The 57,381-nt window shown below is 34.9% G+C and carries 56 protein-coding genes, 4 tRNA genes and 1 pseudogene (2 of these 61 running past the window's edge); 19 read left to right on the top strand and 42 right to left on the bottom strand.

All coding sequences use genetic code 11. The annotated features are described in order from the left end of the window. The 10 genes in view from mrdA to Q0358_RS08080 are tightly spaced (at most 26 nt apart) and all read right to left on the bottom strand, a layout consistent with a single transcriptional unit that may run on beyond the window. Positions 1-1,549, bottom strand: partial view of a penicillin-binding protein 2 gene (gene mrdA, locus Q0358_RS08125; RefSeq protein ID WP_299549984.1) — the 5' portion only. The gene continues 299 nt to the left of window position 1, outside the view; only the first 1,549 of its 1,848 coding nucleotides appear in the window; its start codon is at positions 1,547-1,549; its stop codon lies off the left edge, out of view. Further along, on the bottom strand, positions 1,550-1,954 hold the full coding sequence (locus Q0358_RS08120) for a hypothetical protein (protein ID WP_299549981.1): 405 nt from the start codon (positions 1,952-1,954) through the stop codon (positions 1,550-1,552). 26 nt (positions 1,955-1,980) lie between these two features. Next, a complete protein-coding gene (locus Q0358_RS08115) occupies positions 1,981-2,505 on the bottom strand; it encodes a GNAT family N-acetyltransferase (protein WP_299549978.1) in 525 nt (174 codons plus the stop codon). Beyond that, a complete protein-coding gene (gene yihA / locus Q0358_RS08110; protein ID WP_299549975.1) occupies positions 2,502-3,143 on the bottom strand; it encodes a ribosome biogenesis GTP-binding protein YihA/YsxC in 642 nt (213 codons plus the stop codon). The genes Q0358_RS08115 and yihA overlap by 4 nt, the downstream gene beginning before the upstream one ends. Then, positions 3,143-3,604, bottom strand: coding sequence for a lipopolysaccharide transport periplasmic protein LptA (gene lptA / locus Q0358_RS08105; protein ID WP_299549972.1), 462 nt, complete (start codon positions 3,602-3,604; stop codon positions 3,143-3,145). Before lptA ends, yihA begins: the two co-directional genes overlap by 1 nt. Further along, a complete protein-coding gene (gene lptC, locus Q0358_RS08100) occupies positions 3,601-4,152 on the bottom strand; it encodes an LPS export ABC transporter periplasmic protein LptC (protein WP_299549969.1) in 552 nt (183 codons plus the stop codon). Before lptC ends, lptA begins: the two co-directional genes overlap by 4 nt. After that, positions 4,136-4,630, bottom strand: a complete 495-nt coding sequence (locus Q0358_RS08095; RefSeq protein WP_299549966.1) for an HAD-IIIA family hydrolase — start codon at positions 4,628-4,630, stop codon at positions 4,136-4,138. Before Q0358_RS08095 ends, lptC begins: the two co-directional genes overlap by 17 nt. After that, entirely contained in the window at positions 4,627-5,199 is a 573-nt protein-coding gene (hisB, locus tag Q0358_RS08090) for an imidazoleglycerol-phosphate dehydratase HisB (protein ID WP_299549963.1), read from the bottom strand. The genes Q0358_RS08095 and hisB overlap by 4 nt, the downstream gene beginning before the upstream one ends. Before the next feature lie 13 nt (positions 5,200-5,212). Then, positions 5,213-6,031, bottom strand: coding sequence for a septal ring lytic transglycosylase RlpA family protein (locus Q0358_RS08085; RefSeq protein WP_299549960.1), 819 nt, complete (start codon positions 6,029-6,031; stop codon positions 5,213-5,215). A gap of 1 nt (position 6,032) precedes the next feature. Next, positions 6,033-7,112 carry a lytic transglycosylase domain-containing protein gene (locus Q0358_RS08080; protein WP_299549957.1) on the bottom strand — a complete coding sequence of 360 codons (1,080 nt, stop codon included), beginning with the start codon at positions 7,110-7,112 and terminating at the stop codon, positions 6,033-6,035. 166 nt (positions 7,113-7,278) lie between these two features. Between Q0358_RS08080 and Q0358_RS08075 the strand changes: the two genes are divergently transcribed. The 4 genes from Q0358_RS08075 (at position 7,279) to Q0358_RS08060 (ending at position 12,439) form a co-directional block, all read left to right on the top strand. After that, positions 7,279-8,943 carry a type IV secretory system conjugative DNA transfer family protein gene (locus Q0358_RS08075; RefSeq protein ID WP_299549954.1) on the top strand — a complete coding sequence of 555 codons (1,665 nt, stop codon included), beginning with the start codon at positions 7,279-7,281 and terminating at the stop codon, positions 8,941-8,943. Positions 8,944-9,205: 262 nt separating this feature from the next. Continuing rightward, entirely contained in the window at positions 9,206-10,381 is a 1,176-nt protein-coding gene (locus Q0358_RS08070) for a ferritin-like domain-containing protein (RefSeq protein WP_299549951.1), read from the top strand. 84 nt (positions 10,382-10,465) lie between these two features. Continuing rightward, the gene (locus tag Q0358_RS08065) at positions 10,466-11,590 is read left to right on the top strand and encodes an acyl-CoA dehydrogenase family protein (protein WP_299549948.1); all 1,125 of its coding nucleotides are present in this window, start codon (positions 10,466-10,468) and stop codon (positions 11,588-11,590) included. 9 nt (positions 11,591-11,599) lie between these two features. Further along, positions 11,600-12,439: a PhnD/SsuA/transferrin family substrate-binding protein gene (locus Q0358_RS08060; protein ID WP_299549945.1), complete on the top strand. Its 840-nt coding sequence runs from the start codon at positions 11,600-11,602 to the stop codon at positions 12,437-12,439. A 132-nt stretch (positions 12,440-12,571) separates the two neighbouring features. Here Q0358_RS08060 and Q0358_RS08055 read toward each other — a convergent pair. The 3 genes from Q0358_RS08055 to rpsT form a co-directional block, all read right to left on the bottom strand. After that, positions 12,572-12,662, bottom strand: a tRNA-Ser gene (locus tag Q0358_RS08055). 55 nt (positions 12,663-12,717) lie between these two features. Then, positions 12,718-13,794 carry a peptide chain release factor 1 gene (prfA, locus tag Q0358_RS08050; RefSeq protein ID WP_299549942.1) on the bottom strand — a complete coding sequence of 359 codons (1,077 nt, stop codon included), beginning with the start codon at positions 13,792-13,794 and terminating at the stop codon, positions 12,718-12,720. A gap of 26 nt (positions 13,795-13,820) precedes the next feature. Continuing rightward, positions 13,821-14,096, bottom strand: a complete 276-nt coding sequence (rpsT, locus tag Q0358_RS08045; protein ID WP_299549939.1) for a 30S ribosomal protein S20 — start codon at positions 14,094-14,096, stop codon at positions 13,821-13,823. An 81-nt stretch (positions 14,097-14,177) separates the two neighbouring features. On the opposite strand from rpsT, the gene glmM reads away from it, so the two are divergent. The 3 genes from glmM (at position 14,178) to Q0358_RS08030 (ending at position 16,086) form a co-directional block, all read left to right on the top strand. Beyond that, positions 14,178-15,515 (top strand): phosphoglucosamine mutase, encoded by a 1,338-nt coding sequence (gene glmM, locus Q0358_RS08040; RefSeq protein WP_299549936.1) that lies wholly within the window; start codon positions 14,178-14,180, stop codon positions 15,513-15,515. Continuing rightward, the gene (lspA, locus tag Q0358_RS08035; protein WP_299549933.1) at positions 15,509-15,991 is read left to right on the top strand and encodes a signal peptidase II; all 483 of its coding nucleotides are present in this window, start codon (positions 15,509-15,511) and stop codon (positions 15,989-15,991) included. Before glmM ends, lspA begins: the two co-directional genes overlap by 7 nt. Before the next feature lie 19 nt (positions 15,992-16,010). Beyond that, positions 16,011-16,086, top strand: a tRNA-Val gene (locus Q0358_RS08030). A gap of 50 nt (positions 16,087-16,136) precedes the next feature. On the opposite strand, the gene glmS is transcribed toward Q0358_RS08030, so the two are convergent. Then, positions 16,137-17,930 (bottom strand): glutamine--fructose-6-phosphate transaminase (isomerizing), encoded by a 1,794-nt coding sequence (glmS, locus tag Q0358_RS08025; RefSeq protein WP_299549930.1) that lies wholly within the window; start codon positions 17,928-17,930, stop codon positions 16,137-16,139. A 117-nt stretch (positions 17,931-18,047) separates the two neighbouring features. Between glmS and galE the strand changes: the two genes are divergently transcribed. Both galE and Q0358_RS08015 read left to right on the top strand, forming a co-directional pair. Beyond that, positions 18,048-19,070 (top strand): UDP-glucose 4-epimerase GalE, encoded by a 1,023-nt coding sequence (galE, locus tag Q0358_RS08020; RefSeq protein WP_299549927.1) that lies wholly within the window; start codon positions 18,048-18,050, stop codon positions 19,068-19,070. Between the two features lie 2 nt (positions 19,071-19,072). Next, positions 19,073-20,167, top strand: coding sequence for a phospholipase A (locus tag Q0358_RS08015; protein ID WP_299550046.1), 1,095 nt, complete (start codon positions 19,073-19,075; stop codon positions 20,165-20,167). A gap of 327 nt (positions 20,168-20,494) precedes the next feature. Here Q0358_RS08015 and Q0358_RS08010 read toward each other — a convergent pair whose 3' ends face one another. The 3 genes from Q0358_RS08010 to grpE all read right to left on the bottom strand — a co-directional run bounded on the left by Q0358_RS08010 (position 20,495) and on the right by grpE (position 24,010). Continuing rightward, positions 20,495-21,199 carry a hypothetical protein gene (locus Q0358_RS08010; protein WP_299549924.1) on the bottom strand — a complete coding sequence of 235 codons (705 nt, stop codon included), beginning with the start codon at positions 21,197-21,199 and terminating at the stop codon, positions 20,495-20,497. 318 nt (positions 21,200-21,517) lie between these two features. Next, complete coding sequence (gene dnaK / locus Q0358_RS08005) at positions 21,518-23,395, bottom strand: molecular chaperone DnaK (protein ID WP_299549921.1); 1,878 nt, start codon at positions 23,393-23,395, stop codon at positions 21,518-21,520. 27 nt (positions 23,396-23,422) lie between these two features. Beyond that, positions 23,423-24,010 carry a nucleotide exchange factor GrpE gene (grpE, locus tag Q0358_RS08000; RefSeq protein WP_299549918.1) on the bottom strand — a complete coding sequence of 196 codons (588 nt, stop codon included), beginning with the start codon at positions 24,008-24,010 and terminating at the stop codon, positions 23,423-23,425. A 256-nt stretch (positions 24,011-24,266) separates the two neighbouring features. Between grpE and Q0358_RS07995 the strand changes: the two genes are divergently transcribed. Beyond that, the gene (locus Q0358_RS07995; protein ID WP_299549915.1) at positions 24,267-25,109 is read left to right on the top strand and encodes a M23 family metallopeptidase; all 843 of its coding nucleotides are present in this window, start codon (positions 24,267-24,269) and stop codon (positions 25,107-25,109) included. A gap of 8 nt (positions 25,110-25,117) precedes the next feature. Next, positions 25,118-25,735 (top strand): class II aldolase and adducin N-terminal domain-containing protein, encoded by a 618-nt coding sequence (locus Q0358_RS07990; RefSeq protein WP_299549912.1) that lies wholly within the window; start codon positions 25,118-25,120, stop codon positions 25,733-25,735. Here Q0358_RS07990 and Q0358_RS07985 read toward each other — a convergent pair. Next, the gene (locus Q0358_RS07985; protein WP_299549909.1) at positions 25,732-26,943 is read right to left on the bottom strand and encodes an NAD(P)/FAD-dependent oxidoreductase; all 1,212 of its coding nucleotides are present in this window, start codon (positions 26,941-26,943) and stop codon (positions 25,732-25,734) included. The genes Q0358_RS07990 and Q0358_RS07985 overlap by 4 nt on opposite strands. A gap of 337 nt (positions 26,944-27,280) precedes the next feature. On the opposite strand from Q0358_RS07985, the gene Q0358_RS07980 reads away from it, so the two are divergent. Beyond that, positions 27,281-29,035, top strand: coding sequence for a Na/Pi symporter (locus Q0358_RS07980; RefSeq protein WP_299549906.1), 1,755 nt, complete (start codon positions 27,281-27,283; stop codon positions 29,033-29,035). A gap of 81 nt (positions 29,036-29,116) precedes the next feature. Here Q0358_RS07980 and Q0358_RS07975 read toward each other — a convergent pair whose 3' ends face one another. The 9 genes from Q0358_RS07975 to Q0358_RS07935 form a co-directional block, all read right to left on the bottom strand. Beyond that, the gene (locus tag Q0358_RS07975; RefSeq protein ID WP_299549903.1) at positions 29,117-30,880 is read right to left on the bottom strand and encodes a penicillin-binding protein 2; all 1,764 of its coding nucleotides are present in this window, start codon (positions 30,878-30,880) and stop codon (positions 29,117-29,119) included. Positions 30,881-30,883: 3 nt separating this feature from the next. Then, the gene (gene fliE / locus Q0358_RS07970) at positions 30,884-31,201 is read right to left on the bottom strand and encodes a flagellar hook-basal body complex protein FliE (protein WP_299549900.1); all 318 of its coding nucleotides are present in this window, start codon (positions 31,199-31,201) and stop codon (positions 30,884-30,886) included. A 10-nt stretch (positions 31,202-31,211) separates the two neighbouring features. Then, positions 31,212-31,712, bottom strand: coding sequence for a flagellar basal body rod protein FlgC (gene flgC, locus Q0358_RS07965; RefSeq protein WP_034290187.1), 501 nt, complete (start codon positions 31,710-31,712; stop codon positions 31,212-31,214). Positions 31,713-31,722: 10 nt separating this feature from the next. Further along, the gene (gene flgB, locus Q0358_RS07960) at positions 31,723-32,157 is read right to left on the bottom strand and encodes a flagellar basal body rod protein FlgB (protein WP_279127949.1); all 435 of its coding nucleotides are present in this window, start codon (positions 32,155-32,157) and stop codon (positions 31,723-31,725) included. A gap of 110 nt (positions 32,158-32,267) precedes the next feature. Next, the gene (locus Q0358_RS07955; protein ID WP_299549896.1) at positions 32,268-33,785 is read right to left on the bottom strand and encodes a phosphoethanolamine--lipid A transferase; all 1,518 of its coding nucleotides are present in this window, start codon (positions 33,783-33,785) and stop codon (positions 32,268-32,270) included. Positions 33,786-33,868: 83 nt separating this feature from the next. Beyond that, positions 33,869-34,687: an AAC(3) family N-acetyltransferase gene (locus Q0358_RS07950; RefSeq protein ID WP_299549894.1), complete on the bottom strand. Its 819-nt coding sequence runs from the start codon at positions 34,685-34,687 to the stop codon at positions 33,869-33,871. An 8-nt stretch (positions 34,688-34,695) separates the two neighbouring features. Beyond that, positions 34,696-35,424: a hypothetical protein gene (locus Q0358_RS07945; protein WP_299549892.1), complete on the bottom strand. Its 729-nt coding sequence runs from the start codon at positions 35,422-35,424 to the stop codon at positions 34,696-34,698. Then, entirely contained in the window at positions 35,421-35,657 is a 237-nt protein-coding gene (locus tag Q0358_RS07940; protein WP_299549890.1) for a phosphopantetheine-binding protein, read from the bottom strand. Before Q0358_RS07940 ends, Q0358_RS07945 begins: the two co-directional genes overlap by 4 nt. Further along, a complete protein-coding gene (locus tag Q0358_RS07935) occupies positions 35,644-38,586 on the bottom strand; it encodes a DUF4910 domain-containing protein (protein WP_299549887.1) in 2,943 nt (980 codons plus the stop codon). The genes Q0358_RS07940 and Q0358_RS07935 overlap by 14 nt, the downstream gene beginning before the upstream one ends. Positions 38,587-39,126: 540 nt before the next feature. Between Q0358_RS07935 and Q0358_RS07930 the strand changes: the two genes are divergently transcribed. The 5 genes and pseudogenes from Q0358_RS07930 to Q0358_RS07910 form a co-directional block, all read left to right on the top strand. Beyond that, on the top strand, positions 39,127-41,421 hold the full coding sequence (locus Q0358_RS07930; protein ID WP_299549884.1) for an N-6 DNA methylase: 2,295 nt from the start codon (positions 39,127-39,129) through the stop codon (positions 41,419-41,421). Next, positions 41,414-42,982, top strand: a complete 1,569-nt coding sequence (locus Q0358_RS07925) for a restriction endonuclease subunit S (RefSeq protein ID WP_299549881.1) — start codon at positions 41,414-41,416, stop codon at positions 42,980-42,982. The genes Q0358_RS07930 and Q0358_RS07925 overlap by 8 nt, the downstream gene beginning before the upstream one ends. Before the next feature lie 94 nt (positions 42,983-43,076). Beyond that, positions 43,077-45,203: a dihydroxy-acid dehydratase gene (gene ilvD, locus Q0358_RS07920; RefSeq protein ID WP_299549878.1), complete on the top strand. Its 2,127-nt coding sequence runs from the start codon at positions 43,077-43,079 to the stop codon at positions 45,201-45,203. Between the two features lie 10 nt (positions 45,204-45,213). Next, positions 45,214-45,543: a hypothetical protein gene (locus Q0358_RS07915; RefSeq protein ID WP_299549875.1), complete on the top strand. Its 330-nt coding sequence runs from the start codon at positions 45,214-45,216 to the stop codon at positions 45,541-45,543. Next, a pseudogene (locus Q0358_RS07910) lies at positions 45,537-45,683 on the top strand (class I SAM-dependent methyltransferase); the annotation flags it as partial. The gene Q0358_RS07915 and the pseudogene Q0358_RS07910, both read left to right, overlap by 7 nt. A 13-nt stretch (positions 45,684-45,696) precedes the next feature. On the opposite strand, the gene Q0358_RS07905 reads toward Q0358_RS07910, so the two are convergent. The 8 genes from Q0358_RS07905 to Q0358_RS07870 all read right to left on the bottom strand — a co-directional run bounded on the left by Q0358_RS07905 (position 45,697) and on the right by Q0358_RS07870 (position 49,395). Continuing rightward, the gene (locus tag Q0358_RS07905) at positions 45,697-46,347 is read right to left on the bottom strand and encodes a LysE family transporter (RefSeq protein ID WP_299549872.1); all 651 of its coding nucleotides are present in this window, start codon (positions 46,345-46,347) and stop codon (positions 45,697-45,699) included. An 8-nt stretch (positions 46,348-46,355) separates the two neighbouring features. Beyond that, complete coding sequence (locus Q0358_RS07900; protein WP_299549869.1) at positions 46,356-47,123, bottom strand: TSUP family transporter; 768 nt, start codon at positions 47,121-47,123, stop codon at positions 46,356-46,358. Between the two features lie 39 nt (positions 47,124-47,162). Next, positions 47,163-47,537, bottom strand: a complete 375-nt coding sequence (locus Q0358_RS07895) for a type II secretion system protein (protein ID WP_299549866.1) — start codon at positions 47,535-47,537, stop codon at positions 47,163-47,165. After that, positions 47,537-48,007: a prepilin-type N-terminal cleavage/methylation domain-containing protein gene (locus Q0358_RS07890; protein WP_299549863.1), complete on the bottom strand. Its 471-nt coding sequence runs from the start codon at positions 48,005-48,007 to the stop codon at positions 47,537-47,539. The genes Q0358_RS07895 and Q0358_RS07890 overlap by 1 nt, the downstream gene beginning before the upstream one ends. A 55-nt stretch (positions 48,008-48,062) precedes the next feature. Continuing rightward, on the bottom strand, positions 48,063-48,722 hold the full coding sequence (locus Q0358_RS07885; RefSeq protein ID WP_299549860.1) for a 16S rRNA (uracil(1498)-N(3))-methyltransferase: 660 nt from the start codon (positions 48,720-48,722) through the stop codon (positions 48,063-48,065). 1 nt (position 48,723) lies between these two features. Then, a complete protein-coding gene (locus Q0358_RS07880; RefSeq protein ID WP_299549857.1) occupies positions 48,724-49,131 on the bottom strand; it encodes a hypothetical protein in 408 nt (135 codons plus the stop codon). 66 nt (positions 49,132-49,197) lie between these two features. Then, positions 49,198-49,274: transfer RNA gene (locus tag Q0358_RS07875), tRNA-Met, on the bottom strand. Positions 49,275-49,320: 46 nt separating this feature from the next. Further along, positions 49,321-49,395, bottom strand: a tRNA-Gln gene (locus Q0358_RS07870). Positions 49,396-49,509: 114 nt separating this feature from the next. Here Q0358_RS07870 and Q0358_RS07865 point away from each other — a divergent pair. Beyond that, positions 49,510-50,541 carry a bifunctional 3,4-dihydroxy-2-butanone 4-phosphate synthase/GTP cyclohydrolase II gene (locus Q0358_RS07865; protein ID WP_299549854.1) on the top strand — a complete coding sequence of 344 codons (1,032 nt, stop codon included), beginning with the start codon at positions 49,510-49,512 and terminating at the stop codon, positions 50,539-50,541. 2 nt (positions 50,542-50,543) lie between these two features. On the opposite strand, the gene Q0358_RS07860 is transcribed toward Q0358_RS07865, so the two are convergent. The 7 genes from Q0358_RS07860 to Q0358_RS07830 all read right to left on the bottom strand — a co-directional run bounded on the left by Q0358_RS07860 (position 50,544) and on the right by Q0358_RS07830 (position 56,209). After that, positions 50,544-50,912, bottom strand: coding sequence for a diacylglycerol kinase (locus tag Q0358_RS07860; protein ID WP_299549851.1), 369 nt, complete (start codon positions 50,910-50,912; stop codon positions 50,544-50,546). After that, on the bottom strand, positions 50,913-51,437 hold the full coding sequence (locus Q0358_RS07855) for an HIT domain-containing protein (protein WP_299549848.1): 525 nt from the start codon (positions 51,435-51,437) through the stop codon (positions 50,913-50,915). 8 nt (positions 51,438-51,445) lie between these two features. After that, positions 51,446-52,900, bottom strand: coding sequence for a Mur ligase family protein (locus Q0358_RS07850; protein ID WP_299549845.1), 1,455 nt, complete (start codon positions 52,898-52,900; stop codon positions 51,446-51,448). Positions 52,901-52,952: 52 nt separating this feature from the next. Continuing rightward, positions 52,953-53,690, bottom strand: a complete 738-nt coding sequence (locus Q0358_RS07845) for an alpha/beta hydrolase (RefSeq protein ID WP_299549842.1) — start codon at positions 53,688-53,690, stop codon at positions 52,953-52,955. Continuing rightward, positions 53,690-54,727: a D-alanine--D-alanine ligase gene (locus Q0358_RS07840; RefSeq protein WP_299549839.1), complete on the bottom strand. Its 1,038-nt coding sequence runs from the start codon at positions 54,725-54,727 to the stop codon at positions 53,690-53,692. Before Q0358_RS07840 ends, Q0358_RS07845 begins: the two co-directional genes overlap by 1 nt. Positions 54,728-54,798: 71 nt before the next feature. Continuing rightward, positions 54,799-55,863 carry an alanine racemase gene (locus tag Q0358_RS07835; protein ID WP_299549836.1) on the bottom strand — a complete coding sequence of 355 codons (1,065 nt, stop codon included), beginning with the start codon at positions 55,861-55,863 and terminating at the stop codon, positions 54,799-54,801. Between the two features lie 28 nt (positions 55,864-55,891). Continuing rightward, a complete protein-coding gene (locus Q0358_RS07830; RefSeq protein ID WP_299549833.1) occupies positions 55,892-56,209 on the bottom strand; it encodes a c-type cytochrome in 318 nt (105 codons plus the stop codon). Between the two features lie 169 nt (positions 56,210-56,378). On the opposite strand from Q0358_RS07830, the gene Q0358_RS07825 reads away from it, so the two are divergent. Further along, positions 56,379-57,381: the 5' portion of a HAMP domain-containing sensor histidine kinase gene (locus Q0358_RS07825; protein WP_299549830.1), read on the top strand. 611 nt of this gene lie beyond the right edge of the window; 1,003 of the gene's 1,614 nt are visible here — the first part of the coding sequence; its start codon is at positions 56,379-56,381; its stop codon lies beyond the right edge, outside the window.

The raw sequence follows: 57,381 nt of genomic DNA, 5'->3' as shown, positions 1-57,381 counted from the left end.
TACAGGCTAAATATGCCTTAGATTCTCTTGTTGCATAAAATGCTGTGCCTCCAATTTCAGAACAAACTTGACGCATTCCTTCGCGTAAAACTTGAAGCTTGCTTTTTTCAAAAGCATTTAGCACATCTTTTGGTTCTTTTAGATTTTGGTCTTTTACAAAATGTGGAATAGGTAACTTGCCACTTGCAATTAGAGCAGTATAATTTGCAATTTGTAAAGGGGTGGTTAAAAATAAACCTTGACCAATAGAGCTAACAATGCTATCTCCTACATACCAATCTTGTTTATAGCGTTTTTTCTTTAAAATTGGGCTTGGCACAATTCCTACAAATTCATTAGGTAAATCTACTCCTGTTTTTACTCCTAACCCCATTTTTTTTAGCACATCAGCAATATTTTCAAAATCTGTGCGTTGAGATAGGAGATAAAAATACACATCAACGCTGCGTTTTAGGGCTTTATATAAATCTGCACTTCCGTGTCCTTCTTTTTTCCAATCGCGAAATTTTCTCCCACCTAGCTCAACAAAAGGAGGTGTTTTGATTTCCGTGTTTTCATTAATATTAGTATATTCTAAAAGCGCTAAACCCATTCCCATTTTAATTACGGAGCCGGGCGGATATAAGCCATTAATGAATTTGTTAATTAATGGCTTATAAGGATTATCACGCAAAGCATTCCAATTCTCAAAGGAAATTCCACCTACAAAATGATTTAAATCATATTCTGGGTAACTTCCAGCAGCTAAAATTTCTCCATTATGTGCATCCATAATAATTGCCGCCCCATTTTTGCCGCTAAAGATAGAATCCATTGCATTTTGAAGTTTTATATCAAGAGTTGTTGTAAGATTGCGATTTTCAATAGCTTCTTTATAAGAAACAACACCCACTTCTTCATTAAGTGCAGTAACTTTGACGACTCTTTCTCCTAACTCGCCTTGCAAAAAGGTATCATATTGTCTTTCTAGTCCTTCTTTTCCAATGATTCCCGTATATTTGGAGATAGGCTGTTTTTCTATATCTTTTTGGTTTGCACGATTGACATAGCCGATAACATGAGAAGCTGTGGTAGTATTTGGATAAAAGCGGCGTGATATTGGGGTTATGCGTATTGAATTGATTTGACTAAGTTTAGGATAATGCTTTAAAATCTCATTGTGATCAATAGAATCAATTACGGAGATAAAATCGTGATTATAAGGTGAATCTTTTTGTCGGTATCTTTTTATTAATTCTTCTTTGGAATATTCTGGGAAAAAAACTAAAAGTTTTTGAATTTCTTTCTCTAAGGTCGGTAGGTTTGCACGCAAAGAAAGGCGTGGTGGCAAAGAAATACTAAAATTTATAGTGTTTGTAGCAAGTGGAAATCCATTACGATCTAGGATTTGTCCGCGAATTGGTACAATAGGTTCTTGGCGAAGCATATTTTTGCTTGCTTGTTCTTCAAAATCTTTATGATCTAAAATGCTAATATCAAAAATTCTAACAAGCAACAATAGCCAAAACAACACAAAAGCGCTAAAGATTAAAGTAATGCGTGCATTCATCTATAAAATCCATAAAAATATCCAAACTAACAACACTTCAATCCCTGCATAAAGCGCTAAAAGCGTGGAGAATTGTGGAACTTGTTCATCAAAGAGCCACCCAAAAAAATAGAGAAAGGAAAAATATCCAAAATACGCATAAAAAATAAAAAGTGGAATAAAAATTTTGTTATATCCAAAGAATTTACGGAATTTCGGTAGTAGAATTTTAAAAGAAAAGAAAATGAAAAGAAGCGTGCTAAGAAGTGGCAATCCCTTGTTTGCTTCAAAATAAATAAAAAATGGCACAAAAAAATAAAAGATTCCAAAAGATTGTTCTTCGTATTTTTCTTGCGCAATCACATAAGCAATTCCAAAGAGTGGTGGTAAAAAATAATAAATATCAGTGATTGCAACATAAATCACAAAAAAAACAACTAAGAAAATAATTCTTAGATTTGTTTGATTAGTGCTATTTCTTCGCATAGTGGAAAATGTTTGCATAAAATACAATCCGCCCAAATTTTTTGATTAGGAATCTTATCTTTACTAATTTCTATAAAATCAAGTTTTTCAAAAAGCGCACGCTTATAAGTTAACACTAAAATTTCTTTAATCCCAAGTTCTTTGCCCTCCTTTTGACAATCTAAAATCATTGCTGTGGCAACTCCTAATCGCTGTGCTTTAGGAATAACAATTAAGCTTCTAATCTCTGCAAGCGTAATAGAATGTAAATGTAATGCGCAAAATCCTAACATTACAGGGTTTTTTAGTGCACTTAAAGACTTGTTTTCTAAGAAAAGTTTGCTAGGGTTGGAATCTAAAATTTCTTGTTCTTCCCAAGCAACGCGATAAGAGCGAATCATATTTGCCATAACTTCAGCACTTCTTTCTAAAATCACACCTCTTTCTACTTCAGGACGCACAATTTCACGCATTGTTGGAATATCATTTAATACAGGTTGTGTAATAATCATAGGGCATATCCTAATGTGTTTGCTACAATAAAATTTGCAATTTTAGGGGTATTTTGTTTTTTTAAAGAGCTTGAAAATAGGGCGTTTGGAAAGGCAGCTTTGAGTTTGTTTTGTTCACTTACATTGAGTTTGTCAAATTTTGTAAAAACTTGCACAAAGCGTTGATCTCCTCTTAAAAACTGCGCAACAAATGCCACAAGATTTGCATCAATTTCTAAATTAGGATGTCTGCTGTCTATTAAATGCACAAACAATCTAATGCAATCTCTTTTGCGTAAAAACTCCACTAAATTGCGATTCCATAGCTCCTTTTGACTTTTAGCAACTTTTGCATAGCCAAATCCGGGCAAATCTACAAAAATGAGTTTTAAGACTTCTTGCTGTGTGGAATCTTCTGTAGAATCTTGTAGAGTGTTTGTTTTCCATTGCGTCAAAAAAAAGTTAATTAGCTGTGTTTTGCCCGGAGTTGATGAGCTTTTTGCTAGATTTTTTTGGTTGCATAAGAGATTAATTAGTGTGCTTTTCCCTACATTGCTACGTCCTAGAAATGCAACTTCTGAAAGTATAGGTGGGGGACATTGTGAGAGATTTTGCGCTGAGGTTAGAAAATTTGCACGAATTAGGCTAAAGTTTTGCATCATTTGTCTTTATCTAACTTAAAGATTAATCGTGCAGGCTTTTTTCCATTGCCAACAACATTAATATAGCCTTCTTTGTATCGGACTATAATTTTATCGCCTCTAACAACATTGTTTTTGTCTATTTCCTTTACGATTGCATTGCCTAAAATTTGATATTCTTGCGTGCTTGGAAAATACAATGCTTCATTAGATTCTCCTTCAATCTTACGTCCATCTTTTAATTCTAGCCAAAAACGCACATTACCAATGGCTTGCATTTTGTTAGGGCGATTGTTGGAATCTAAAAATACAAAGGCTTCTTTAGCAACTAAACGATCTTTTGCGCGTTTGATTTCTACATTTCCTTTTAAATGAGTAAGCTTTTTTTTCTCATCGCCGATAAATTCTTGCGCACTCACTTCAATTTCATTTGCAAACGCAAAAAGCCCTAAAAATAGGATTCCAACTAAGAATTTCATGGATTTTCCTTTAAGATTCCATAAATATTTGTTGCATGGATTTTTTCGTTTTTATAGATAAGATTGCGTCCGCGGATTTTGGAGTTTTTATCTAAGATTATAAACTCTCCAACTCCTTCTAAGCTTTTAGATTCTGGAGAATAGCGCGCTTGCTCACTCCAAACTTTTGTTGCATCACGCTTATAGGTAACGCCTTGTGAAAAAAAAATATCTTTATTGTTATAAAGTGCTAAGTCAGCTTGCAAGAGTTCAGGAGTTTTATTGTTGAGATTTTTTACTTCCAAAGATTCTAACTCGCTTTCTTTGTTTGTGTTTTCCTTTGCTTTTTTGCCTTTGGCTATAGTATTTACGCCATTTTCTGTGATTTTAAAATATGCAAAGTTAAACACTTCAAAGCGCGAAATATTTTGCTGTGCTTGCGTAATGCGTGCGTGCTTTATGCTTAAAAACAAAACCATAACAATACTAAACCCACATAAAAATATAAAAAAGAAAGTTACAAGTTGTGCACTTTGGAAGGTTTTTAAGGGATTAAACAAAGAGTTCATAGAGTTTTGCCTCTAAATTTTCTTTTTTAATAATGTTGTCAATCATTGCACGCACAGCACCTTTGCCGCCTTTTTGTTTTAAGACTTTACGCACATTTTGCTTAACAAGTTTCGCTGCATCTTTTGGTGCATAAGAGTGCTTAACAAGTTTAAGCATACTTAAATCATTTAAATCATCACCAATAATTGCAACTTCATTAAGAGAAATTTTTGTTTGCGCTACAATCTCTTTTAAAGCTTGTGCTTTGTCTTTGATTCCTTGTTTAATGTAGGTGATTTTTAGTTCTTTTGCACGATTTTCTACAAGTTTAGATTCTCTCCCAGTAATTATTGCAACTTCCCTTCCAAGCCTAATCCAAGCAGCAATTCCTAAGCCATCTTTAACATTAAAAGCTTTAATTTCTGATCCTATATCACTATAAATAATACTTCCATCGCTTAAAGTGCCATCAACATCTAAAACGATAAGTTTAATCATAGCACACCCTTTGTGCTAGGGATTCCAAGTGCATTGTTTCTGGTGCAAGCTCTACGCAATGCAACAGCAAAGGCTTTAAAAGAAGATTCAATTAAATGGTGTTGATTCTTGCCTCTTTTTGCAATAATATGTGCAGAGATTCCAGCATTTTGCACAACAGCACGAAAAAACTCTTCAACTAATTCGCAGTCAAATTCTCCAACTTTTCCACTAATAGGGACTTCATAAATTAAAAAAGGGCGATTGCTTAAGTCTAAATCACATTCCACGCAAGCTTCGTCCATCACAACACTAGCATTTCCAAATCTTTCCACTTGACAAATTGGAAAAAGTGCTTGTTTGAGTAATGTGCCAATGACGATTCCACAATCTTCTACGCTGTGATGAAAATCAACTTCCAAATCTCCTTTGCAACTAAGATTAAGATTCCAATTTGCGTGCTTGCAAAAAGATTCTAACATATGGTTGAAAAATCCGATTCCACTTTGAATTTCTCCATTACCATTCCCATAGACTTCTAAAGAAGCGGTGATTTGTGTTTCTTTTGTCGTGCGTGTTAGTGTTTGCATTGTTTTACCTTAGTTATTCTGTAGCAATAAATGCTCCTGCAATTTTTTGTGATGCAATAAAATCTCTTGCTTCTCCTTCGCTTTTAAATCCACTTAGCATTACGCGATAAATAGGCGCACCATCAAGCATATATTCTTTGATAATGGCTTGATAGCCGTGAAGATTAGCGTGAGTATTTTGATAGCTTTGCGCACCTTCTTTGCGCCTAAATGCACCAATTTGAACAAGAAAATGTGAGAGTTGTATTGTCTTTTGTGTGGTAGCAACTTTGTATTCACTGCGCGCAATGGTTTCTTGATTGAGTGGTAGGGCATTAGAGATTGCACCATTAAAACCAATTACTTCTACGCGCACACGCGCTGTGCCTTTTGCCATCATATTAATATCTTGTGCAGCACTTTTGGATAAATCAATGATTCTGCCTGCAACAAAGGGACCTCTATCATTAATGCGCACAATGGTTGAACGCCCATTTTCTTTACTTGTTACACGCACGATTGTATTCATTGGCAAGGTTTTATGTGCCGCAGTGTGTGCATACATACTATAAGTTTCTCCGTTAGAAGTTTTTTTGCCGTGGAATTTTGGACCATACCAACTTGCAATTCCGTCATAGCTTTCACCTAGCGTTACGGTTGTTGGATAATACCATTTTCCATTGATTTGATAAGGACGCATTGTGGCTTTTTGGGATTGCGCGCTATTATTCATTGTGCCATAATTTGGCGCACCACCATTATAGGGAATATTTGTTCCTTTAGAACCACAACCAAGCAAAAGCGCTATAAAAGCCCCCAAGAAAACCTTAAAAAAGATTCCAACAATTTGCATTTTAACCTCTGTTTAATGGAATCACAATTTCTTGATTAATAGAAAGCGTATTGCTATTTGAGATTCCATTGTATTGTGCGATTTGTTTGCTTGGAATACCATAGCGTTTTGCGATAGAATACATTGTTTCTCCCTTTCCTACGCGATGAACAAGATAGGGTCTTATTTTGATGTCTTGATTTTGAGTGTTTTCTTTATAATGTGCCAGAAATTGATAAGGAATATGCACGCTGTAAGTTCTAGAAAATGTTGGAGTGATTGCGCGTTTAAACTGCGGATTATAGCGTTTTAGCTCGCTTAAAGGAATTCCGGCTTTAGCGGCAATCTTACTAAGTGGTGTAGCAGGGGCTACTTCAATAGTTGCTAGAAGAGAATTTGCTCCGCGATTTAAAAAATAATCATAATCATTTGTTTTTAATGTGTCTATATTATGAAATAGTAAAGAAACCGATAAAATTTTTCGGATATACATTCTGCTTTCTAGGGGAATATACTTTGCATCAGGATCTAATAGCACATTTAGAGAATCGCTTTTGGCTTCTTGTATGGCTTTTCTTAAACGTCCATCTCCACAATTATAAGCAATGGCGGCTAGATACCACTTACCAAAAGAAGCTTTTAGATATTTTAGATAGGTAATGGCTGCTTGTGTGGATTTAATAGGGTCTTTGCGTTCATCAATTTGACTATTAATAGTAAGTCCTAGTGATTGTGCAGTTTTTGGCATAAACTGCCACATTCCAATTGCGCGTTTGTTAGATTTTGCAGTAAGAGAAAATCCAGATTCTATCATTGCAAGATATAAAAACTCTTGCGGGATTCCTTCTTTTAGAAACATTTCTTTTAGTGTTGGGATAAATTCTTGCCCATCTTTAAATTTTGCAAGCAAATAATTTTGGTGCGTATCGCCAAAAAATGTGTTTCTAACATCGAGAAAGTAAGCGTCGTTTAAAAACTCTGGTTCTACATCAAAAGTTTTTAACACTTCTTCGTTGCGCATATCGTAATCTAAATCATTAAATTGCGCGAAAGCGGAAGTAATGAAAGTTAGCAAACAAAGCAAAAGATAAAAAATTTTCATTTTTGGATAGCCTTATACTTAATAAAGTTTAAAAAACCTTAATTCTATCTAAAAAAACATAATTTTTCAAGAAATTAAACTGAGTTTATGCAGGAGTTTAGAGAATATTGGATATATTTACGCTTTTAATGAAAAGTGTTTTATAAGGTATTAAGGAGCTATTTTAATGATTGGTTTTGTGCAAGATCATCTTAATGATTTTAAAGATCAAATTATTATTCCTAGAGAATTTACAAGCGCGATTTGTTTTGGTCAAACTGGTATGGGTAAAACAACAGGTTTTATTTTGCCAAATTTAGAAGATAGAATCAAAAGCGGGCAAAGTGTGATTGTCTATGCGTATAAAAGCAATTTTGAAGGAATGGTAAAAGCACTTGCTAGAAAACATAATCGTTTGCAAGATATAATAGAGATTGGGACGGACTTTGGGGAAAGCATTAATCTTTTAGACGGAGCCACTGAAAAGCAAATTGATATTTGGTTTGCTAGATTTGATAGTGAAAGGGATAATTATTGGAATCAAAGCGCAAAAAATCTCTTTAAAGCGGTTTTTGAGAGTTTAAAAATTTTTGCCCTTTTTAAAAAGGACTCCTTAATGGAATCTTTTTTGATAAATTATAAAGAAATAGTGAGTTTTTGCGAGATTAATGAATGCTTGTCTATTGAAAATTTAAAGAAGCTTTATGAAGATATTCAAAGGATTTATCAATTTGTTTGTAAGCAGAAAGAAGTATATCAAGAGAATTTTATGTTGCTAACCAAAATAAAGAAATTACAGCTTTGTAGTAATCTTTTAAAGGAGTATTCTAGTTTAGAAAAAACAGAACCAGGAACAGGAAATAAGGGAGTTCAAGAACATTTAAAAAATCTTATTTCTGATTTTGCTAAACATCTAAATATCAATCAAGGTAGATTTTGGAGTAATAATTATTTTGATGTGGGAAAAATTGTGATAATTTATGTGGAGAATTTAGGCTTAATGCTATCAAACTTCTTTAATGTGCGTTTATCAGATCTTTTGCAAAAGCGTTTAGAGTTAAGGCATTTTGATGATTTATTGGGAGTTACTGTGTTTTTAGATGAAGCGCATAAAATCATTAATGTAGATTCTATACCTGAAGTTTCTGTATGTAGAGAAAGTCGTTTTGAATACATTTTGGCAACACAAAGTCCAAATCTCTTATATCAAGCAATTGGAGTTAATAACACCCTTGCAATGCTTGATAATATTGTCTATAAACTAGGCTTTAAGGTAGATAGTATCGAAGAATGCAGGGGATTAGAGAAATTTGAATATCGCTTTTTGGATGACTCTAAATGTGCAAAAACGCAAGGCAAAATAAAAAATCCAGTTTTTATAGACAAAGATGAAATTTGTAGTGCTAGGGCGGAATATGCTAGATTTAATAGGATTTTTGAAAGATTTGTTGTGTATGATTGTGAGAACTTTAAGAAGATAGAAAATATCAGCAATAATGCATACCTAATCCCAAAAAGCATTGAACATCAAGCAATTTTGCACGATGATCATAGGGTTTTAGAAGTAGAATATTGTAGCATTAATGCTATAAGCCTAGACTTTGGAGTATCTAAGCAAGAACACAAAGAAGAACAAGAAACTAAAGACCATAAAAAAACTGAAGATTTAAGAGAAGATTTTGATGCATTAATGCGTTATGTTGCAAAAATGGATAATGAGCTAACAGAGATAAAACAAGATAGAAAAATTACCTCTGTGAAATTTATGGAGCATGCGCGTTTAATGCGATCACAATTAAATAAGTTAAGAGATGAAATTAAAGAAATAAAAGAAAATTATCCAAACAAATAATTTTTTTTCAATTCTTCTAATCAAAAACATTCTCTGATAAATTTGCTAAGTTTTGTTGATTTTAAATTTCTAATTAGTTTTATTGCTATTCTTAGATTCACTTTATTAAATTTTTATGCAAGAATCTATATTTTTAAAAAAATTTGACTATACAATAAAATTAATTTATGCTATAATCCCAACCTTATCACTGCTTTATGCTGTGTATTTTCCGTGTGAAAAGTCCATAGCTCAATGCTACAATACTATTTAAAAGTCAAGAATGTCTACAAATACAATTTTTATGGGAGAGATTCCTTTGGGAAAACTCTTTTTTATGCGCCTTGAAAATGCGTTTTTACTTGCTTTGGAGAATGCAACGCTTGAAGTGGTAAGTGATTTTGATAATTTAGAGTCCGAGCTTGATGCGTGGTGCCGTTTAAAGGGCGAAAAGTTTATTCAAAAAACCCATTTAAAGCATTGCTTTAGCTACACGCTTCAAAAGCAATCTAAAAATGCTTTCACGCCTTTAAAAACCGATTCTATCTTGTCTCTTGCGCCAAGTAATTTTGGGCTAAGTGCTAGGGATTCTATACCACAGATTGCAAGCCCAGAGTATGACTTTATGTTAAGCCACAAAGAGAGCGTTTGGAGTGAGAATCTAACACGTCTTTATGAAGACTCTAAAGCGGCACAATGGAATGCAACAAGTGAGATTGAGTGGGGTGCGATTCCAACTTATGATAAATCCTTAGAATTTGCCATTTCGCAAGTTATGACTTATCTCGTAGAAAATGAGTTTTCCGCCCTTTATGTGCCCGCAAAATTCTTACCAAAAGTTTCGCCTTATTACACAGAGGTGCCTTTACTTCTCTCTAGTATTATCGGTGATGAAGCAAGGCATATTGAAGTTTTCATTAAGCGTGCAAAAGCCACAGGTTTAGGGCTTCAATACTCCACGCTAACTACTCAGCAAAGCCTTTATACGCTTTTTAAAGAAAAAAATTACTTTGTTTCTAGCTTTTTGTTGCACATTATGGGGGAGGGGACTTTTGTAGATTTGTTACATTTTTTAGAAGAGCATATCCCTGATGCGCCGACAAAAAAGCTTTTGCGCCTTGCAAGAAAAGATGAAATGCGTCATGTTGCCTATGGAATGGCACATATTAAGCAAGGTTTAAGCGCAAATCCTAACAAAATCGCGCTTTTAAAACGCTCTGTGTTAGAGCGGAGAAGTTATTTAGATGAATTAAGTGGGGAATCTACGCTTTTATTGGAATCATTAGCTGTAATTGCTGGTGGTGGAAATTCTCCAAATGCTATAAAAAGAGGATTTGAAGCCTTAGAAGAGTTAAAGAAAAAAATGGAAAAAAATCGCACAAAACGCTTGATAGAGTGCAGAATTGATGAAGAGCTTGCAAGGGAGTTAAGCAAGGCACATACACCAAACTTTATGTGAATCTTTTTTGGTGGCGCAATTTGCGCTATCACAAAGGGTTTATCCTTAAAATCCGTGAGATTATTAACAAAAAAAGGAGCTTAAATGCTAGAAAAAGAAACACTTTTGGATTCCACACTTGCCTTTGGAGCGGAGTTTGTCGCACCTGTTACACAAGATGCTGATTTGCAAGGAAAGTTTCCAAAATCTGCTTATGATGCCTTAAAACAAAAGGGTTATATGGGGCTTTTAGTGCCAAAGGAATATGGCGGTTTAGGTGGCGGAAACTTTGAACATACTCAGGTTTGCTATGCTTTGGCACAATATTGTGCTACAACAGCACTTTGCTATATGATGCACAATACTTCTGTGGCGGGGCTTTGCGCGAGCGGTTCTGATGAGCTAAAGCAAGAGTTTTTGCCAAAGGTTGCTAAAGGGGAGATTGCCTTTGCTCTTGCCTTTAGTGAAAGTGGCTCTGGGACACATTTTGGAGAGCCTGATATTACAGAAGAAGTGAATGGTGAAGATAGAATCCTAAAGGGGCGAAAGAGCTTTGTAACTTCTGCGCAAAATGCGGATTATTATCTAACTTATACAAATTCCTGCATTAATCAAGGTGCAAAAAATATTTGGCTTGTGCATAAGGATTCTAACAATCTTTTGCACGAAGAAAATGTATGGAATGGTCTTGGAATGCGTGGTAATGCTTCAAAGCCTGTGCAATATAATGGTGTGCGTGTGAGTGAGCATTTAAGAGTGGGTAAAGAAGGAGACGGGGAGAGTGCTGCTGGGGCTGTTTTAATGCATTTTATTACTGGACTTGCAGCAGTGTATAGCGGACTTGCAAAAGCGGCGTATGATTGCGCGTTAAACCATACAAAGAAAAGACAATACACAAATAAAACTTCTCTTAGTGATGTGGAGCTTGTGAAAATCCACTTAGCTGATATGTATGCTAAGGTTCAAAGTGGAATTGCATTAGCACTTGATGCGGCAAGTAGCTTTGATAAAGGTGCTGATGATGCGGTTGTAAAAATCTTTGCTTCGCGCATTAATGCAACACATAATGTCTTAGATGTCTGCACTCTTGCAATGCGTTTAGGTGGAGGTAAGGCATATAGCAAGCTTTTGCCACTTGAACGCTATATGCGTGATGCGCTTGCTTCACAAGTTATGGCACCTAGTCTTGATGTGTTAAAGGTATGGCTAGGTAATGCGATTGCAAAATAAAGGAAAACTATGCAAACATTACTTTTAGGAGCGGTTGCGTATGACCCAAAGGTTGTGCCTATTTGGGATATTATTAGGGATTATGCAAATGAAAATGCAAAGACTTTTGGCATTAAACTAGATTATGTGCTATTTAGTAATTATGAAAGGCAAGTTGATGCGCTGTTAAAGGGGCATATTGATATTGCGTGGAATACAAATGTAGCGTGGATTCGCACTTTGCATGCGACAGGAGGCAAGGCAAGCGCGCTGGTTATGCGCGATACGGATATAGATTTTACAACGAAATTTGTTTGTAAAAAGGGAAGTGGAATCCAAAATCTTGCTGATTTAGTTGGTAAAAGATTTGGACTAGGCTCTATGGATTCCGCTCAAGCAGCAATTATGCCCTTGTATTATCTGCAAAAAGAACAAGGTGGTTTAGATTCTCAACTCTCCATTGTGCGTTATAATAGCGATGTGGGCAAACACGGAGATACAGGTAGAAGTGAGTTTGATCTTTTGAAGGCAATTAAAAAAGGTGAGTTGGATGCTGGAAGTATTGGCTCCAGCACTTGGATTAGAATCCTAGAAGAGGGGAGCTATCCAGATATTGAAAGCTTCTGGAGTAGTCCAGGATATTGTCATTGTAATTTTTCTATTTTGTCGGATTTTGATTCTAGTCTTGCAGATTCCTTTAGTCAGATGTTGCTTAGTCAAAATACCCAAAAAGACAATCCTGTCATTGCAAAAATGATGCAAATGGAGGGATTAAATACTTGGGTTAAAGTGGGAGAAAGGGAATTTAGGGCATATGATGACATTTATCAAGCAATGCAAGAACAAAATCTTTTAGAAAATAATCTTTAAGTTTTCAAACCACTACGCGCAAAATGCGTGTGGGTTGGGTTTTTCAAATTGTAAAATCATAAATTCAAATAGCTAAACTTTGCTTGGTATGGAATCTATTTTGTATTTACTAAAGTGGAGATTTATAAAGAGTGGCGGACAGAGAGAGATTCGAACTCTCGGTAATCTTGCGACTACGCATCCTTAGCAGGGATGTGGTTTCAGCCAACTCACCCATCTGTCCAAAAAATTATAAAGAAGCGAAATTATAACGATTTTAAGTAAAAGAGAGCTTAAAATTATGCGATTCCGCTATTTTGTAGAGCCTCTGCTTGAAAATACGCCACAATTGGATCGATAACGGAATCTAAATTCCCACTTAACATAATCTCTTCTAAGCTGTATAAAGTCAAGCCTACACGATGATCTGTTAAGCGATTTTGTGGATAGTTGTAAGTGCGGATTCTTTCACTCCTATCTCCACTTCCAACTTGGGACTTTCTAGCTTCTGCATTTTGTTCCATTTGTGCTTCAAGCTCTGCTTCATAGATCCTAGCCTTTAGGATTTTCATTGCTTTGTCTTTATTTTTGTGCTGGGATTTTTCGTCTTGCATAGAAACGCTAATTCCTGTTGGAATATGTGTGATTCTAACAGCAGAATCTGTAGTATTAACGCATTGTCCGCCGTGTCCCCCAGCGCGAAAGACTTCAATGCGCAAATCATTAGGGTTAATCACAACTTCCACATCATCAACTTCAGGCATAATTGCAACTGTGATTGCTGATGTATGCACTCTTCCTTGTGATTCCGTAGCTGGCACGCGTTGCACACGATGCGTCCCGCCTTCAAACTTCAACCTTGAATATGCACCTTTACCTTTAACAAGGGCGATAATTTCTTTATATCCCCCAACACTATTTTCACTAGAACTAATGATTTCTACTTTCCAAGCCTTAAGATCTGCATAGCGCACATAAGCGCGAAACAAATCCCCCACAAAGATTCCAGCTTCATCACCCCCTGTGCCTGCGCGTAACTCCAAATAAATGTTTTTGTCGTCATTAGGATCTTTTGGAAGTAGTAAAACCTTAATTTCTACTTCTAATTCTATATTTTGCGCTTCTGCTTCTTTAATTTCTTCTTTTGCTAAATCTCCAAGTTCTTTATCATCTAGCAAAGCTTTGTTTTCTTCAATGCTCTGGAGATTATTGAGATATACACGTGCCTTTTCTACAAGCTCTTCCAAGTCGCTTTGCTCCTTGCTAAGTTCTGTAATACGTTTCACATCATTTAAGATATTAGGATCAACAAGTAGCGCACTAATTTCATCATAACGCTGAATAAAGGGTTGAAGTTTAGAAGCTAACATTAACAAGAGCTTTTAGGGAAACAAACGCGAATTTAAGCGTTTGCTAGGGCAAGTTTTTTAACAGAAGCGTTCAGGCGACTAACTTTTCTAGCAGCAGTATTTTTGGTTAAGATTCCTTTGCTGACATAACTATGGAAGTTTTGATTGATTTGTTTTATCGTTTCTTGCGCTTTGTCTAAATCTTTTGCGTCAATTGCTTCTTTTAACGTTCTTGTCATATTTTTGATTCTTGTTTTATAGTAGCGATTTCTTTCCGTGCGCTTTTTTGTCTGACGAATGCGTTTCTCTGCCGATTTATGATTTGCCATAGTGGTATTAATCCTTTTGTAAAAAATTTAAGCTAAAATTCTATTTAACATTTTATTAAAAGCAAATAAAAGGGCGTAATTATGAAGTTATTTGGAACAGATGGTGTAAGAGGTGAAGCCGGCGTAAAACTAGACGCATTTTGCGCGCTTAAATTAGGAATTGCTGCGGGAATTTATTATAGAGAACACGCAAAAACAAATAGAATTTTGGTAGGAAAAGACACAAGGCGTAGTGGATATATGCTAGAAAATGCCATTGTTAGTGGGCTTACAGCGGTGGGTTATGAGGTGATACAGATTGGACCTATGCCAACACCTGCTATTGCATATTTAACAGAAGATATGCGTTGTGATGGTGGGATAATGGTTAGTGCTAGTCATAATCCTTTTATGGATAATGGAATCAAGTTTTTTGGGCGTAGTGGATATAAGATTGATGAAAAAGATGAAGAAGCAATTGAGAAGATTTATAAGGATTTGAACCTTCTTGAATCAGCGCAAAAAAAGGGTAAAGAGATTGGCTCATCTAAGAGAATTGATGATGTTGTAGGGCGTTATATTGTGCATATTAAAAATTCTTTTCCAAAAGACTTATCTTTATATGGAATCCGTGTTGTGCTTGATTGTGCAAATGGAGCAGCCTACAAAGTGGCACCAACAATTTTTAGTGAGCTTGGGGCGGAAGTTTTTGTGATTAATGATGAGCCAAATGGTTTTAATATTAATGAGAATTGTGGAGCAACGCAACCTTTAATGCTACAAGAAGAAGTGCGTCGAGTTAGAGCAGATATTGGATTTGCTCTTGATGGTGATGCTGATAGACTTGTGGTGGTTGATGAAAAAGGAGAAGTGGTTCATGGAGATAAACTCATTGGAGTGCTAGCTTTAGCTGCTAAAGAATCTAAAATGTTAAAAAATAACGCAGTTGTTGCAACAATTATGAGTAATTATGCTTTAGAAGAATTTTTGAAAAATCACGGAATCACACTTATGCGTTCAAATGTTGGCGATAAATATGTGTTAGAAGCAATGCTTGAAAAGAATTTAAATTTTGGTGGAGAACAAAGCGGACATATTATCTTTAGTGATTTCGCAAAAACAGGTGATGGCTTGGTGAGTGCTTTACAAACAATGGCTTATATTTTAAAATCTAAAAAATCAGCTTCTAAGGCGTTAAATTGTTTTAATCTTTATCCACAAATTTTAAAAAATCTCTCTGTGAGTTCTAAACCTAGTTTGGAATCACTAGAGAATTATCAAAATTTTTTAAAATCTATTGAAGCACATAATATACGCCATTTAATCCGTTATAGTGGGACGGAGAATAAATTGCGTATTTTGCTAGAGGGCAAAGATATAAAACTTTTAGATAAAGTTATGCAAGAGTGTGAAGAGTATTTTAAAGGCAAGATTTGTTAGGTTTTAAGCATAGGGTTTGGCTTGGTTTTTGTTTGGCTTTGTGTATTGTATTTTTGCTAGATCAAACAATTAAATGGTATTTTGTTTTAAAAGGTTATCAACACGGAGATGTAATTTATGACACAAATGTAGTTTCGTTGTTGCTTGTGTATAATAAAGGAGTGGCGTTTTCTATGTTTGCGTTTTTGCAAGAATGGCTTAAATATTTACAGATTTTACTTTTAGTTGGAATCTTTTTTTATTTATGGAAGTATAAAGAGATTTTAAATGCACATTTTATTGCGCTTGGAATGATTTTTGGTGCAGGGATTTCTAATATTTTAGATCGGTTTATTCATGGCGGAGTGGTGGATTATATTTTTTGGCATTATAAATTTGAGTTCGCGATTTTTAATTTTGCTGATGTGATGATTAATGTGGGCGTTGCACTGATTCTTTTAAAAGTTTTTTTAAGAAAAGATAAAAGTCCGCTATGATAGAATTCGCGTTCTTTTTGGTCGCGTAGCTCAATTGGTAGAGCGCTACCTTGACATGGTAGTGGTCGCTGGTTCAAGTCCAGTCGTGGCCACCACAGGATTTAAACTCACAAATTCTCTTTTATTTAGAATTCTTCAGTTTTTATTACTCCACTGTTACACTTTTGGCTAAGTTTCTTGGCATATCTACATCATTGCCTAAACGCAGGGCAACTTCAAGAGCAAAGATTTGCAACACAACCATCATTGAAAAAAACTCTGTCATATAATGAGAATAATGAGGGATTGCAATCCAATCATCAGAGCCTTCATAATATTCTGCACTTAATGCACAAATCATTGCATCGCGCGCGCTTAATTCTTCAACATTGCTTTTAATTTTATCGTGCAGGAGATTTTGTGGCATTAGCGCAACGCAAAATAGCCCTAAATCGGCTAATGCAATAGGTCCGTGCTTCATCTCCCCACTAGGATAACCTTCAGCGTGTAGATAGCTAATCTCTTTAAGTTTTAATGCGCCTTCTAAGGCTAAAGGATAAAAAATGTCACGACCGATAAAGAAAAATCCGTGTCCGTGCAAATAACGGCGCGATAAGCGTTTAATATGTTCGTGAAGTTTTTTATCTACTTTTGTGGCTTTGCTTGCTTCAAGCATTGTGTTTGCTTCATTTTTAATGGATTCTTTATTTAAAATTCCGCGTTTTTGTGCAAAAAAGTTTGCTAAAATCCAAAGCACCATCACTTGTGTAGCAAAAGCTTTTGTGCTTGCTACTCCTTTTTCAATCCCAGCACGCGTAAGCAAAGAATAATCACTCTCTCTTACAATAGAGCTATTATCTACATTGCAAATCCCAAGCGTTGTTAGTCCGCTCTTTTTTGCAAGTTTTAGTGCTTCAAGTGTATCGGCAGTTTCACCGCTTTGAGAGATGACAATAAAAAGCTCATTTTTGTGTAAAATCGGTTCTTTGTAGCGAAATTCACTAGCAATTTCTACCCTTGTTTTTAATTTTGCAATGCGTTCTAGCAAGTAACTTCCAGCAAGACTTGCGTGATAGCTTGTCCCACAAGCACAGAGCGTAATGGAGCTAAAAGAATCTAAATTTAACACCTCTAGTTCTTCAAGACTAAATCCTTCTTCACTAACTCTTCCCATCATTGTTTCAAGTAGAACTTTATGCTGTTCATAAATCTCCTTCTCCATAAAGAAAGTAAAACCATCTTTTTGCGCTGAAAGCTTATCACCGCTTAGGGCTTTTGTGTTAGAAAGAGTTTTGAAATCTCCTAATTCCATTTTTCCAATTTCGCCATCTTCTAGGTAGCACACTTCACTTGCAAGTCCAATTAATGGAGCATCAGAAGAAGCAAAAAAGATTTCTTTTTCATCTGTGCTTTTGCCAATGATTAAAGGAGAGCCATTTTTAGCATAAAAAATTGTATTTGGAGCCTTTTGCGTAATGAGCAAAATCGCATACGCTCCCTTTAAATCAGCTATTGTTTTTTTGAAAGCACTTAAAGGATCATTTGTTTGTGTGATATAGGATTCAAAGAGATGCACAATCACTTCTGTGTCTGTTTGCGAAGAAAACACACATCCTTGTTTTTGTAAGGATTCTTTGATGCTTTGGTAATTTTCAATGATCCCATTATGCACAACATTGCTATAATGTCCAATATGTGGATGTGCGTTAATCTCTGTGGGTTTTCCGTGTGTTGCCCAGCGCGTGTGTCCAATACCTAAACCAAAGCCATTTGTATGAAAATCTTGGCATTTATGTTCTAAATTAACAAGCTTACCAACAGCTTTAAAGGTGTGCAATTCTCCATTTTCTAAAACAGAAATTCCTGCAGAATCATAACCGCGATATTCTAACTCTTTTAAGCCATTTAGCAAAATAGACTTTTTATCATTTTCACCTATATAGCCGATGATTCCACACATTGTTCTCTCCTATTAGAATTTGATTTTGGCATTTTTACATAAAATGCGTAAAGAAATGGTAAATGGGGCAAATTATGTTAAAATTTGCCAAAAGCATACATTAATTAAGGATTAGAAGTGCAAACTTTTTTATTCACGGGAGCTGCTGGATATATTGGATCGCATACAGCGTATTATTTTTTAAAACATAGTGATTGCAAGATTGTAATTTTTGATAATCTCTCCACAGGTTTTTTAGAAAATGTAGAATTTTTAAAACGCACATTTGTCGGGCGTGTAGAGTTGATACAAGGGGATTTAGGAGATATTAAAATTCTAAGAAGAGTGTTTTTGGATTCCAACTTTGATGCAATTGTTCATTTTGCAGCAAGTTTGATTGTGCAAGAATCTGTGCAAAAACCCTTATTGTATTTTAAAAACAATGTAGCAAATTCAACAAATTTGCTAGAAGTCGCTCAAGAGTTTAAAGTTAATCGCTTTTTATTTAGCTCTACAGCCGCAGTATATGGAGAGCCGACAAGCAAAGAAAATCTTGCAGAATCTGCACCAAAAGCTCCTATTAATCCTTATGGAGAGTCTAAATTTATTATTGAAAAGATTTTGCAAGCATTAGAAGTGGCAAATCCTAGTTTTAAAAGTGTGATTTTGCGCTATTTTAATGTAGCAGGTGCGTTAATGGATAAAGAGGGTGCATTAGGACAAAGAACAAAAAATGCAACACATTTGATTAAAGTTGCGTGTGAATGCGCGACAAATAAACGCGAAAAAATGCAGATTTTTGGCACGGATTATCCGACAAATGATGGCACTTGTGTTAGAGATTATATCCATATTGATGATTTAGCAAGCGCGCATTTTTGGACTTTAAAAACATTAATGGATAAAGGAGAGAGTGAAGTTTATAATGTAGGTTATGGCAAGGGATTTAGCGTAAAAGAAGTGATTGATTGTGTAAAAAAAGTCAGTGCAAAGGATTTTATCGTGGAGTCTGCACCAAGAAGAGATGGTGATCCTAGCGTGCTTGTAAGTGATAATCAAAAGATTTTAACCCACACAAACTGGAATCCAAAATATAATGATTTAGAAATGATTTGTAAGAGTGCGTATTTATGGGAACAAACATTAAAAAAGGATTATTGAAAATGTGGTTTAGGATTTTAAGCGCGCTATGTTTGCCTTTGTTTGCGTATTGTAATGTCTTGCAAGAAAGGTTTTATGAAAGATTAGATTTTAGTGAAAATGAGCGTGCTAAAGTTCTGATTTTAGATAGGCAAATGCAAATTGTAGAAATTATTAGTGTGCAAAAGGGGCAAAAAGAATTAAAGTTGAACTTGCAGGATTCTGATGAACTTTTTGTAACTTTTGTAGAAAATCCTAAAAATGCACCTTTAGTAAAAGATTCTAAATATTTCAAAGATTTTGCGAATGTAAAATCAAAAGAGATTTCAAATATTGAAAATCCTAAAAATGCAAGTCTTGAAGAAGGGATTAGTCGTTATGAGGCGCGTTTTGAACGAAATCGTTTTTTTGGAGATTTTTTAGGATTTGAACCTTATAGATTTAATTATTTCTTGCCTGCAAGTGTGAGTTGGAACAAGGAACAAGGACAGACAAAACGCACAGAGGCAAAGTTTCAAATTAGTATTAAAAAAATGCTTATTGATGATTTTTTGTTTAAAGATTTAGATTTATATTTTGCTTATACGCAACAAAGTCTTTGGCAAATTTATGACAATGAACATTCTCGTCCTTTTAGAGAGAGTAATTATGAGCCTGTCTTGTATCTTAGCTATCCTTTAGAGCAGTATAATGTATTTTTTGATCGTGTGAATTTTGGATATATGCACCAAAGCAATGGTGGAGATTTACTAAAGTCAAGAAGTTGGGAGCGTTTATTTGTAGAAGGGATTTATGGTTATAAAAACTTTGCATTAGGTTTGAAGGCTTGGTATCGTATTAAAGAAGACGCAAACAAAGATGACAATCCAGATATTTTAGATTATATGGGGTATGGAGAATTGAATTTAGCTTATGGAATCAATCAACATATTTTCACGCTGACTTTGCGCAATAATTTAAAGAGCGATAATAGGGGAGCTGTTATGTTAGATTATTCTTATCCGATTTATAAAAATCTTTATTTGTATGTGCAGTATTTTAATGGATATGGAGAAAGTTTGGTGGATTATAACCGCTCTATTGAACGTGTTGGAGTTGGAATCTTGTTTGCGAGATAGAGATTTAAGAGATACTTGGGAGTTTTATGGGGTTTGTTGGGTTGTTTGGATTATAAATATCACTATAAAATCTCTTCGCAACTTCTTTATGAGAGCGCAATCTATCCTTTCTTGGAGTTTAATTGCGCTTACAAGTTAAAAATTTCATCAATCATAAAAGTATTAAGAATCCATTATCTTTATGGTTATTTACTAATGATTTGGGAATATGAATTCTTCTTTTATGAATAAATTTATTTGATCTTCGTTGCTTGTAGGTTATGGCAATAAATTAAGAAAAATTACCAAATAAATTTGAGATATTTTTGTAATTAAACTAATTGATATTTAAGAGATTTTTGTTAAGTTTTTTAAGCAAGAAAATGCTAATGATAAAAATTTAAAGAGATATTTTTGTTTGTGTTTTTGCCAATTTGTTGGCAAAGTCATTGTCTTGCAAAATCCTCCATATGCTCCACCAGCCCATTGTTTCTTGGTTTTTTTTGAAATAATTTCTAAGACAGGAATTTTAAGGTTGTCGGCAATATGAACATTTCCTGTGTCTGTGCTTATAAGGAAATTTAGACGAGATATAATCTCTACAAGATTTAACAAATCATTATTGTTTTGAAATATGATGATATTGTGCGTCTGATATTTTAGAGATATGATTGTTTTTGAGTGGCTTAATAATATAAACAAGAAAGAAGGAAATTTGCGAGATAAAATATATGTTATTTTTAACCAATCATTTATTTCAAAATTCATTTTCCTTCTCGTTGAAGTCTCACTAAAAGGAGAAATGCCAACAATTTTTTCAAATAGATGAGAATTTGCATTTGATAATATTTTATTTATATAAATTTTATTGGTTAAAGTTGTTTGTAGTCTTGCACATTCCAAATTAATTGCTGGAAACTGTTTGTCGAAGAGAATAGGATCAATTTTTCTTACGAGATTAAGATTGCGTTGCACTTCGCTATGGGTTTGGATCCAATAAGGATTAATAAAACGTTCAAAACCATGGATAAAAAAAATTCCATGTCGTAACATTAGACTTTGAGAAAAAGTTGTGATTTTCCTTTTTGCTGGTATATTTTTAGCTCTTTGTAATATTTTAAGATTGTTATGATTAATAACTAAAAGAATATCGAATTCTGTCCCCCCCCATTTTTGTTTTTGTAAGATTCTAGGGTGCTTATTTCATCAATGAAATTTAAGTTAGAAAAAATATTGTATGCTATACTTGTGCTACATAAAAGAGTTAAAGAACTCTGAGGATACAGCTGTTTAATGGTGTAATAGGCTGGGAGACAAACTAATTCATCTCCTATTTTGCCAGTATTTCCAAAGATACCTATTTTTTTGGGTTTATTCCACTTCTGCATCAATCACATCATCATCTTTTTTATTGTTTTGCGCATTTGGATTTTGTGCGTTTTCATCTTTTTTATACATTGCTTCTGCAAGTTTATGGCTTGCTTCTGTGAGTTCTTTGACCTTTGCTTCAATCTCTTCTTTGCTAGCGTTTTCGTTTTTAAGCACATCTTTTAGCGCATTGATTGCATTTTGGATTTTTTCAGATTCATTTGTGTCGATCTTGTCTTTCATTTCGTCTAGGCTTTTTTGTGTTTGATATACTAGACTGTCTGCTTGATTACGCACTTCAATGATTTCTTTTTTCTTTTTATCTTCTTCTTTATTTAGCTCTGCGTCTTTGACCATTTTTTCAATTTCAGAATCAGATAATCCGCTAGAGCCTGTGATTTTAATCTCTTGTGCTTTTCCTGTTGCTTTATCTTTTGCGCTAACTGTTAGGATTCCATTTGCATCAATATCAAAAGTTACTTCAATTTGAGGCACACCTCTTGGAGCTGCTGGGATTCCGCTTAGTTCAAAGTTTCCTAAAACTTTATTATCACGCGCTAGCTCTCTTTCGCCTTGTAAGACTTGGATTGTAACTGCAGGTTGATTATCTTCTGCAGTGGAGAAAACTTGATTTTTCTTTGTTGGAATTGTAGTTCCGCGTTCAATAATTCTAGTCATTACTCCACCTAGAGTTTCAATTCCAAGTGAAAGAGGTGTAACATCAAGTAAAAGCACATCTTTTACATCGCCTTTTAAAACACCCCCTTGGATTGCCGCTCCTACTGCTACAACTTCATCAGGATTTACAGATTTATTAAGCTCTTTACCGATAAATTCTTTAACACGCTCTTGCACTTTTGGAATTCTTGTAGAGCCTCCTACCATTACAACTTCATTGATTTCGCTCTTGCTTAAATCTGCATCTTTAATGACGCTTTCAATTTTATCAATGGTTTGATTGATGTATTGTTCAATTAAGCCCTCGAACTTCGCTCTTGTAAGTTTTTTAACCAAGTGTTGAGGTCCTGCTTGTGTCATCGTGATAAATGGCAAGTTAATTTCAGTTTCTTGCGCGCTACTTAGCTCTTTTTTAGCATTTTCTGCTGCTTCTTTTAGTCTTTGAAGAGCCATTACATCGTTTTTGAGATTAATGCCTTGTTCGCTTTCAAACTCACTTACAAGCCAATCAATAATAGCATTGTCAAAATCATCTCCACCTAAAAATGCATCTCCACCTGTTGCTTTAACTTCTACAACATTATCACCTGTTTCAAGAACGGTAACATCAAATGTCCCACCTCCCAAGTCATAAACGACAATATTTTCAGATTGTTTTTTGTCTAATCCATACGCAAGAGCAGCTGAAGTTGGTTCATTAATGATTCTAAGCACATTAAGCCCTGCAATCGTCCCTGCTTCTTTTGTTGCCTTTCTTTGCGCATCATTAAAATATGCTGGCACAGTGATGACCGCTTCTGTAACTTCTTCACCCAAATAGCTTTCTGCATCAGCTTTTAATTTCATCAAAATTTTAGCAGAGATCTCTTGTGGAGTATAAACTTTGCCCGCAATCTCAATAGCACACGCCCCGTTTCTATCTACAACTTTGTAAGGGAGCCTTTTTTTAGCTTCTTGAGCTTTGTCTTCATTATACATTAATCCCATAATTCTTTTAATAGAATAGATTGTTTTTTCTGGATTTGTGATTGCTTGGCGTTTTGCAGGATCTCCTACTAAAACTTCGCCTTTATCTGTGAAGGCTACAATTGAAGGAGTTGTGTTTTTACCTTCTTTGTTTGCAATAATTTTTGCTTCATTTCCTTCAAACACCGCCATTGCTGAGTTTGTTGTTCCTAAGTCAATTCCTAATACTTTTCCCATTTTTTTATCCTTTAATAATGAATTTAGTTATTTTGCAATGCTAACCATTGATGGTCGCAAAACTCTTTCTTTATACTTATATCCTTTTTGCATTACTGTAACAATATCTCCAGCATTATGCTCTTGGCTTTGCACTTGTAAAATTGCATCGTGAAAATTTGGATCAAACGCGCCATCAGTAGCAATAGGTTCGATTCCGTGTTTTGCAAGAGATTTTAGTAGATTCTCTAGTGTTAATGCGATTCCTTCTTCAATTTTGCCTAAGATTGCATCTTGTGCGGCATCACTTGTCTTAGAATCTTGAATGCTTTTTAAAGCAATTTCTAGTGTATCAATGCTTGGCAGTAAATCCTTTGCAATTTTTTCATAAGCATACTCTAAAGCCTGATCTTTATCACGCTCTAAGCGTTTTTTTGTGTTTTCAAAATCCGCATAAGCGCGTACATATTGTTCTTTTAATTCCGCAATCTGCGCTTGTAATGCACCTATGTTTGTGGAATCTTCTTCTATGTGATCGCACTCTTTGTCTTGCGTGTTAATATCTTGCAAGTTTTCTTCTGAATTTTCTTGCGCATTATCTTGTTGATGTGATTGTTCATTATATTGATCCTGCAATGCTGCTCCTTTCTAGCTAATTGACAACTTAAAAGTGAATTTTAGCAATTATTCTTTCAAATTTCAAGCAAAATTATATAACTTTAGTCTTTTAATGTCAAGTTTAATTAATAAAATGAGCTAAACTTTCTTAAAAGTTAATAATCAATTTTAAATACAGGGTTTTCGTGTCGTTTTTTGAGATTTTTTTGCTTTTAAGTAAAACTGCGTTATGCTACAAGACTTTAAAATTAAGATTGTTAAATAAGGTGTTAAAATGCTTAGAAAAGTTGGAATTGGAATTGCGCTTATGTTTGCTTTAGTCTTTGCGCAAACACACAAGGAGGCACCAAAGCAAGCAGTAGAACAAAACACACAATTTGTTGTAGAAAATGGCAAGACGATTATCTTAAGCACGACAATGCGGGATCCAAACCCCATTGTGATTAACAAAAAAACTTATTTTTGGATACCACACCCTAATGATTCTACGCGCAAAATCGCCATTTTAGCAATCCCTTATTATTCTAAGCCTAGTGTTGTGGTATTGCAAAGTGGAGCTAAAGTGGAAGTTGTGCAAGGAAATTACAAAAAAGAGAAGATTCAAGTTAGCCAAGGTAAGGCAAAACCAAATCTTAAAAATCAAGAACGCATTAAAAAGGAGCATGATGAAGCAAATGCTATCTATAGCAATTATAGCCAAAAACGCCTTTGGGATTCCTCTTTTATGCTGCCAATGCAGAGTAAAATTACAAGCGCTTATGGAAGTGCGCGTGTCTTTAATGGAGAGATTAAAAGTTATCATAGTGGGACGGATTTTAGAGCCGCTATTGGAACAGAAATTTTTGCTAGTAATCGTGGCAAAGTTGTGATTGCAAAAGATCGTTTTTTAGCAGGGGGTTCTGTGGTTTTAGATCACGGAGAAGGAGTGTTTAGTATGTATTATCATTGCAGTGCAATTAAAGTTAAGGTTGGCGATCTTGTAGAGAAAGGAGATTTAATCGCGCTTAGTGGAGCAACTGGAAGAGTAAGTGGTCCGCATTTGCATTTTGGAATCTTAGTGCGTGGCGCACAAGTGGATCCGTTAGATTTTATCGCACAAGTTAATGGGCTTTTTTAGGGGGTAGTATGGATTATAATATTGATACAGAAATTTTAAAGAATCTAAAAACTATTTCTCTTTCAATGTTTCGTAAAAACTTCTTTGGAATCTTTCACGGATCGCTTTCTATAAAACTTGAAGAAGGACATTTTCTTATCAACAAAAAAGACGCAATTTTTGATGATTTAAATCAAGATTCTTTAATTATGCTCTATCACAAACAAGATTATCGTTGGAATGAAGCAAGTATTGATGCTTTTATTCATTCATTGATTTATCAAAATATTCCTAATGCAAAATATATTGCTTATGGTATGCCACCTTTTACGGTTTCTTATACGCTAACACATAATCAAATTATTCCTAAAGATTATTTTGGTTACACAATGCTTGGCGCACTAGATGTGTATGATCCAAAAGATTTTGATAATTGGTATGAAAGGGCGGATATTGAGATAAATCGCTATTTTAAAGAAAGCGATAAAAAGATTATGGTTATTAAAGGTTATGGAGTGTATGTGTATCATAGAGATTTACAAATGCTCTCAAAGCTTCTAGCGCTTTTAGAAAATACTTGCAAAATCTTGCATTTTAGTTCAATTTTAGAAGCAAGTAAGCAAAATCAAGATTTATTTGATATTTAATTGCTTGTGCGGTAGCGAAATTGCCCTTTTTTAAACACCATATTTAAGCCTCCAATGCTGTATAGCCATTTGTTTTCAATAGTGTTTTTCATAAAAGCTGCAATTTCACCTTTGACATTTTTGTGATAAACGATTCCAACTCCATCTGTGTGTCCTATGGAGCAAACCGTGCCTCTGTGATTGAATTTAAAGACTACATTGAAAGGTTTGTTTTCCAGTTTTGCACATAAAAGATCTGCAATATAATCTCCCATTTGTGCAGCAAGCTGTGCTGTTGGAGCGTGAATAGCGTCTTTATCAGTAGCAATAGCACAATCACCAACAACATAAATGTTTTCAAATTCTTTGCACTGAAGTTGAGCATTTACTGCGATTCTACCATTTTTATTAGGGATTTCTGATTGTTCTACAATCTCGCTTCCTTTTACTCCCGCGCTCCAAAGAATTGTATTACCATAAATGCTTTGTGTTTTGCCTTCACATTCCACAATCACTTCACCTTCTTTAATTTCTTTAATATCTGTGCCAGATAGAATCTCAACGCCTAGGTTTTTGAGCTTGGATTCTGCGATTTTAGCAAGAGAGTCACTAAAGACGGGTAAAATATGTTTAGAGCGTCCTATACAAGTTACTTTTGGAATCTTTTTGTCAATGCCACAGATTAAACAAAGTTCTTTTAGCTGTGTGGCAAGTTCAGCGGCAAATTCAATGCCTGTAAAGCCTGTGCCACATACGATTGTTTGTAAATCTTTTGGGTTTTTTGTATGCACAAATTCTTTAAACTTATTTTCTATGTTTTTGTCTAATTTCAAAGCAGAGTTTAAAGATGAGAGCATATAAGTGAATTTCTCAACACCCTTAATGCCAAAATTATTAGGTTTAAAGCCAAGTGCGATGACTAAAATATCATAAGGATATTCTCCACCATTTCCAATCACCTTGTTTTCTTTAGGAAGGATTTTTTTGATTTTGTCTTTAATAAAATGCACCTTGTTTAAATCTAGGACTTTACGATAATAAATTCTTGCCTTTCGAGCACTTAATGTCCCAATTGCGACTTTATGCAAAAGTGTGGTTTGGTAGTGATAATCGTGTTTGCTAATGAGTGTAATATCTGCTGTTCCTTTGTATTTGCGCTGAAGTCCTAAAACAGCCTTTAGTCCACCATATCCGCCACCGATAATTAGAATCCTCTTGCACTCTTTCATGCCCAAATCCTTGCAATGAAACTTTAGGATTTAATATTAAAATAAAGTTGTTAATAAAACACTAAAAGGTTAAATAAAAATTGATTTTTTAATTAAAATGTGTAGTTTTGGGAATATTTTTTGCTTAAAAATTTTTAAAATCAAAGAATTAAGAATGCATGTTAAATTAAATTATCAATTTCGTTTTAGTCTAGTAAAAAAGGCTCTTTGATAGGCATTTTTTTGGGTGGCGCAATCTTTTGGAGAGATAGAAAAAACAGGATATAAAACCGTTGGGCTTAAAAACTAAAATTTTGTTAGTTATAATTCCACTTTTTAATTTGGCAAAAGGTTAGCTATGCAAAATGTAAGACGCTATGTTTTAATGGCTTTAGTGGTTTTGTTACTTTATGTTTTAGTGGTGCTTCCAGAGCTAGCTAAAATTCTAGCTGGGGTTGCGATTTTGCTTATTGGAATGATGAATTTAAGCAATGGTTTTAAAGCTTTTAGTGGTGGAATCTTAGAAAATATTTTGACAAAATCTACAGATACACGCTTGAAAAGCATTATTTTTGGAGTAGTCACAACAATGTTAATGCAAAGCTCCACGCTCGTTTCTGTCATCTCTATCTCTTTTCTTTCTGCTGGGTTAATCACACTTGCGCAAGGTATTGGAATCATTTTTGGGGCAAATTTAGGAAATTCCGCTGGTTCTTGGTTGATTGTTGGATTAACAAGTATTAATATCTCAATGCTAGCAATTCCTTTGATTGTGTGCGGAGCGCTTTTAGGATTTCAAAAAGATAATGTGCTTAAAGGTTCTGGGGCGATTTTTATGGGGATTGGTTTTTTCTTTTTAGGGGTGGATTATATTAAGGTTGGGTTTGAATCTTATAAAGAAATTGTGGATTTATCACGCTTTAATTTTGATGGTTTTAAAGGTGTGTTAATTTTTGTAGGACTTGGTGCATTAACTACAGGAATTGTGCAAAGTAGCCACGCAACTTTAGCTATCATCATTTCTGCATTAATTAGCGGACAAATTGGGTTTGAAAATGCTCTTGCTGCTACACTTGGGACAAGTGTTGGAGGCGTGGTAACTGCTGTTGTGGCAAGTCTTAGCACAAATATTGAAGGTAAAAAACTAGCCATTGCGAATTGTATTTTTAATTTCACAATTGCAATTCTTGTGATTATCGCCTTTCCATTTTTTGTGAAATTTGTTAATGTTGTTGCAAGTTTTTTGGGTATTGAAGAGACAAATTACGCATTAAAGACGGCACTTTTTCATACTTTATTTAATCTTGTAGCGGTGCTTTTAATCTCTTTGTTTATTCGGCAAATTGTTTTTATATTAGACCAGGTGATTAAAGCACCCAAAGATAGAGATATGGATGCTCCATTATATTTAGATACTAATATTATTGAGTATCAAGACGCAGCAATGGACGCATTGCAGAAGGAATCTGTGCATTTATACAACAATGCCTACGCACTTGTGGCGCATACAATAGGTTTTAATCGTAGTGATATTCGTGGCAAAGAAAGTTTTGATTGGATTATTCAAAATAAGAAATGGTTTAGTGGTGATGTGGATTTAGATTATCTATATAAGCGCAAAATTAAAGTGCTTTTTGATGCGATTATGGAGTTTGCAACAAAGGCGCAAAGGTATGTGGAAGATGAAGAAAAGAATCATCGTATTTACACTTTTAAAATTGCTGCAAGAAATCTTACAGAGGCGACAAAAAACTTAAAATTAATTCAAGCAAATATGAAGGTGTATTCTAACTCTAAAAATCCTTATTTAGCGGATAAATACAACACAATGCGCAAAGATTTAGGAATGCTTTTAAGAAGTGTTGAAGAGCTAAAAACAATGAAAGATGAAAATGCACATTTGATTTTAAAACAACTTTTAGCAGCAAAAGAAATGCCAAAAGAGTTTGATTATCAAATTATGAGTGATGTAGAAAAGCTTATCAGCGAAGAAAAAATTAGTGTAGCAAATGGAACTTCTATTTTAAATGATAGCGCATTTGTAGCTGAAATTGCGATACATTTGATTGAAGCAATAGGAATTGTTTTTGGTAAAAACGATGTGCCTAAATAAATAAAGAAAGGCTGTGGTAAGTTGATTTAAATTAAGAAAGCAAAATTAATGCGTCTTAAATGTTAAAGTTGAAATTTAAAATTAAAGTGCTGGTTTTAAATAGCCTTCTTTTACAAGCAGTTCTACAACTTCTCTAAAAAGTGGCACGGCTGTGCGCGCGGCAAAATATGCATTTGTTTCATTGGGTTCAAACACACTAATACCAAAAGTGTATTCATTGCCTGCTTTATCGCTTGCAAAGCCAAAAAAGGAGCTATTGTATTTGCTGACATATTTTCCGCTTTGTGCAATATGTGCTGTCCCTGTTTTGCCACCAATGATAATGCCCGGAACTTGGGCAGTTTTACCTGTGCCGTCAGTTACAACTCTGATAAGCGTATTTTTGACTGCATTTGCTGTATTATGGCTTATGATTCTAATTGGAGCTTGGCGTTTTAGTTTGTAGCGAATAGATTTAGAATCTTGAAGATATTCTACAAGATAGGGCTCATAAGCGATTCCATAATTAATGATCGTGTTGTATGCCTTTAACATTTGAATAAAGGTCGTGCGTAAGCCATAGCCATAAGAAACCGTTGCACGATACACTTCGCTACGGAATCGCCTAGCATTTGGGATTACTCCTACGCGCTCATAAGGTAAATCAACTCCACTTAAATTTCCAAATCCAAAGGCTTGTAATCCTGCGTTATATTCTTCTGGACTTAGGCGTTGAGCGATTTTTGCCATACCGATATTGCTGGAGTAGAGTAGCACTTCTTCTGCACTTGATTCTTTGAGCTTGTGTGTATCTGTAATGGTGAATTTATCAAGCTTAAAGCGACCATTTTCTAAATCAATTCTTTCATCTTGGCGCACTAAATTTTTATCCAAAAGCATTGCATAAATAATAGGTTTAATAATGCTCCCAGGTTCATAAGAGAATTCAACAGCATTTGCATTAAGTTTTGCATAATCTTGCCTTGTGATCTCATTAGGATTGAAGCGTGCATTGCTTGCTAGGCTTAGGATTTTGCCGCTTTTGCTTTCCATTATGCCAACTAAAATTTCCTTTGCGCCAAGCTCTTTTGTGTGGCGATCTACCAAGCGTTCTATCTTTTTTTGTAACTTTAATGGGATGGAGCTAATAATATCATAACCATCTATTCTTTCTTTAAAGGTGGAATCCTTGTTTAATACGACATTAAAGCCAATATCACGCTCTCCTACCATTAAAAGATTGCTATTTGGTTCAAGCTCTGCATCAAAGCTTTTTTCTATTCCTTTGACGCCATTAACACGCGTAATTTTAGAATTGTTTTCTTTGTTGATATAGCCTAGGATTGGCTCCATTGTATCGCCATAGAGATAATCGCGTGATTCTCCACTCTCAACAACAGAGAGTCCGTATTTAAAGAGATTTCCGTTTTTATCTTCATAGCTTTGAAAAACATCAAGTTGATTAAGTTTTAAATTAAGTTGTTTTAAATAGCTTGCACTTTTGGAGTCTATGTTATAAGAGAGTGTTACATTGCCTTTTTGTTCCAGTTTTTTTCTAATTTCATCTTTTGAAATCTTGCTATAAATGCTAAAAAGGTTGATAAATAATTCTTTTTTTTGTGGATTGATATTGTAGGTATTAACAACTGCCTTATAGACTTTTTTGCTAGATGCCAATAAGAATCCATCACTACTATAAATATTACCCCTAATAGCGTTTTCAATGCGTTTTGTTTGGAGGTTTGGGAGTTTGCGTTCTGTGAAATTACGATAAAAAATTGTGCCCAAAAAAATACAGAATCCTAGAGCAATTAAGATAAAAAGTAACAGGATTTTCCCTGCTTTTTTAGATTGCGCACTATTCACAGATTAGATTTGTGTTTTAATGAGTTCTTTGTAAGCACTAATTGCTTTATTGCGCACTTCAAGCATTAATTTCATACTATTTTCTGCTTTTCCGATGACAACTGCTGCTTGGTGTAAGTCTTTGATTTGTCCTGTTGCCATATCTGCCATTGCTTGTTCGGTTGTTTTTTGATAAGCATTGACTTCATCAACTGCATCTTTTAGCATACTGCCAAAACTTTTTGCAGGAGGATTTAAGTCGTGGTTTGGCGATAAACTAGGGACATTCTCAAGTTTAGAGTTAAGTTTTTCTAAATCCACCCCATATTTTTTAATTTCCATTTATAATCCTTTATGCCTGGAACATTGAAATCGCTGTAGAAGCCATATTTTTAGCACTTTGAAAAACTGCAACATTAGCTTGATAAGCCTTTGAAGCTTCAATTAAATCTGCCATTTCTACAACAGGATTAATGTTTGGATACGCAACATAGCCTTCAGAATTAGCATCTGGATGGCTTGGTTCGTATTTCATTTTAGGTTGAGTATCATCACGGACGATTTTATCAACATAAACACTCATTAGCGTAGGTTTTGGCTTACGCTGTTCATCAAAACTATCCATTTCATCTAATGGATCTTCGTATTCTAGCAAATTATTGCTTTTTTCATACTTTTGATTTAAAACTTTATCAAAATCAAAGGCTTTTAGTACTAATTCTCTTCTTCTATAAGGTCCGCCTTCATCTGTGCGTGTGGTGTTTGCGTTTGCGATATTGCTTGAGATTAAATTTACTCTTTGGCGTTGTGCGGATAGACCATAACCACTAATATCAAAACTAGATAAAAACATCTATTTCCCCTTAAATACTTTTTGAAGATTCTATGGCGTAATTATAGATTCCACCTTGCTTGCGCAATGCGCCAACTAGAGCTTGATACATAATATCGTTTTTTCCCATTTCGCTTGTTTCAATGTCTAAATCCACGCTATTCCCATCGTTTCTTGCTAAGTGCCCATCACGATAAAACATTGTTGGGCGATAAGGATCTTCGTCTTTTGCTGGGAGCAAGTGATTTTTGTTTGTAATTGCTACATCAAGCTCTAAATCGCGATTGCGGTTAAAGATTTCATCAGCTTTTAATGCCATCATTTGTTCAAAATTTACATCTTTTGGACGATACATAGGAGTAGAAACATTCGCAATATTGCTAGCAATCATATCACGGCGTAATGCTCTGTGATCCAATGCTTCTTGTGCTAATGCGCGTGCTGGACTATAACTAAAAATGCTCATAGTAACTCCTAAAAGATTTTGTTAAGAAAGATTAAGCAAGTTTTGTTCCATTTTGCAAGGTTTAAATTCTATAAAGAAAAACGCAAAAGTTGGAATCCAAAAAGATTGCTTTAAGACTTTTCTTTTAATGTTCTGTTTAAAAAGTCATCTTGGATCAAATACTCTTTTGTGCTAACTTTGAAAAATCCTAAAATTGTAGAAAAGAGATTATCGTGGGACAATTTTAAGCTCTTATGCTCTGTGGCAAGTTGCATTAATTGAGTATCATTGCTCCAAAAAATCGTTGGGATATGCGTTTGTTCTTTTGGAGCAAAGACATAAGGCATCCCATGCAGATAAATCCCATTTTCTCCTAGATTCTCTCCGTGATCTGAAACATATAATAAAGCAGTTTTATATTCTGTTTTTTGCTGTAAAGAATTGATGATTTCTGCTAAGATAAAATCTGTGTAAAGTAGAGTGTTGTCATAAGTGTTAATAAGTGATTCTTGTGAGCATTTTGCAAGTTCATTTGTTTCACAAGTGGGTAAGAATTTCTTAAAAGTGTTAGGATAACGCTTGTAATAAGTTGGTCCGTGTGAGCCTTGTAAATGCAAAACAATAATGTTTTGATCTTTGAGATTATCTAGTTTAGTCTTAAAGGGTTCAAGCAAGGATTCATCAAAGGGCAATTTTAGCATTTTAGTATCAGAAATTCTATCGCACACACCTTTGCAACCACCAGAATTATTGCCATACCAAGAAACGCTAACTCCAGCTTTTTGTAAGACATCTAGCACATTTTCTTGATATTCTGTGGTTTTAAAATCATTTTTCTTAGACAAAGAAAACATACAAGGCAAACTTATAGCTGTGGAAGTGCCACAAGAAAAGAAGTTGTCAAAAAACACTGCATTTGTTTGTTTGGTGTAGAAGTTTGTGTTATTATTAGTGTATGTGCCTAGCGAATAATTTTCTGCCCTTGCAGTTTCTCCCACAACTAGAACCAAAAGTTTTTTTTGTGTATTTTGTAAAGTTGCATCATTTGCAATGTTTTGAAAGTCTGGCTGTTCTTTTACAAATCTTTGATAATAGCGATAGACTGCATAGAATTGATAAAATGGGGTGTTATACATTCTTGCAATATTGTAGTTTCTAAAGAAAGGCACATAGGTTTTTGTCAAAGGGAGAAAGACTGCTAATGCCAAGACAAGGGCAATACAGGAGCTCAGAATTCTTTTAGATATGGAATCCTTTTTGATTTTTACTTTGAAAACAAAATAAGCAAACACAGCACAGGCGATCCCAACAAAAATTAAAGAAGCATTAAAAAGTTCAGAAGCTTCTTTTGTGTCTGTTTGCATTACATTTAAAATCATATCAGAATCAATTAAGATCCCATAAGAGGACATAAAATACACGCTAAAAGCGGCACTAACAACAAAAAGTATGGATAAGAATTTTGTAAGAAATTTAATGAAACATATATTTAAAAGGATATAAAGAAGACAAAAATAACAAAGAGCTAAAGCAAAGGCTAAAAATGTGCTTTCTAAATGCTTTGCAACAAAAATAAACGCACTAGTATTGAGCAAAGTTAAAAATAAAGCATTAAGAAAAATAAATAAAGTTTTTGAGATTTTTAACATAAAATAATCTTTAAGGATAAATTTAAAAGCAGAAATTGTATAGAGAATTTGACAATAAAGAGTTAATAGTTTGTAAAATATTGTTAGGCTTTTTCTAAGATTTTTTCTTCTGCATTTATAAAGGTGTAAAAGTGCTTAGGTTTGGTTTCTAGTAGAATAAAAGGGGAGTGTTCTAGAGTTTGTTTAATGTAGTCAAAAAATTCTTTTGCATAAAAGAAATAAATCTTAGATGCGCCAAGTGAAAAGGTTTTTAAAATTCCATTTTCTAGCATTTGTTGTTGGACGCGGAAGTAATTGACTTTTAAAGTTTCGCCCAAAGGCAAGCAAAAATGATAAAACTCGCCTTTTATGCGTGTATTTTCTGTGGTTAAAATTTCTCCCAAGAAAGGTTTAAAATACCGATATTTCACTCCGCACATTGCCTCAACATACACCATATAAGTGCAAACTCTAATATCAATCCCAACAAACGCCATTATTGCATTTTCTAAGTATAGTCTATGATATACACTCTCTTTTAAAAAAGGATTCCATTCTATAATGTGATTTGGAGTTAGAATCTCTTTTGCTTTTTTGCCCTTACCACAAAAGCTAAACATAGGGTGATTGCTTCTAATTTGAGTAGTTTTTCTAAAGGCTTCACTTAAGATTCCAACTTCGCTAGGAGCCGTGTTTAAATCCAAAAAACGTGTTTTTGGAAAGCTATAATTAAAAGTTGGCATTAAAAGTGTGCCGTCTTTTATGATCTCACTTAGTGCTTCTATCCATAAAGTTGGAATCTCTTTTAAGCTTACACTCTCGTGTTTGCCAAGATTTGCAAGTGCGCTATGCACAAGCAAGGTAGAATCACTTTTGACGTCTTTAAAGGCATTGTAAATCTCTTGTGTGGAATAGTTTTTCATAATAATCCTTACAAAAATTCTCCAAAATTTTTAGCAATTTCTGTGTAAGATTGTGTGATTTGTGCATTAAAGTTAGATTGCCAAGCTTTGCGTGAAAAAAGATTCCATTCAAGTTTTTTAAAAAACAAGTCTTTATTGCTAGAGTTTAGCAAATCCACTTTAATATCGCCTATATTGTTTTGCATTGTCTTTTGTAGGGATTTTGCAAGAATCTCCATTGCTTGAAAAACAAAAATAAAAAGAGGGATTTTTAAAAGCGGTTTTAAGCTGGTTTTTAACATTGCTTGAAGTTCTGCGTCGTGTTCTCTTACAAGTGTGCATTTGTGGGCTTGTTTGTTGCTAAAGAATAAATCCATAAGGCTAGCAGGATAAAAGTCTAAAATTTCCCCCCTTGCATTTACGATTGGAAAATAAGGATAAATGCGACACAAAAGAGGTCGCATACAATGAGGGCTGCAAAGCCCAGCACATTCACAAGAGAGAAAATATAGCGTAAATGTTTTACCATTTTGTAGGGTAAATTCTTCTTTTCTAGCAAGTGCTGTAATGTTTTTTATTCCACCTTTTTGTGTGTAAAACTTGTATTCACCCTCTAATAGTGCAAGTGTTACGGCATTTTGGTTTAAAATCTTAAAATTTTCTCCTAAAAAGTTTTTGCAACAATAAGAATCGCAAGTTAAATAACATTCTTTAAAATGCACAAATTCTAATTTATAAAGTGCTTCCCAATCAATCATTTTGACTCTTTTAAGGATTTTATAATTGCGCAAAACTTTCCAAGTGTGCTGAATTCTTCAGGATCAAATTCGCTTAAATCAAGCTCAATTTCAAGTTCCCCTTCAAGCACGCTTAAAAGCTCTAAAAAGCCCATAGAGTCTAAAGCATTAAAAAGTGGCAAATCATCAAAATTCTCTGTGTTTAATGATGGATTTTTTTCTTTTAAAAATTCTAAAATTCTATTCTTTAACATTTTTTAACAATCCTTTTGTGATAAATTTGTGTAAATATTCTTTGAGCTCCAAGAGATTAAAGTCGCAAATCTCTGCAATTTCAAGTAAGTCTAACTTGCCATCACAATACATTAAAAGATTTCGCATATCTTTAATTGTGGCAAAGGTTTCTTTAGTGCTAAGAGTTGGATAAAGATCGTATTTGCTGAGTTTTGGCTCACAAAGAATCGTGTTTGCATACACTCCATTAATTTCTACTACTTCTAGCACGCGCAAAACATATTCTAGGCTATTTGCTAAACTTGTGGCACTTAGTAAGCTTAAGTCATCTAGGCTTGTGTGATATTCTTTGTATTCTCCAAACTTTGTTCGCATAAGTGTGCAAAAGGGTAATTCTACGCCCGGCGCGCAGTATTGTCGCTCATCACTTCCACGCTCTAAATAAGAATATTTTTTGTGATTTTTATAGTAATGTTTTAAGATATGTTTTGTTGCTCTATCAGCTAGATTATTTGTTTCTTTAGAATGTAGCACAGAATACTCTCCATTATCACCAATGCAAGTTAGAACAAAGCCTGCAATGCAAGATTTCTTTAGCTCTTTTAAATGTTGGCTTAAGTAATAAATGCTTCCAAGTGTTTCAGGCAAAAGTAAAATTCTATAAGAGTAGCGATTTTCTCTTTGGCTTAGGATTTTTGCAAGAGTGTGGCATAGCAAGATTCCGCTTAATTCGTTGTTTGCCATTTGTGGATGGCAAATGTAGGTGCTTAAGATAATTTCTTGTTTGCTTTGTCCTTTGATCTTTATTTCTCCATAGTTCATTACGCCATTTGTTAATGTGCTATCAATTATCACATTAAAGAGTTCTTCAGAGTTTTCATAAGTTTTTTGTAGTGCTTTAAAATCTTCAAAGCTTAAGCAAAATCCAAAATATTCTTTGTAATAAGAAGTAATATAAGGGATCGCTTTTGGTTGATTTTGTAAATAATGCAGATGTTGTTTTAAATCTCTAAAGGTTAATTGCGCACGTGTTGGGATGGAGTAACCTACAAGATGTAAGTTATTTGTGTGAAAATCACAGATTTTCTCTCCACCAGGCGTTAAAATGTAGGCATCTTTTACATTCCATTCCTTTGGGATCTCCCAGTCAAAGGCTTGAGTCCCGGTAGGGACTGCATAAATGTTTAAATTAGCGGTTTTTAGAGAATCTTTTAGGATTTGTAGTGTTTGGCGATTGCCCTCTCCGCTTAAAGAACGCGGAATCTTGAAAAGTTTTTTTGCTAAAGTAATCATCTCTTGCCCATAATCTAAGAAATGATGTTTTAGAATATTAGAGTGGGGGGGGGGCGTTATTTGAGCTATTAGCCATTGTTTAATGGCATTTCTATCAACTTTGCCATTAGAATTGAGTGGAAAATTTTCTAGGTAAAAAATCTGTTTCGGGAGCATATAGTGGGGCAGTTTTTGGCGTAATGCGTTTAAAATCTCTGTGGAATCTCTTTGTTTGTCTTCAATTACTCCATAAAGCACATTAAAACCATTTTCCTCTAGCACAATAGCGCGTCCTTGCTTGTTACTTGCAAGACTTAGAGCATTGTCGATTTCTAAGAGTTCTACACGAAATCCTTGAATTTTGACTTGTTCATCAATGCGTCCTAAAAAACAATAGGCATTAAGTGTGGGATTAAATCTGCCTAAATCGCCTGTTTTATACCACTTAATCCCATTTTCTACTATAAATTTTTCTTGTGTTTTGTTAGGGTCATTGTAATAACCAAGCGCAATTTGTGAAGTTTCTTTAAGCTTGCTCCCTAGTAGAATTTCTCCTGTTTTGCCTACTTGAACTTCTTTGCCATCTAAATCTCGTAAAGAGAGCAAAAGTCCATTAAAAGGTAATCCAAGCGGTAAAATTTCTTCTTGTAAAGTTGGAATCGCATTTGTTGTTTTGGCTTTTTGAATCCCTCCTTCTTCAATAAAGCGATAATGTGTGAAACTAATTGTGGCTTCTGTGGGACCATAGAGATTGTCAAGCAAGGCATTTGGGGCAGCTTTAGCAAAGGCTATGGCAGACTTTACAGGCAGTGCTTCACCGCAAAATAAAGCAACTTTTAGACTAGGCAGAACATTTTCTTTTAAGGCTTTTAAGTTTTGCAGATAAGCAATCAAAGAGGGTGGAGCAAAAAGAACACTAAGTTGTTTTGTGGCAATAAATTTTAGTGGATTTAAAAGCCAAATTTGCGGAATAACAACAAGCGTAGCACCGGAGAGCAGAGTGCAAAAAATATCGTGCATACTTAAATCAAAAGTTAAATCAAAAAATTGAGAGATTCTATCTTCTTTGGTGAAGTGATACAAATCCTTAATGCGTTTAACATAAGAGATAAGATTATCTCTGCTAACTAGCACACCTTTTGGAATCCCAGTGCTACCGCTTGTAAAAAGTAAGTAAGCAGGGTTAGTTTTACTTGAAGTGTATGAAAAATGTGTATTTTGTGGCAACTCCAATGGAATCTTTATGAAATGATGCTGTGGAAATTGCTCTTTTAATTCTGTAAAATCTACTTTAAAGCATAAAATATTAAGCGGTTTGATGTCCTTAGCAATCTTACAAAAAGATTCCACACATTCTTTGCATAAAAGCATTGTTTTAGATTCTGTGCGTGCGATCATTGTTTGTAGTCGTTCATTTGGAAATTTTGGATTTAAAGGCACATAGGTGAAGTTTGCAAGCACGCAAGAAATAATACTTACATATACTTCAATAGAACGCGCTCCAAAGAGAATGATGCTATCTTCTTGTGCCAAGTGTTGTGCTAAAAAGCTTGCAAGCGTGTTAGATTGAGCTTCAAGCTCCGCATAAGTTATGCTGTTTTTATCAATTTCTATGGCGCAGTTTTTTGCGTATTGTTTAAAAGCGTATTTAAAAGCTTGATTTAATGAATCCATCATTGTATCTTTTATTTAAAGTCGCACAATTATACACAAACTCTAATTAAAGCAAAACTTTATGGGAGATTAGAAAGTCTATCTAAAACCTATAAAGGTGTTATTTGCTTGCTATCTCAACGAGCTCTCTTGCTCCTTATCCCTTTTCACATTAGCATTTTGCACATAGCCTACAATGGCATTACCATTAGGATTTGTATCCTTTGAAAACTCCATTAGCATAATCTTTGTAAGACCATTAAAAAATTTTGGTTCAAGTAGTATTGCCCCATAGTCCCTTGTTGCATTCCCCTCTCTCAGTATTTAGAATCTTTGTATAAAGCACAGGGGATTTTAGGCATAGATTCCACTTAGAGTGCCTGCCCTACTCTCACTTGGCGTCTCACAAGTGCTAGAATCTAGCCCCTTGCTAGAGTGAAAATAAATCCCTTTAGAATCTGTTTGTAGCTTTCATTCTAGCTAAATTGTATTAAGCCAACACCCACTCTAAACAATTATTTATTTAATGGTAAAATTCCATAATTAAATCCCATAAGGAAAGCAATGCAAAAGCTAGAGCTACAATACAACAAAGAGGGCAAGATTTACAGCCCATTAGGTAAGAAATACAAAGTCTCCACACCAGAAGAGATTATCAGGCAGAAATTTGTCTGCACACTTGTAAATAGCTATGGTTACAGCCTAGAGCAAATGCAAGAAGAAGTCAAAACGCAAAAGGGCAAAAACGCCGCAAGGGCTGATATTGTAATATGGAAAAGCCCCAAAGATAAGCAGGATAAGAATCCTCCCCTAATCATCGTAGAGTGCAAGGCAGATACCATTCGCATAAGTGAAAGCGATTATGCACAAGGGGAGAGCTATGCAAGGCTGACTAACGCGCCATTTTTTGTAACGCATAATAGCTATGAGACAAGATTCTGGCGTGTGATAAAGGATAAAATGCCCGGCTTCACCCAAGAGATAGCCAATATCCCAGAAAATAACGCAAGTGATAAAGAGATAGATAAACTACTCAAAGATTTAGTTGTTTTTAAAGAAGATGAGTTTGCTAAGGTTTTGTTTGAGTGCCATAACTACATACGCGATAATGATAAGTTTGACCCCACAAAAGCCTTTGATGAAATCGCAAAAATTTTGTTTATGAAAGTGTATGTAGAGAGAAAGCTGATAAAAGGCGAGGCGGATAATAAATTTACAATAGAATATGTAAAAGAAGCAGAAAAATATAATCCAAGCTACCTAGAATGGCTCTTTAATGAAACGAAAAAAGAGTTTGCAAAAGACCAAATTTTCATAGATAACGAAAAAATTGAGCTAAAAAACGCCACTATTTATAAAATCATAGAAAAACTCCAAATTTACAATCTATCCAACACTTCAAGCGATATTAAAGGCGTGGCATTTGAGAAGTTTTTAGGGCAGACTTTTAGGGGAGAGTTAGGGCAGTTTTTCACCCCACGACCCATTGTAGAATTTATGATAGAGATGATAAACCCACAAGAAAATGAAGTCTCCTGCGACCCTGCAAGTGGAAGCGGGGGCTTTCTCATTAGAATCTTTAGCAAAGTGCGTGAGCTTATCCAGCAAGACATCATCAAGCAATATGAAGCCTATAAAAAATCCATAGTCAAAGATATAAACAACATCACCGACACAGAAGCAAAAAAGCTCAACGACAAAAAGAATGAGCTAGAAAAACAGCTAGAGACCGACACGCAAGGCACAAGACTTTTCAAGCTTTCAAACCACTGCATTTATGGCACAGATGCAAATGACAGAATGGCAAGAACTTCTAAGATGAATATGATTATGCACGGCGATGGACACGGCGGGATTCACCATCACGATGGGCTTTTAAACATCAATGGAATCTTTGAAAACCGCTTTGATATAATCCTAACCAACCCTCCCTTTGGCTCAAATGTAAGGAAAGAAAACACCATACGAGCCGAAGATGCCCAAACCTACCTAAACAACAACGGCGAAGTGTCCTACACAGAAGAGAAAAAAGAGCAGATAGAAAACTACTATAAAACCTATGGCAAAGAGACCTACCAAAACGCTCAACGCAAAATCCTAGACAACATTGGCAAGCCTATCGCCTCTCTCTTTGCCCTAAAGCCCAATTTAGAATCTGATAAAACCGAGCATTTGTTTATAAACCGCTGCCTAGATTTGCTAAAGCCCGGTGGTAGAATGGGAATCGTTTTGCCAGAGGGTGTGTTTAACACACCAAATGCCGAATATGTGCGAGAGTTTGTAGAGGGCAGAGCATTTTTACGCGCTGTGATTTCACTCCCACAAGAGACTTTCACTAGTAGCAAGGCAAGTGTGAAAAGCTCTATTTTGTTTCTGCAAAAATTTAGCCAAAATGAGCAAAATGAGTTTAACTCTCTCCTAGAAAAACACACAAAAGAGCTAAGGCAAAAGCACAAAGAGACACTAGACAAACTAGAATCCATTATCAACTATCGCAAAGCAAAGGGCGAGAAAATAGCCAAATACAATGCAAATAATAAGGCAAAAGCCAAAAAAGAGCTAAAAGAGCTAGAATCTAGTATGAAAAAGCAAGCATTCAAACACACCAAAATAGACTTTGACTACCCCATATTTATGGCAGAGCCGGAGTTTGTGGGTATCACTAGCACAGGCGAAATGGGCGAAAATGTCAAAAATGAGCTACTAGATAGCTATGAAGTGCATAAAGATGAAAATGGCAAAGTGCTTGAAAAGTCCCTAAAGCAAAAGGGGATTTTAAGCTATTTTAGAGAGTTTGTAAGTGAGCAGAATCTAGCTTGGAGCAATACGCACAAAAAAATTGGGGGAAGTGATGAGTAAAGTGCAAGTTGTATGGTTTAGGGATTTGGTGCGGTGGGATATAAAACACTATCTAACCGAATTTAAGTCAAAATTTCCTTTAGTGCATTTAAAAGATTATATTGCAGAAAAGAAGCAGAGAATTAAGCCTTCAAATTTTCCAAACGAAACCTTTGATATTTTGGGTGTTAATAATAAAGATGGGGTATATTTTAATGAGTCTTTACTAGGCTCACGCATAAAGCAGCCTTACTATCAAGTAAGAAGTGGAGAAATTTTTTACAATCCTTATCGTGTGAATGTCGGCTCAATAGGTATTGTTCCGCCAGAATTTGATTTGAAATATACAAGCCCTGCCTATGTTATCTTTCAAACAGATGAAACACGATTACTTTCACAATATTTAGTGTTTGTTTTAAAATCGGCTTGGTTCAACGAGCATTTACGAGCAAAAACAAGGGGTTCTGTAAGACAAAATCTATCTTTTGAAGCTTTATGCGATTTGCAAATCCCCCTGCCGCCCCTTGAGATTCAAAAGCAAATAGTCGCCAAAATACAATCCATAAAAGCACAAATCAAAGCCCTACAAGATGAAGAAAAACGCCTAAAAGATGAGATAGAGGCATATATATATATAGTACTTGGACTGGAAAAAAAGCAAGAAGCAAAAAGGCAAAAGGTATTCATCGTCCGCTTTAAAGATTTAGACCGCTGGGACACAAGGCATAATCAAAGCGTTACTATAAACCTTTGCCATACAGATTCTACTCATTGTCATACCAATACCACTTCCCCTTGTCATACTGAGGCGATAGCCGAAGTATCTACAAACATAGAATCTAAAAGAGATTTTGACACATTGTCATTGCGAGGCGAAGCCAAAGCTTTCCATAATCCACAAAACAACATAAAAGCGGATTTTACAGAATCTATGGATTGCCACGATTTTGCTACGCAAAATCTCGCAATGACGGGACTAGACTTAAAAGCCCTACTAGATTCTATCCCTACTCCGCCACCGCACGGCTGGGAAGTTAAAACACTTGGCGAGATTTGTGAGATTATCAATAGAAATTGGCATAAGTATTACAAAAATGAAACATTTCCTTATATTCAAATTTCTAATGTTACACAAAAAGGCATTGATGGGTATTCATTGATTCATTATGATAATGCCCCATCTCGTGCAAAAACACTCGTTAAAACAGGAGAGTTATTGATTTCGCTAACTAGACCAAATCTTGGTGCATTTGCAGTTGTAGAACAAGAATATAATAACTTTGTTGTTTCTAGTGGGTTTGCAGTTGTGGATTCTAAAAATATCGTAACAAATCATTATATAAAGCACATTTTACAATCTCAAATTGGCATTGATATTTTTAATCAAATAATGTCTGGAGCTCTTTACCCTGCAATATCTCAAGGTGATTTACAAAATCTAAAAATCCCCCTACCCCCTTTATCCGTGCAAGAAAAAATCCTAGCCCATATACAAAAGATAGAATCCAGCATTGCCGCCACACAAGAGAAAGCAAAAGCCCTAGAGCTAGAGCTTACACACTATATAGAATCCACTTTATAGATTCTAAAGCACTGCCCCCAAGCCTAGAATCCAAAAACGAGATTCTAAGAATCTTAAAGTATAATTATTTACTACAAAATATTAAGGAGATTCTATGCGAAGTGATATTGTAAAAAAGGGGCATAATCGCGCCCCTCACAGAAGTTTGCTAAGGGCAACAGGGCTAAAAGATGAAGATTTTAGCAAACCATTCATCGGCGTGGCAAATAGCTATATTGACATCATTCCGGGGCATTTTTTCCTAAACAAATATGCCGAGATTGTAAAGGACGAAATCCGCAAGGCAGGGGGTGTGCCTTTTGAGTTTAACACCATTGGCGTAGATGATGGTATTGCTATGGGGCATAGCGGTATGCTCTACTCCCTGCCAAGTCGAGAGCTGATTGCTGATTGTATAGAATCTGTGATGAACGCCCACGCATTAGATGCGATGATTTGCCTACCAAACTGCGATAAAATCGTGCCCGGAATGCTTATGGGGGCGTTGCGTGTGAATGTGCCAACTATCTTTGTAAGCGGTGGTCCTATGAAAGCGGGGCGTTTGAGTGATGGCACAATACTTGATTTAAACTCCGCATTTGAAGCGGTGGGGGCGTTTGAAAGCGGCAAAATTGATGAGAAAAGATTACACGAGATAGAGTGTCAAGCCTGTCCTAGTGGGGGGAGCTGCAGTGGAATGTTTACGGCAAACTCTATGAATACGCTGTGTGAGGCTATGGGCGTAGCATTACCGGGCAATGGCACGATCCCAGCTTTAACACCAGAGCGAGAAGAGCTACTAAGGCAGGGGGCTAGACGCATTGTAGAGATTGCACTAGATTCTAGCTTAAGTGAAAAATTTAGATTCCGCAATATTTTGAATGCAAAAGCCGTGCATAACGCCTTTGTCGTGGATATGGCAATGGGGGGCAGCACAAATACGATCTTACATATGTTAGCGATTGCTAAGGAAGCGGAGGTGGATTTTAACCTAGAATCTATCAATAACATCGCTGCAAATGTCGCACATATCGCTAAAATCGCCCCGGCGTTAAGTAGTGTGCATATGGAGGATATTAACCGAGCGGGGGGAGTGTCAGCAGTGATGAATGAGATTTCTAAGCGTGGCAATGCAGTGGATTATTGGATTGCAGGTTATTACAACAATGAAGAAGACGCACGATTGAGAATAAGTGGAAAATGGGAGTGGGATAAATATAATGAGAGTGGAAATATAAGAAAGTATGGAAAATGCTTAGAAGAAATGAAAAAAGGCGATAAGATTCTAACCTATGCCTTTGGTCAGCAAAAATTTGATGGTATTTTTGAGATAATAGAGAATACAGAGGATTTAATCACTCTGCAACACATCAATGACTTAAATATAGACATAAACGATGTAAGTTTGGAAATAAAAAAATATTACAAAGAAAGTTATGGTTTTTTTGATAAGTATGGAGACACCATACAAGGCACATATTTTAAAACAAATAAAGAGCAGTTTAATGCAATTGTAGGACTAGATTCTATGGTGGTAAATTCCAGCAGCACCAAAGAGACAACGCAAAGCTTGTATTTAGACGCTCTCACAATCACAGGCGAGACTCTAGGGGAGAGAATAGCAAATGCAAACATCACAGACCCTGAAATTATCCGCCACAATGACAATGCCTACTCACAAGTTGGCGGATTAAAAATCCTTTTTGGTAATCTCTGCGAGCAAGGGGCGGTGCTAAAAGTCGCAGCAGTAGCAGAATCTATGAAAGAATTTAGCGGCAAGGCAATTTGCTTTAACTCCCAAGATGAAGCGATTAAGGGCATCGCAGGGGGCAAGGTAAAGGCTGGAAGCGTGGTGGTTATCCGCTATGAAGGACCAAAGGGGGGACCGGGAATGCAAGAGATGCTAAGCCCTACTAGTCTTATTATGGGAATGGGCTTAGGCGAGAGTGTGGCACTCATCACTGATGGGCGATTTAGCGGGGCGACAAGGGGGGCGTGTATCGGGCATATAAGCCCAGAGGCTGCTGAAGGGGGGCTTATCGCGCTTATTGAAGATGGCGATGTGATAGAGATTTCTGTCTCGCGTGGGAGTTTGGAATTGAAAGTAGATTCTAAGATTCTAGAATCTAGAAAGGCAAAATGGAAGCCATTCAAAAAAGAAATAACAAGCAAATGGCTCAAACGCTACTCACTGCTTGTAAGCAACGCCGCAAATGGCGCGGTGCTAAAAACGGAGCTGTAAGGATATATAAATGACTTTGCCTAAGACACTTGAAGACATTGTAGAATTTTTACAACAGCAGAATCTACATTTAAGCCAACAAAGTCGCGATGGGAGAATCAATTCCGCTTTTAATGAAGATGAGATTTTTAATTTTTTAGATTCTAGTTTTGCGATAAATCGTCCTAATATGCGTGATTGGGTGGATTTTAGCTTTGAAGAAAATAATATATTTTATCCTGTGAATATCAAGGTTAGCACCACAAAGACAACCGATAATCTCAACTGCAAACTTGGAATCTACTATGCTTTAACAGGCAAAATTCCACCTTTTGGCAATGGGGTGAGCTGGGAAACATAAAACTACAAGAAATATGTGATAAGCTAAATCACACGGATTGGGAGGAGCTTGGCTTTGTGTGTGATGGTAGGTTTTTATTTTTACAAAGAAGTTTAGAAAATGTGATGTTAGATTCTAGATTTTTGGCTTTTATGCCATAAAGTTAAATGGAATCTAAAATCTAAAATCTTCCATTAAAGCCACTTGTAATTCTTCCAAAGTAAAGCTTGCTAACATATATGCTAGCACAAACATTACAAGTGCGGTGAAAGAATTTAAAAACACCCAAGATTTTGGATTTTTAAAAAGAATACTTGCTTTGTGCGCTGCAAATCCAAGACACAAAAACCAAAGACAAGATGCATTGATGATTCCACCGCTTAACAAGAGTTTTTCATTGAGATTAAAGGGCAGGGCTATGGCGCCTAAAATTAAAATCGTATCTAAATATACATGAGGATTTAAAAGAGTGATTGCTAGTGTTTGAGTAATGATTTTTACAAGGCTTGTTTTGTGTCCTTGTGCTTGGAGTTCTAGGCGTTGATTTGCTCTAAAAGCAGAACGTAAAGATAGGATTCCATAGCTTAAGACAAACAGCGTTCCTATAATACCTAGCAAAATTGTAAAAATCCTATTTTTAGCTAGAAATTCTCCAATGCCAAAGATTCCAATATTTACAAGCACAATATCGCAAATAATGCAAACGACACACACCCAAAGAATATGATTTTTTAAGATTCCTTGCTTAATTACAAACATATTTTGCGCACCAATGGTTGCAAATAGCGAAAGTGCGATAAGTAGCCCTTGTAGATAAATCTCCATAGTTTTCCTTAGAGTTGTTCATAAAGAAGTTTAGCTGCCATTAGGAAAGAAACTGCGACAACAATGGGCTTAACAATACGGATTCCATAGCGCATTGCCATTTTAGAGCCAAGATTTGCGCCAATAAATTGCCCAAGAGCCATAAGTAATCCTATGCTCCAAAGCATATATCCGCCAACTGCAAAGAAGATTAAAGAGGCAAGATTTGTTGAAAAATTATAAAGTTTTGCTTGCCCTAAACTCTGTGTTAGACTAAAACCGCCAATAATAATTAGTGCAAGCATAAAAAACGATCCAGTTCCAGGACCAAAAAAGCCATCATAAAAACCCACGGCAGCGATTGCAAGACTTAAATATGCTGTGTTTAATTTTTCTGTTTTTTCTACTTCTTTAATATTTGGTGAAAATAAAAAATACAATCCAAAAATTAAGATTAAAAATGGGAGAACTTTGGAGAGAAATTCTATTTGGATAAATTGCACGCTTAATGTGCCTATTGCTGAAAAAACAAAGGCAATAATAGCAAATGGGAGTCCGGATTTTAGGTTGATATAACCTCTTTTGTAAAACTGCAAAGTTGCTGAGAAACTTCCAAAAGAGCTTTGAAGTTTGTTTGTGGCTAGGGCTTGCAAAGGAGAGATTCCAGCAAGTAAGAGTGCGGGGATTGTTATCATTCCACCACCACCTGCAATAGAGTCAATAAAGCCAGCAATAAATGCTGCAAAAAAAAGAAATAAAAGCATATAAAAATCAAAATTAGCGATAAATTCTTGCATAAAGATTCCTAAAATAAAAGCATTATTATAATGCAAATTTTAAAAAATATCGCACATTGATTCATCATTATGCAAATGCGAAGTTTTAGAATATTGGCATTCTAAGATGGAATCCTTAAGCCTAAAATACGCTTTCTTACCATAATGATTAATAACAAAACCATCTTTTTGCTTGCTAAAATGACAATCCTTAGAAGTGAAATCTAAATGGCTGTATAAGGAATCCCAATTAATCTGTTGGCGTGCTTGAAGTTGTGCTTTTAAATCCAAGCGGAGATTTAGAACTTGAACTTGAAGTTTTTTGACACAGGCATTTTTAGTGTAATCACTAAATTGTGGAATTGCAAAACTTAAAAGGATTCCAACTAAAAGAAGTGTAAAAATCACCTCTAGGAGCGTAAAAGCCTTGCGCATTAAAACACAATAGAATTGCTAAGTAGCGGAATTTTTAATGTAGCATTTAAACCTATGCTTTCAACAAGTTTTGCGCAAGTATCTCCATTTGTGCTACCTGTTGTTTGTGTGGAGATTTCTAAAAACTGCACATCTTTAGCAGTTGTAGCAAGCGCACTATTTGTATTAAGTAGTTTTGCACTTATACAAGGATTTTGATTGGCATCTTGAAGTTTGCTTGTAATTGTGTAGTCATTTATATTCCAATTTGCACTACTTAGCGCAATAGCAGTTGTAAAAGTCCCTTGACCTTGCGCTAGAAAATATGCTGGAAAGGAGGTTTTTAAAGTGTTTATATCACTCTTTAGTGCAACGAGTTTTGCATCATCTCTGCTTGCGGAGATTTTTGGAATCGCAACGGCTGCTAAAATCCCTAAAATCACTAGGATAAACACAAGCTCTAGCATTGTAAAGGCTTTTTTAGTGCGCATTTTTCTTCCTTTAATTTTGGATTCCATAATTGCAAAGATTCTAGCAATTTTAGACTTAAAGCATTTTGCTTGTAGCATACACAGCAGCTGTTTCACTGCGTAAAATATTGCAATTTGGCGCGCTAAAGGTGGTTTGTGTGTTTAAGAGTTTGCGTTCATCTTCGCTAAAACCCCCTTCTGCGCCGATTAAAAATGGAATCTCTAAAGGTGATTCTAAGGGCTTTGCATTAAAATCCATTACTGCAATTTTTGGGTATTTTTGTAACACTTCTGTGAGATTGTTTAGCGCTTCTATGTTTAAGCGTGTCAATCTGCCACACTGCTCACAAGAGTTTTCTAGGATTCTATTTAGGCGTAAATCATCAAGTTTGAAATGTTTTTGTGAGAAATCTGCATAAAAAAATGTAATGCGTGCTAAGTTTAGTTCATTTAAAAAAGGGAGTGTTTTTTCTATGTTTTTAGGATCAATCATTGCCCAAATCAAATGTCCTTTTGGAGTTTTGGATTCCAACTTTTGCGTGGTTTTAAGTTGCAAAGTGGCTGATTTTTTGTGAAGTTCAGTAATTGTGTAGAGATAAGCATTTGCATCATTTAAATTGCAGAGTATTAAGAAATCTAGTTTGCGTGTTCTGCGTGCCCGGAAGAGATGATTATAAATCTCTCCATCAAGTATGATTGTAGGATCTCCAGCGCATTTGTGATAGGTAAATTGCATTTTAGACCATAAAAAGTAAGAGTAACACAAAAACACAAAAATCTAAGCTGTATTTAATCTTTGCAAAGCGGAAAAACTTTTCGCGTTTTGTGGAGTTTGCTTCAATGCGGATTTGTTTTTGAAATTTGTGGCGTTTAATTTCTGCAATTAAAATCACAAGCCAAAATACGAGCATTAGAAGGATTTTGAGAGTAAAAACAAAGCCAAGCATTGCCCAAATTACAAATCCACTAAAAGCACAAGCACTAAGAAGCGTGTAGTATGCGGGGGCGCAAATGGCTATTGCGCGGAGTTTTTGTGTATGTGATGGGTTTGTAAAAAGTGCGTAAAGATTCCAAAGTGGTGGCAAAAGCAATGGGAAGCAAAGCAAAAGATGAATAAAAATAAGTTCAGTTCCTACAAATTCCATAAAATCACTTTAAATTTTTGCAGAATTGTAACAACAAAAGCTAAGTTTGTAAAGTTTTTGAAGTTTTGGTAGCGGGGGGCGGATTTGAACCACCGACCTTTGGGTTATGAGCCCAACGAGCTACCGGGCTGCTCTACCCCGCGATAACTAATATCTAAAGATAAAATCACTGAAATTAAGTTTAAGAAGTGGCTGGGGTACAAGGATTCGAACCTCGGAATGCCTGGACCAAAACCAGGTGCCTTACCGCTTGGCGATACCCCAATGTTTTAAAAGTCGAAATTATAGCTTTATATTTTTTGTTTGTCAATAGTTAAAAGCTTGTTTTGGCGGATATTACGCTATAATAAAAGTTTAAGAAAGTTTGTAAGGTTTTGTATGGAAAATGAAGCGATTTTGCGCGTTGAAGCCGCGATTAAAGCAATCCAAAATGGTGAAATGATTATTGTAATGGATGATGAAGATAGAGAGAATGAAGGGGATTTAGTGATGGCGGGGATTTTTAGCACGCCAGAGAAAATTAATTTTATGGCGCAAGAAGCGCGCGGATTAATTTGTGTTTCTATCACCAAAAGTATTGCACAAGCACTTGATTTGCCACCAATGGTGAGCAAAAATAGTTCAAATCACGAAACAGCTTTTACCGTATCTATTGATGCAAAAGAAGCAAAGACAGGAATTTCAGCATATGAAAGAGATTTAACGATTCAATTAATGTGTAAGCCTAGCACAAAACCAGATGATTTTGTGCGTCCAGGGCATATTTTTCCTTTGATTGCAAAAGAAGGTGGTGTGCTAGAGCGCACAGGACATACTGAAGCTAGTGTGGATATTTGTCGTTTAGCAGGACTTAAGCCAATTAGCGTAATTTGTGAGATTATGAAAGATGATGGTTTAATGGCAAGAAGGGGGGATAAATTTTTAAGTGAATTTGCAAAAAAACATCAATTAAAGATTCTTTATGTTTCAGATTTAATTGAATATCGTTTGCAATTTGAGCAATTAATCGGAGTTGTAGGTAAAAAATCTTGCAGATTTTTAGGGGCAGATTCTACAAAAATACAATTTCAAGATCATTTAGGTAGAGAACATTTTGTGTTTGTTTTTGGTGTGCCTAAAATCCCACTTGTGAAATTTCATAGTATTAGAGAAGATTTAGAATTATTAGAAAACGAAAGTCTCTTTAGTGGATTAATGGAATCTATTAAGCAATTAAAAGAGAAAGGTGGATATTTGGTGTTTTTGCATACAAAAAATAATAATGACATTAAAGGCTTAGGTATTGGTGCGCAGATTTTAAAAGAATTAGGGATCAAAGATTTTAAACTATTAAGTGGCTCTAAAAGCAATGAGTTAGATGGAATCTTAAGCGGTTTTAATCTTAAGATTTTAGAGCGCATTGAGATTTAATATTAAAAAATTGGAATCCAAAACGCTTGAAATAACACTATAAACCATACAATAAGTGCTAGAACGATGCTAAAAAATACAGCTGCTGATGCGCAATCTTTAGCAATTTTGGCTTGCTTATGCCACTTATCTGTAATTAAATCCACACACGCCTCTATGCTAGAATTTAGTGCTTCTATAATTAAAATTAAAAATAAAACGCTGATGAGCAAAATTTGTTCTATCGCACTAATGGGTAGAAAAAAACTAAAAATCACACAAGGAATCATAACAAAAAGTTCAATGCGAAAGGAAATTTCATATTTTAAAAGTGTTTTTATGCCTTCTAGTGCGTATTGTGTGTTTTTAAAAAAGTGGTACTTAGGTTTCAATTAATGTTCCATAAAATGTTTTTGAGAGAGTGTTTTAATGCGCTTGAAAATTTGATCAAAATCTACACCATAAGCACGCGTGTCTCCTATGGTAGTAAGGAAGTTTGTATCTCCTATGTAGCGTGGAACAAGATGCAAGTGTAGATGTTCTGGGATTCCAGCACCACCGGCTTTTTCAATATTCATTCCTAAATTTACACCGCTTGCGCCAAACTCTTTTAGCAATGCTACGCCTTTTTGTGCAAATGTTTGCAAATGCAACCACACTTGTAAATCAAGAAATTCTGGAGAGTGTGTGTGAATGTGTGGAATAATCAAAAAATGTCCGGGAGTATAGGGAAATTTGTTCATCACGCAAAAAATTTTGGAATCTCTATAAAAGATACGATTTGCTTCATCACTTAAAGAAAAGTCTTCTTTTGTGTTTGTGTGTAAATTTAATCCCTTAGAGATGGCACAAAATACACAAATTTCTCTCTTGGAGCCAAAGTATTTACTGCGCCAAGGCGCATATAGATAATCCATTTTTATCCTTAAATATAACTTGGTGCATCATTTGCAAAGAGAATCAAATCGCCACTATCTGTTGTGGATTTTAGAATATGTTCAATGCTTGTCTTATCTTTTAGGAGAATTTTTTGTGTATGATGAATGTTAGAGCGCAAGATGTTTGCGTTAAGCTCTCCTGTAATAATAGCAAGATCAAAAACTTTATCAATTGCTTTTGCAAGTTTAACATTGGCTTCTTTTGAACTTTCTACAAGTCCGGGAGTTACAATGATCTTTTTGCCATTATGTAAAGAAGCAAGACGAATGGCTTCTAGCATTCCATCTAGGTTGCCATTATAACTATCATCTAAGATGATTTTACCATTAACGACAATTTTACTTAAGCGATGATTTATGGGTTCAAATTTTTGTGCTTGTTTAATTAGGCGTTCATTACTGATTCCAAGATCGCTCCCTACAGCAATAGCAGCACTCATATTAATCACATTAAAAGCACCTAAAATGCGTGTTTGAAAGCTTAGTTTTTCTCCTTTGATATTTAAAGAAAAGCTTGTTCCTTGTAGCGTGGCTTCTATATCGCTTGGATCTTGTGGAAAGTTAATCACATTTGCGTGTGTGGGTTGGATATTATCTTTATAAATATACGCTGTTTTTAGGCGTTTGCTCTCTAAGATTTCATATTTTGTGCGATAAATATTTTCAAGAGTCTTAAAGTATTCAAGATGTGCTTCACCGATTTTTCCAACAACAACAATTTGTGGAGCAGTGAGTTCTACAATTTCTTTAATATCTCCACTTCCTCTAGCTCCAGCTTCTACAATGTAAATATCTGTAAGAGGGGAGAGATTTTGATTGATATCTGCAATGATTCCTGTTAAGGTATTTACGCTACGCGGAGTAGAATAAACCTTGAAATTTTCTTGTAGAATTTGAGAGAGATAGTTTTTAAGGCTTGTTTTTCCATAGCTTCCTGTAATAGCGATAATAGTGAGATTTGAAAGACTTTCTAGTTTGTCTTTTGCTAGTTTTTTATAGCGACCTAAGAGAATCTTTTCTGTGAGAGAAGATATAGAAATAGAGATAAATAATGGTAAAAGATAAATACATTGAATCAGTGGAGAATATTCATCAATGCCTAACAATAAAAGTTCATTAAAAACAATAAAAATGATATAGAATCCAAAAAAGCGTAACACTCTACCTGTTAAGATTAGCTTTTTGCTAAGATTAAAAATCCAAATTCCAAGTGCTAGAAGGTAAAAGCAAAGTCCAGCATAGAAATAAACATTATTAGGAATAAAAACAAAATACAAAATTGGCAAAACAAAATAAAATAAGTGCCAGCGTTGTTTGTGGTGTTTAAAAAGAACGCGTCCAAGTTTGTAGTGATACCATTGAAGATTTACCATTGCATAGTAGCCAAGTGCCACAAGGAAAATCCAGCGCATTGCCATTATAAAAATTTCAGTATCTTGCAATAGGAATCCTTAAAAGAGAAAATTATGGAATTTTAACAAAAAATCAATTAAATTATAGACTATTATGAAACTTGTGTTCAATCTCTTTAGCTTGTTTTAAAAAAAAGAAATGATCTCCACTAAGCACAAAAAAGTTGGAATCTGAAACTAATGCGTGAATACGCTCTCCGCAATGTAAAGGTGTCGCTAAATCTTCTTTGCCCCAAAAGATAAAACAAGGATTTTTAAATGCCTGAAAAACGCTTGAAAAGTCTTCATCTACAACATTTTTAAAAGTTTGATACATAATTTCGTTCATATTTTCTACGTCTTTTGAGCGCAGAAGATTCCGTAAAGCTCGATTAAGGGCAGGCAAGAATTTATTAAGAAATTTTGCAATAGTGATTTTTATACGCACCTTTAAACTCTTTTGCGTAGGGATTCCAGCGCTGCTAAGAAGAATAAGTGTTTTAGGGTTTAAAAGTGTTGCAACCTTACCTCCAAAACTATGCCCCATAATTGTGGTTTTTGTGGAATCCAAATACAAAGATTCCAACATTAAGTGCAGAATTTTTGCATAATCGTGCGTATTTAGTGCAAAAGGGGGAGTTTTTGAGTTTCCAAAGCCGGGTAAGTCAATGTAATAGTGAGCATAGTCTTTAAAGGTATCCTTGAAAGCTTGTTGCATAAGGCTTTTGTTTGCTCCCCATCCGTGCAGAATTACAAGGGACTTCTCACGATTTTGTGGATTGTAAATCATATAAGAAAGGCTAAATTCTGCACCTTTATAAGTTAGAATCTTTTGTGCCACTATTTGCCTTTTGCAAATTGAATTTGATGCAATAAGGCATAATCCACCTTAATATCATTAGGCTTTGGTATAGCGCGCGAAAGTGATTCTAATGCCTCTTTAAAATCGGTAAAAAGATAGTTTGCAAGACTGCCTGGCACAGGATTAATTTCATTTAAATAACATATATTATCTTTAACAAAAAAATCACAACGGATAAGCGCACCTTCAAAAGCGTTTGTATAAAGCCTTGTGAAACTGTCTTGTAACTTTTGCTTTAAGTCTTCGCTAATTTCTGCTTCCTTAGCATTGCTTGTGCGTGAAAAATCTAAGTATTTTTTCTCAAAATCTAAAAATTTATTTTTTTCTGGTTCTTCAATAAAAGAAAAATGGATTCCATCTTTTCCCTTAAAACCTGCAAGATTATATTCTTTCACGCCCGCAATAAAAGGCTCAATAATAATTTTTTCATCAAATTCAAATGCACTATCTAAAGCATACTGTAACTCTTCTTGAGATTCTACAATATTAATGCCAAGTGAGCTTCCAAGTCGCGCAGGTTTAATAATTGCAGGGAAACTTAAATCTTTGGGAGTTTGTTCATTGTGATAAAGCACGCGGTAATCAAGAGTCTTTACGCCACGACTTGCAGCAAAACCTTTAATGAGTTCTTTATCATAGCTTAGCACACACGCAGGATTACGCGGACCAATGTATGGGATTCCATAAAAATCCAGTAAAGAAGCAAGCGTGCCATCTTCTCCATCTCCTCCGTGGATTAGATTTAAGATTATAGGAAAATTAAGTGGAGTTTCACCAAAGAACGTGCGCTTATAAAAGCCGTCCTTTTTAGGATAGATTTTTTGAGCTTTTTGGTAAGCATTAGAGCTAAAAAACTTAGATTGCATTTGTTCTTTTGGTATGTGATAAAAATTATGATTAGAGTCTAAAAAGATAAAATGTTCCACTTCTTTTAATAGTTTTTTTAAAGTGATTGCGCTAACAATGCTAATTTCGTGTTCATAAGACTTTCCGCCAAACAAAATACACAGATTCACGATGTTTCCTTGCAAAATAAAATTTTAAAATCATACCAAAAGTAATTTTAAACACACTAAAAGTAGAAATCCTAAACGATAATGCGGGGAATATAAGCATGTAAATGCACTAAGATCTCATAAGGGATTGTGTGAAATGCGTTTGCAAAAGCACTCACATCATTAAAAATACATACACTAGGCGCATCACTTTCTATGCTAATACAATCCATACTAGCTCTTGGTAAAATTCTATAACCTTCTGTTGTGTAAAGCTCCATTTCTTCTCGCAAGCGAAAAAGTCCATCGCCGTAGCCTATATCATAAGTGGAAACAACATTTTGCGCTCTTAGCGTGCTAATTCCGCTATAGCCGATATTTGCACCCTTTTTTAGTTCCAAGGTAGAAATTTTATTTGCAAAAAGAGAAGCAATAGGTTTTAGCTTCGGCATTTTTAAAGGACTACAATTATAGCCATAAAATGCGATTCCAATGCGGAACAAATTATCTTGCAATTCTTCTGGTAATTCTGCATTAAAAGTGTTTGCGCGAAATGCTCCAGAAGAACTTAAGGAATGAAATCTTGGGCGTGGGATTTTAAAATGTTTGCAGAGTTGTAACACTTCTTTTTTTATAGCTAAAAATTCCATATTTTGCGTATAAAATGCGCTACTTAAATCATCTCCATAGCCATTATGCGTAAAGATTCCTTTTAGTATTAGATTGCGTTCTTTAAGTATTGTGAAAGCTTCTTTTAGTTGTTTTTTAGAAATTCCATTACGATGCATTCCACTATCAATTTTAAGTTCAATGTGTGTATGACTTGGATATTCTTGCAAGGATTCTAAACTTGGCACGCTAAAAGAAATTATTGGAATCTTAAGTGCTAAATTTAAAACATTTTTGTCGGGAAATGAACTTGGGTAAAGAATTATGATATCATCAAAAAAATTTGTAATACTTAAAGCTTCTTGCAAGCTTTTGACAAATGCAGTTTGAATTCCAACTTCTTTGGCGAGACTTGCTATTTGTGTGATTCCATGTCCATAAGCGTTGTCTTTTAAAACAATTGCAATTTTTTCTTTAGCAGAAATGGTTTGAAAAATTGTTTGATAATTGTGAAAAAAATTATTTCTACTGATTTCTAGATAGGGCATAAAAAAATCCCCCAATGGGGGCTTAGAGTTATTTTACAGGAGGAAGTTTTGAAATATAATCTGCAACTGCATCAATATCAGCATCTGTTAATTTGAAGTTCTTCATATTTGCATACATAATAGCTTTTGCTCCACCATTATCTGCTGTTCCCGCCTTATAACCCTGAAGTTGTGTAACTAATTCATCTTTTGCCATACCAGCAATTTTAACATTCCCTTTACTTCCTGGAGCTACTCTTTCAGCTTTTGCACCATGGCAAGCAATACACTTTTTATAAATTGTCGCACCATCAGCCGCCATCAAACAGCCACTTGCTAATGCTAATCCTAGTAAAATTTTCTTCATATCAAACTCCTTTTGGTTGATTTGTGTTTGTAATGATAACCTTTTAACTTAAAAGAATGATAAAATTTACATCATTTTTAAAATTTAGTTTTTGAAAGATTATAAATTTGTTAATCAATATTGTGTTTTTGGTGTTACAATAAAAGTTTTATTTAATAAGGAAGAAATTTTGCGGATCTTTCAGTTTTTTGGGACAACACTTGAACATAAAGCACGCGTCTTGGTTTTTAATATCGCATCAGGACTTCTATCACTTGCTGTCGTATCTTTTGTGTATCATTTTAGTTTAAAATACGATTACGATATGCTTTTTATGGAATATAGCCAATCACTTGTAGGGTTAGAAGAGGTCCGTCGCGTATTAAATTATTCACAAAATCTCACATATAGCGAACAAAAAGAAATCTTACAGGCAAAACAGAGCATTATGACGCAATTTGATAATTATAAAGCTTTGCAAGATAGACTTTTAAATGAAAGCGAATCAACGCATTTTTTGTTAAATATCTATCGGTTTTTTATTGAAGATGATTCTGTGTTGCGTAAAAAGAGAGAATTGCAAAGCAATTTAGAAATTTTAGATTTTGAAATTGGTGTATATTTGGGGCTTTTAAAACCAAAGCAAAATATTTCTATAAGAAATTTAAATGAAGAAATAAAGCAAAGCATTAGCAAACTTAATCATCAAATTTCTAAAATTGCACATTTAAATTTACAATTTACAGAAGTTAAAAAAGTGCGCAATAACGCTTTGCATAGCGCATTGCAAAAGGTAATATTAGTCATTATTTGTTTGATTATGTTAATCACAATGCTGTTGAGTTTTTTGATTTTACGAAATATTAAAAATTTGCACGCAACACTAGAACAGAAAGTGCAGGAAAAAACCCAAGAGTTGCAAAATTTAAATAATTCTTTGCAAGAAAATATTAATAAGGAAGTGCTTGAGAGTCGCAAAAAAGATCAGATTATGTATCAACAAGCTCGTCTTGCAAGTATGGGAGAGATGATAGGAAATATCGCACATCAATGGAGACAACCACTAAATGCGCTAATGTTGTTAATTCAAACCTTTAAAGTCAAATCTCAAAATGGCAAACTCACAAAAGAATTTATTGAACTTCAAGTAGAGGATGGATTAAAAATTGCCAAAAGAATGTCCCAAACTATTG

The sequence above is a fragment of the uncultured Helicobacter sp. genome (assembly GCF_937893305.1).
GTDB lineage: Bacteria > Campylobacterota > Campylobacteria > Campylobacterales > Helicobacteraceae > Helicobacter_D.
The sequence above is the reverse complement of the archived record's forward strand: the minus strand, read 5'-3'. Positions and strand labels throughout refer to the sequence as shown.

What these genes read in the sequence shown, in the direction of transcription:
- Q0358_RS08115 (WP_299549978.1), bottom strand. Translation starts at nt 2,505, where the DNA reads ATGATTATTACACAACCTGTATTAAATGATATTCCAACAATGCGTGAA.
- yihA (WP_299549975.1), bottom strand. Translation starts at nt 3,143, where the DNA reads ATGCAAAACTTTAGCCTAATTCGTGCAAATTTTCTAACCTCAGCGCAA.
- lptA (WP_299549972.1), bottom strand. Translation starts at nt 3,604, where the DNA reads ATGAAATTCTTAGTTGGAATCCTATTTTTAGGGCTTTTTGCGTTTGCA.
- lptC (WP_299549969.1), bottom strand. Translation starts at nt 4,152, where the DNA reads ATGAACTCTTTGTTTAATCCCTTAAAAACCTTCCAAAGTGCACAACTT.
- Q0358_RS08095 (WP_299549966.1), bottom strand. Translation starts at nt 4,630, where the DNA reads ATGATTAAACTTATCGTTTTAGATGTTGATGGCACTTTAAGCGATGGA.
- hisB (WP_299549963.1), bottom strand. Translation starts at nt 5,199, where the DNA reads ATGCAAACACTAACACGCACGACAAAAGAAACACAAATCACCGCTTCT.
- Q0358_RS08085 (WP_299549960.1), bottom strand. Translation starts at nt 6,031, where the DNA reads ATGCAAATTGTTGGAATCTTTTTTAAGGTTTTCTTGGGGGCTTTTATA.
- Q0358_RS08080 (WP_299549957.1), bottom strand. Translation starts at nt 7,112, where the DNA reads ATGAAAATTTTTTATCTTTTGCTTTGTTTGCTAACTTTCATTACTTCC.
- Q0358_RS08075 (WP_299549954.1), top strand. Translation starts at nt 7,279, where the DNA reads ATGATTGGTTTTGTGCAAGATCATCTTAATGATTTTAAAGATCAAATT.
- Q0358_RS08070 (WP_299549951.1), top strand. Translation starts at nt 9,206, where the DNA reads ATGTCTACAAATACAATTTTTATGGGAGAGATTCCTTTGGGAAAACTC.
- Q0358_RS08065 (WP_299549948.1), top strand. Translation starts at nt 10,466, where the DNA reads ATGCTAGAAAAAGAAACACTTTTGGATTCCACACTTGCCTTTGGAGCG.
- Q0358_RS08060 (WP_299549945.1), top strand. Translation starts at nt 11,600, where the DNA reads ATGCAAACATTACTTTTAGGAGCGGTTGCGTATGACCCAAAGGTTGTG.
- rpsT (WP_299549939.1), bottom strand. Translation starts at nt 14,096, where the DNA reads ATGGCAAATCATAAATCGGCAGAGAAACGCATTCGTCAGACAAAAAAG.
- glmM (WP_299549936.1), top strand. Translation starts at nt 14,178, where the DNA reads ATGAAGTTATTTGGAACAGATGGTGTAAGAGGTGAAGCCGGCGTAAAA.
- glmS (WP_299549930.1), bottom strand. Translation starts at nt 17,930, where the DNA reads ATGTGTGGAATCATCGGCTATATAGGTGAAAATGATAAAAAGTCTATT.
- Q0358_RS08015 (WP_299550046.1), top strand. Translation starts at nt 19,073, where the DNA reads ATGTGGTTTAGGATTTTAAGCGCGCTATGTTTGCCTTTGTTTGCGTAT.
- Q0358_RS08010 (WP_299549924.1), bottom strand. Translation starts at nt 21,199, where the DNA reads ATGTTACGACATGGAATTTTTTTTATCCATGGTTTTGAACGTTTTATT.
- dnaK (WP_299549921.1), bottom strand. Translation starts at nt 23,395, where the DNA reads ATGGGAAAAGTATTAGGAATTGACTTAGGAACAACAAACTCAGCAATG.
- Q0358_RS07995 (WP_299549915.1), top strand. Translation starts at nt 24,267, where the DNA reads ATGCTTAGAAAAGTTGGAATTGGAATTGCGCTTATGTTTGCTTTAGTC.
- Q0358_RS07990 (WP_299549912.1), top strand. Translation starts at nt 25,118, where the DNA reads ATGGATTATAATATTGATACAGAAATTTTAAAGAATCTAAAAACTATT.
- Q0358_RS07985 (WP_299549909.1), bottom strand. Translation starts at nt 26,943, where the DNA reads ATGAAAGAGTGCAAGAGGATTCTAATTATCGGTGGCGGATATGGTGGA.
- Q0358_RS07980 (WP_299549906.1), top strand. Translation starts at nt 27,281, where the DNA reads ATGCAAAATGTAAGACGCTATGTTTTAATGGCTTTAGTGGTTTTGTTA.
- fliE (WP_299549900.1), bottom strand. Translation starts at nt 31,201, where the DNA reads ATGGAAATTAAAAAATATGGGGTGGATTTAGAAAAACTTAACTCTAAA.
- flgC (WP_034290187.1), bottom strand. Translation starts at nt 31,712, where the DNA reads ATGTTTTTATCTAGTTTTGATATTAGTGGTTATGGTCTATCCGCACAA.
- flgB (WP_279127949.1), bottom strand. Translation starts at nt 32,157, where the DNA reads ATGAGCATTTTTAGTTATAGTCCAGCACGCGCATTAGCACAAGAAGCA.
- Q0358_RS07955 (WP_299549896.1), bottom strand. Translation starts at nt 33,785, where the DNA reads ATGTTAAAAATCTCAAAAACTTTATTTATTTTTCTTAATGCTTTATTT.
- Q0358_RS07950 (WP_299549894.1), bottom strand. Translation starts at nt 34,687, where the DNA reads ATGAAAAACTATTCCACACAAGAGATTTACAATGCCTTTAAAGACGTC.
- Q0358_RS07945 (WP_299549892.1), bottom strand. Translation starts at nt 35,424, where the DNA reads ATGATTGATTGGGAAGCACTTTATAAATTAGAATTTGTGCATTTTAAA.
- Q0358_RS07940 (WP_299549890.1), bottom strand. Translation starts at nt 35,657, where the DNA reads ATGTTAAAGAATAGAATTTTAGAATTTTTAAAAGAAAAAAATCCATCA.
- Q0358_RS07935 (WP_299549887.1), bottom strand. Translation starts at nt 38,586, where the DNA reads ATGATGGATTCATTAAATCAAGCTTTTAAATACGCTTTTAAACAATAC.
- Q0358_RS07930 (WP_299549884.1), top strand. Translation starts at nt 39,127, where the DNA reads ATGCAAAAGCTAGAGCTACAATACAACAAAGAGGGCAAGATTTACAGC.
- Q0358_RS07925 (WP_299549881.1), top strand. Translation starts at nt 41,414, where the DNA reads ATGAGTAAAGTGCAAGTTGTATGGTTTAGGGATTTGGTGCGGTGGGAT.
- ilvD (WP_299549878.1), top strand. Translation starts at nt 43,077, where the DNA reads ATGCGAAGTGATATTGTAAAAAAGGGGCATAATCGCGCCCCTCACAGA.
- Q0358_RS07915 (WP_299549875.1), top strand. Translation starts at nt 45,214, where the DNA reads ATGACTTTGCCTAAGACACTTGAAGACATTGTAGAATTTTTACAACAG.
- Q0358_RS07905 (WP_299549872.1), bottom strand. Translation starts at nt 46,347, where the DNA reads ATGGAGATTTATCTACAAGGGCTACTTATCGCACTTTCGCTATTTGCA.
- Q0358_RS07900 (WP_299549869.1), bottom strand. Translation starts at nt 47,123, where the DNA reads ATGCAAGAATTTATCGCTAATTTTGATTTTTATATGCTTTTATTTCTT.
- Q0358_RS07895 (WP_299549866.1), bottom strand. Translation starts at nt 47,537, where the DNA reads ATGCGCAAGGCTTTTACGCTCCTAGAGGTGATTTTTACACTTCTTTTA.
- Q0358_RS07890 (WP_299549863.1), bottom strand. Translation starts at nt 48,007, where the DNA reads ATGCGCACTAAAAAAGCCTTTACAATGCTAGAGCTTGTGTTTATCCTA.
- Q0358_RS07885 (WP_299549860.1), bottom strand. Translation starts at nt 48,722, where the DNA reads ATGCAATTTACCTATCACAAATGCGCTGGAGATCCTACAATCATACTT.
- Q0358_RS07880 (WP_299549857.1), bottom strand. Translation starts at nt 49,131, where the DNA reads ATGGAATTTGTAGGAACTGAACTTATTTTTATTCATCTTTTGCTTTGC.
- Q0358_RS07865 (WP_299549854.1), top strand. Translation starts at nt 49,510, where the DNA reads ATGGAAAATGAAGCGATTTTGCGCGTTGAAGCCGCGATTAAAGCAATC.
- Q0358_RS07855 (WP_299549848.1), bottom strand. Translation starts at nt 51,437, where the DNA reads ATGGATTATCTATATGCGCCTTGGCGCAGTAAATACTTTGGCTCCAAG.
- Q0358_RS07835 (WP_299549836.1), bottom strand. Translation starts at nt 55,863, where the DNA reads ATGCCCTATCTAGAAATCAGTAGAAATAATTTTTTTCACAATTATCAA.
- Q0358_RS07830 (WP_299549833.1), bottom strand. Translation starts at nt 56,209, where the DNA reads ATGAAGAAAATTTTACTAGGATTAGCATTAGCAAGTGGCTGTTTGATG.